Origin of the sequence: Alteromonas abrolhosensis (assembly GCF_001953635.1) — a bacterium.
Taxonomy (GTDB): domain Bacteria; phylum Pseudomonadota; class Gammaproteobacteria; order Enterobacterales; family Alteromonadaceae; genus Alteromonas; species Alteromonas abrolhosensis.
On sequence record NZ_MEJH01000014.1, the window covers coordinates 1 to 57671 of the forward strand.

The 57671-nt window shown below is 43.8% G+C and carries 47 protein-coding genes, 6 tRNA genes and 1 pseudogene (1 of these 54 running past the window's edge); 15 read left to right on the plus strand and 39 right to left on the minus strand.

The annotated features are described in order from the left end of the window. Nucleotides 1-219 (plus strand): transposase (locus tag BGK61_RS16680; RefSeq protein WP_167369501.1); only part of this gene is annotated, 219 nt, incomplete at its 5' end. Between the two features lie 53 nt (nt 220-272). On the opposite strand, the gene BGK61_RS16685 is transcribed toward BGK61_RS16680, so the two are convergent. From BGK61_RS16685 to BGK61_RS16745, 13 genes and pseudogenes are all read right to left on the minus strand, one after another. Then, nucleotides 273-359, minus strand: a tRNA-Leu gene (locus BGK61_RS16685). Nucleotides 360-418: 59 nt separating this feature from the next. Next, nucleotides 419-492 (minus strand) — tRNA-Cys (locus BGK61_RS16690). Between the two features lie 41 nt (nt 493-533). Then, a tRNA-Gly gene (locus BGK61_RS16695) sits at nt 534-609 on the minus strand. Nucleotides 610-778: 169 nt separating this feature from the next. Beyond that, a complete protein-coding gene (gene pgsA / locus BGK61_RS16700; RefSeq protein WP_014998466.1) occupies nt 779-1351 on the minus strand; it encodes a CDP-diacylglycerol--glycerol-3-phosphate 3-phosphatidyltransferase in 573 nt (190 codons plus the stop codon). A gap of 123 nt (nt 1352-1474) precedes the next feature. Continuing rightward, a complete protein-coding gene (gene uvrC, locus BGK61_RS16705) occupies nt 1475-3292 on the minus strand; it encodes an excinuclease ABC subunit UvrC (protein ID WP_076011477.1) in 1818 nt (605 codons plus the stop codon). 31 nt (nt 3293-3323) lie between these two features. Further along, complete coding sequence (gene uvrY, locus BGK61_RS16710; RefSeq protein ID WP_014998468.1) at nt 3324-3968, minus strand: UvrY/SirA/GacA family response regulator transcription factor; 645 nt, start codon at nt 3966-3968, stop codon at nt 3324-3326. Between the two features lie 179 nt (nt 3969-4147). Then, on the minus strand, nt 4148-4879 hold the full coding sequence (locus tag BGK61_RS16715) for a pirin family protein (RefSeq protein ID WP_014998469.1): 732 nt from the start codon (nt 4877-4879) through the stop codon (nt 4148-4150). A gap of 204 nt (nt 4880-5083) precedes the next feature. Then, complete coding sequence (locus tag BGK61_RS16720) at nt 5084-6508, minus strand: aminotransferase class I/II-fold pyridoxal phosphate-dependent enzyme (RefSeq protein WP_076011500.1); 1425 nt, start codon at nt 6506-6508, stop codon at nt 5084-5086. A 192-nt stretch (nt 6509-6700) separates the two neighbouring features. Then, the gene (gene ovoA, locus BGK61_RS16725) at nt 6701-8815 is read right to left on the minus strand and encodes a 5-histidylcysteine sulfoxide synthase (protein WP_076011478.1); all 2115 of its coding nucleotides are present in this window, start codon (nt 8813-8815) and stop codon (nt 6701-6703) included. A gap of 342 nt (nt 8816-9157) precedes the next feature. Further along, nucleotides 9158-9249: transfer RNA gene (locus BGK61_RS16730), tRNA-Ser, on the minus strand. A 342-nt stretch (nt 9250-9591) separates the two neighbouring features. Beyond that, nucleotides 9592-9683 (minus strand) — tRNA-Ser (locus BGK61_RS16735). Between the two features lie 118 nt (nt 9684-9801). Continuing rightward, complete coding sequence (locus tag BGK61_RS16740) at nt 9802-10725, minus strand: DODA-type extradiol aromatic ring-opening family dioxygenase (protein WP_076011479.1); 924 nt, start codon at nt 10723-10725, stop codon at nt 9802-9804. A 92-nt stretch (nt 10726-10817) separates the two neighbouring features. Then, nucleotides 10818-11219 (minus strand): annotated as a pseudogene (locus BGK61_RS16745) (DoxX family protein); the annotation flags it as partial. 241 nt (nt 11220-11460) lie between these two features. Here BGK61_RS16745 and BGK61_RS16750 point away from each other — a divergent pair. Continuing rightward, a complete protein-coding gene (locus tag BGK61_RS16750; RefSeq protein ID WP_076011481.1) occupies nt 11461-12366 on the plus strand; it encodes a LysR family transcriptional regulator in 906 nt (301 codons plus the stop codon). 249 nt (nt 12367-12615) lie between these two features. Here the strand turns inward: BGK61_RS16750 and BGK61_RS16755 are convergent, their stop codons facing one another. From BGK61_RS16755 to BGK61_RS16770, 4 genes are all read right to left on the minus strand, one after another. Beyond that, nucleotides 12616-14082 carry a DUF3360 family protein gene (locus BGK61_RS16755; RefSeq protein WP_076011482.1) on the minus strand — a complete coding sequence of 489 codons (1467 nt, stop codon included), beginning with the start codon at nt 14080-14082 and terminating at the stop codon, nt 12616-12618. Between the two features lie 187 nt (nt 14083-14269). Then, nucleotides 14270-15154, minus strand: a complete 885-nt coding sequence (locus tag BGK61_RS16760) for a LysR family transcriptional regulator (protein ID WP_076011483.1) — start codon at nt 15152-15154, stop codon at nt 14270-14272. A 22-nt stretch (nt 15155-15176) separates the two neighbouring features. After that, on the minus strand, nt 15177-15668 hold the full coding sequence (locus tag BGK61_RS16765) for a DUF6841 family protein (protein WP_076011484.1): 492 nt from the start codon (nt 15666-15668) through the stop codon (nt 15177-15179). A 251-nt stretch (nt 15669-15919) separates the two neighbouring features. Beyond that, nucleotides 15920-16011 (minus strand) — tRNA-Ser (locus BGK61_RS16770). Between the two features lie 239 nt (nt 16012-16250). Here BGK61_RS16770 and BGK61_RS16775 point away from each other — a divergent pair. The 5 genes from BGK61_RS16775 to BGK61_RS16795 are packed head-to-tail and all read left to right on the plus strand — an operon-like array spanning nt 16251 to nt 18384. Next, nucleotides 16251-16916, plus strand: a complete 666-nt coding sequence (locus BGK61_RS16775; RefSeq protein ID WP_014949619.1) for a Bax inhibitor-1/YccA family protein — start codon at nt 16251-16253, stop codon at nt 16914-16916. A 55-nt stretch (nt 16917-16971) separates the two neighbouring features. Further along, a complete protein-coding gene (gene tusD / locus BGK61_RS16780) occupies nt 16972-17361 on the plus strand; it encodes a sulfurtransferase complex subunit TusD (RefSeq protein WP_076011485.1) in 390 nt (129 codons plus the stop codon). Further along, on the plus strand, nt 17361-17729 hold the full coding sequence (locus BGK61_RS16785) for a DsrE family protein (RefSeq protein WP_076011486.1): 369 nt from the start codon (nt 17361-17363) through the stop codon (nt 17727-17729). The genes tusD and BGK61_RS16785 overlap by 1 nt, the downstream gene beginning before the upstream one ends. After that, on the plus strand, nt 17729-18037 hold the full coding sequence (locus BGK61_RS16790) for a DsrH/TusB family sulfur metabolism protein (RefSeq protein ID WP_076011487.1): 309 nt from the start codon (nt 17729-17731) through the stop codon (nt 18035-18037). The genes BGK61_RS16785 and BGK61_RS16790 overlap by 1 nt, the downstream gene beginning before the upstream one ends. After that, a complete protein-coding gene (locus BGK61_RS16795) occupies nt 18037-18384 on the plus strand; it encodes a TusE/DsrC/DsvC family sulfur relay protein (RefSeq protein WP_014998482.1) in 348 nt (115 codons plus the stop codon). Before BGK61_RS16790 ends, BGK61_RS16795 begins: the two co-directional genes overlap by 1 nt. A gap of 43 nt (nt 18385-18427) precedes the next feature. Here the strand turns inward: BGK61_RS16795 and BGK61_RS16800 are convergent, their stop codons facing one another. After that, on the minus strand, nt 18428-19204 hold the full coding sequence (locus BGK61_RS16800; RefSeq protein WP_234349460.1) for a hypothetical protein: 777 nt from the start codon (nt 19202-19204) through the stop codon (nt 18428-18430). Nucleotides 19205-19699: 495 nt separating this feature from the next. On the opposite strand from BGK61_RS16800, the gene BGK61_RS16810 reads away from it, so the two are divergent. Further along, on the plus strand, nt 19700-20137 hold the full coding sequence (locus BGK61_RS16810) for a host attachment protein (protein WP_076011489.1): 438 nt from the start codon (nt 19700-19702) through the stop codon (nt 20135-20137). A 109-nt stretch (nt 20138-20246) separates the two neighbouring features. Here the strand turns inward: BGK61_RS16810 and BGK61_RS16815 are convergent, their stop codons facing one another. From BGK61_RS16815 to lrp, 9 genes are all read right to left on the minus strand, one after another. After that, on the minus strand, nt 20247-20951 hold the full coding sequence (locus BGK61_RS16815; protein WP_076011490.1) for an SOS response-associated peptidase family protein: 705 nt from the start codon (nt 20949-20951) through the stop codon (nt 20247-20249). Nucleotides 20952-21070: 119 nt separating this feature from the next. Further along, the gene (locus BGK61_RS16820) at nt 21071-23035 is read right to left on the minus strand and encodes an alpha/beta hydrolase family protein (RefSeq protein WP_076011491.1); all 1965 of its coding nucleotides are present in this window, start codon (nt 23033-23035) and stop codon (nt 21071-21073) included. Between the two features lie 64 nt (nt 23036-23099). Further along, nucleotides 23100-26033: a TonB-dependent receptor domain-containing protein gene (locus BGK61_RS16825; protein WP_076011492.1), complete on the minus strand. Its 2934-nt coding sequence runs from the start codon at nt 26031-26033 to the stop codon at nt 23100-23102. A 491-nt stretch (nt 26034-26524) separates the two neighbouring features. Then, nucleotides 26525-27826, minus strand: coding sequence for a serine--tRNA ligase (gene serS, locus BGK61_RS16830; protein WP_076011493.1), 1302 nt, complete (start codon nt 27824-27826; stop codon nt 26525-26527). Nucleotides 27827-27836: 10 nt separating this feature from the next. Next, nucleotides 27837-28220 (minus strand): fluoride efflux transporter CrcB, encoded by a 384-nt coding sequence (gene crcB, locus BGK61_RS16835; RefSeq protein ID WP_076011494.1) that lies wholly within the window; start codon nt 28218-28220, stop codon nt 27837-27839. Between the two features lie 76 nt (nt 28221-28296). Next, nucleotides 28297-29604: a replication-associated recombination protein A gene (locus BGK61_RS16840; protein WP_076011495.1), complete on the minus strand. Its 1308-nt coding sequence runs from the start codon at nt 29602-29604 to the stop codon at nt 28297-28299. Beyond that, nucleotides 29591-30355, minus strand: coding sequence for an outer membrane lipoprotein periplasmic chaperone LolA (gene lolA, locus BGK61_RS16845; RefSeq protein ID WP_076011496.1), 765 nt, complete (start codon nt 30353-30355; stop codon nt 29591-29593). Before lolA ends, BGK61_RS16840 begins: the two co-directional genes overlap by 14 nt. 16 nt (nt 30356-30371) lie before the next feature. Then, complete coding sequence (locus BGK61_RS16850) at nt 30372-33179, minus strand: DNA translocase FtsK (RefSeq protein ID WP_076011497.1); 2808 nt, start codon at nt 33177-33179, stop codon at nt 30372-30374. Between the two features lie 282 nt (nt 33180-33461). Further along, the gene (lrp, locus tag BGK61_RS16855; RefSeq protein WP_014949635.1) at nt 33462-33947 is read right to left on the minus strand and encodes a leucine-responsive transcriptional regulator Lrp; all 486 of its coding nucleotides are present in this window, start codon (nt 33945-33947) and stop codon (nt 33462-33464) included. A 185-nt stretch (nt 33948-34132) separates the two neighbouring features. On the opposite strand from lrp, the gene ald reads away from it, so the two are divergent. Beyond that, a complete protein-coding gene (ald, locus tag BGK61_RS16860) occupies nt 34133-35266 on the plus strand; it encodes an alanine dehydrogenase (protein ID WP_076011498.1) in 1134 nt (377 codons plus the stop codon). Between the two features lie 266 nt (nt 35267-35532). Here the strand turns inward: ald and pyrF are convergent, their stop codons facing one another. The 10 genes from pyrF to gyrA form a co-directional block, all read right to left on the minus strand. After that, a complete protein-coding gene (pyrF, locus tag BGK61_RS16865; RefSeq protein ID WP_014998495.1) occupies nt 35533-36231 on the minus strand; it encodes an orotidine-5'-phosphate decarboxylase in 699 nt (232 codons plus the stop codon). A gap of 6 nt (nt 36232-36237) precedes the next feature. Beyond that, nucleotides 36238-37407: a lipopolysaccharide assembly protein LapB gene (gene lapB, locus BGK61_RS16870; RefSeq protein WP_014998496.1), complete on the minus strand. Its 1170-nt coding sequence runs from the start codon at nt 37405-37407 to the stop codon at nt 36238-36240. Next, nucleotides 37407-37664: a LapA family protein gene (locus tag BGK61_RS16875; RefSeq protein WP_014998497.1), complete on the minus strand. Its 258-nt coding sequence runs from the start codon at nt 37662-37664 to the stop codon at nt 37407-37409. The genes lapB and BGK61_RS16875 overlap by 1 nt, the downstream gene beginning before the upstream one ends. A 95-nt stretch (nt 37665-37759) precedes the next feature. Beyond that, a complete protein-coding gene (locus BGK61_RS16880; protein ID WP_014998498.1) occupies nt 37760-40102 on the minus strand; it encodes a PilZ domain-containing protein in 2343 nt (780 codons plus the stop codon). Between the two features lie 201 nt (nt 40103-40303). Next, nucleotides 40304-40591 (minus strand): integration host factor subunit beta, encoded by a 288-nt coding sequence (gene ihfB / locus BGK61_RS16885; RefSeq protein WP_014949641.1) that lies wholly within the window; start codon nt 40589-40591, stop codon nt 40304-40306. 76 nt (nt 40592-40667) lie between these two features. Next, entirely contained in the window at nt 40668-42338 is a 1671-nt protein-coding gene (rpsA, locus tag BGK61_RS16890) for a 30S ribosomal protein S1 (RefSeq protein WP_014949642.1), read from the minus strand. Between the two features lie 118 nt (nt 42339-42456). Further along, nucleotides 42457-43128, minus strand: a complete 672-nt coding sequence (cmk, locus tag BGK61_RS16895) for a (d)CMP kinase (RefSeq protein WP_014976668.1) — start codon at nt 43126-43128, stop codon at nt 42457-42459. Between the two features lie 168 nt (nt 43129-43296). Beyond that, entirely contained in the window at nt 43297-44583 is a 1287-nt protein-coding gene (gene aroA, locus BGK61_RS16900) for a 3-phosphoshikimate 1-carboxyvinyltransferase (RefSeq protein WP_076011502.1), read from the minus strand. 1 nt (nt 44584) lies between these two features. Further along, nucleotides 44585-45670: a 3-phosphoserine/phosphohydroxythreonine transaminase gene (gene serC / locus BGK61_RS16905; RefSeq protein WP_076011499.1), complete on the minus strand. Its 1086-nt coding sequence runs from the start codon at nt 45668-45670 to the stop codon at nt 44585-44587. 144 nt (nt 45671-45814) lie between these two features. After that, nucleotides 45815-48529, minus strand: a complete 2715-nt coding sequence (gene gyrA, locus BGK61_RS16910; protein ID WP_076026116.1) for a DNA topoisomerase (ATP-hydrolyzing) subunit A — start codon at nt 48527-48529, stop codon at nt 45815-45817. 302 nt (nt 48530-48831) lie between these two features. On the opposite strand from gyrA, the gene ubiG reads away from it, so the two are divergent. From ubiG to yfaE, 4 genes are all read left to right on the plus strand, one after another. Next, the gene (gene ubiG / locus BGK61_RS16915) at nt 48832-49536 is read left to right on the plus strand and encodes a bifunctional 2-polyprenyl-6-hydroxyphenol methylase/3-demethylubiquinol 3-O-methyltransferase UbiG (RefSeq protein WP_076012459.1); all 705 of its coding nucleotides are present in this window, start codon (nt 48832-48834) and stop codon (nt 49534-49536) included. Between the two features lie 554 nt (nt 49537-50090). After that, a complete protein-coding gene (gene nrdA, locus BGK61_RS16920; protein WP_014998504.1) occupies nt 50091-52412 on the plus strand; it encodes a class 1a ribonucleoside-diphosphate reductase subunit alpha in 2322 nt (773 codons plus the stop codon). A 123-nt stretch (nt 52413-52535) separates the two neighbouring features. Continuing rightward, complete coding sequence (gene nrdB, locus BGK61_RS16925) at nt 52536-53666, plus strand: class Ia ribonucleoside-diphosphate reductase subunit beta (protein WP_014998505.1); 1131 nt, start codon at nt 52536-52538, stop codon at nt 53664-53666. A gap of 12 nt (nt 53667-53678) precedes the next feature. Then, nucleotides 53679-53951, plus strand: coding sequence for a class I ribonucleotide reductase maintenance protein YfaE (gene yfaE, locus BGK61_RS16930; RefSeq protein WP_014998506.1), 273 nt, complete (start codon nt 53679-53681; stop codon nt 53949-53951). Nucleotides 53952-54052: 101 nt separating this feature from the next. On the opposite strand, the gene BGK61_RS16935 is transcribed toward yfaE, so the two are convergent. After that, entirely contained in the window at nt 54053-54295 is a 243-nt protein-coding gene (locus tag BGK61_RS16935; protein WP_076012460.1) for a DUF2164 domain-containing protein, read from the minus strand. Nucleotides 54296-54523: 228 nt separating this feature from the next. Here BGK61_RS16935 and BGK61_RS16940 point away from each other — a divergent pair, with 228 nt between their 5' ends. Further along, a complete protein-coding gene (locus BGK61_RS16940; protein WP_232298183.1) occupies nt 54524-54880 on the plus strand; it encodes a hypothetical protein in 357 nt (118 codons plus the stop codon). Nucleotides 54881-55146: 266 nt separating this feature from the next. Beyond that, the gene (locus BGK61_RS16945) at nt 55147-56244 is read left to right on the plus strand and encodes an NADH:flavin oxidoreductase (RefSeq protein WP_014998509.1); all 1098 of its coding nucleotides are present in this window, start codon (nt 55147-55149) and stop codon (nt 56242-56244) included. Between the two features lie 38 nt (nt 56245-56282). Here BGK61_RS16945 and BGK61_RS16950 read toward each other — a convergent pair whose 3' ends face one another. Next, nucleotides 56283-57671: the 3' portion of a sensor domain-containing phosphodiesterase gene (locus BGK61_RS16950; RefSeq protein WP_076012461.1), read on the minus strand. Its footprint extends 945 nt past the window's final position; 1389 of the gene's 2334 nt are visible here — the last part of the coding sequence; the start codon falls outside the window, past its right edge; it ends in the stop codon at nt 56283-56285.

The following is a 57671-nucleotide window of genomic DNA, read 5'->3' on the forward strand; positions in this document are numbered from 1 at the left end:
CAGAGCCCACTCAACGCCTTAGGGAAGACCTTGGCATCCTGGCTACAACCGATAGTGGCAATGTGGCGCTTTACACGCAACAACGGCATCACCGAAGGCTTCCACAACAAAATGGAAATGATATCGAGAAGAGCGTATGGTTTTAGAAACTTTGAGAATTACAGACTAAGAGTGATGACCCATTGTGGATGGGATGGTGTTATCAATCGTGTAAGGTGAATGCTGATCCCCCGTTTATGGGGTAGAGCCAGTTTTGATTTATTGGGAAAAAATGGTGCCCGGGGCCGGACTTGAACCGGCACGCTGTTACCAGCGAGGGATTTTAAATCCCTTGTGTCTACCAATTTCACCACCCGGGCATCGGGTTGCTTTTCAGCAAAGGTGTCAGGCGTAGAACCTGATGCTGCGTTGCAGCGTTTGGAGGCGGAACCCGGAGTCGAACCGAGATAGACGGATTTGCAATCCGCTGCATAGCCATTCTGCCATTCCGCCAGATGCGTCTGGCGCGTGATTAAAACTTATCTCTAAGAGATTGGAGCGGGAAACGAGATTCGAACTCGCGACCCCGACCTTGGCAAGGTCGTGCTCTACCAACTGAGCTATTCCCGCATGTCTTAATCGACCATTTCGTTTGGTTGATGTCCTCTCGAAATGTGGGGTGCATTCTACCTACCCATTCAAAACTGTCAACACAAAAAAGCGTTTAAATTGAGATAAATGCGGTTTTTTATGATCGTTTGCTATTTTTTTATTCACTTTGATTAAACCGCGATCAATTCTACTTTGTAGCACCACTTCGAAGGTGTGGCCACGCTGCTTTTGTATAAACAAACATTGACCAAATTGACAGCACTGCAGAGAAATATAAAAGAATATACCCCAAAGAAACCCAATAAATTGTTACGCCCATAAAGGTTTCTAAGCCTGAAAGTAAACCAATTAAGGCTAACATTTGCGCAGTTGTCTTTGCTTTACCTATAAAAGACACTTTAACCGCATCTCTTACGCCATTCGACCCCATCCATTCACGCAACGCCGATACATAAATCTCTCGAACCAATAGCGCTATAGATGGCAACGTAATCCAAAGATTTGCATAACTATGAGTAATCATAAGAAGAGCAGCGCCCACAATCAGCTTATCAGCAACTGGGTCTAAGAACGCACCAAAGGGTGTGGACTGCTGTAGTTTTCTTGCTAAATAGCCGTCAAACCAATCGGTAATGGCGGCAAGCCAAAAAATAAAGGCGCCCGCCTCGTGTGCCCAGCGCCAATCAAGAAAATAAACAACTACAAATACAGGAATAAGGATTACTCGGAATAAAGTAATACAGTTTGGAACAGTCCACATAAAAAGTACGTCTCGGTGTTATGCCTCTATGGGCGTTTTAGCGCGGTAGCGTATAAGCTCTGCATCTTTCATTTTTGTAACACATTACCTTAATTTGCAATGTAATGCTTGTTACTCATGCATTTATTGATGAAGATGATCATAAATGGTATCTGCCAACTCAGGGCTAATACCAGGTACACTCGCAATCTCATCTTTGCTGGCTTTTTTAAGGCCTTGTAAGCCCCCCATAAATTTGAGCAGCGTTTGTCTTCGTTTAGCGCCAATACCAGGTATGCTTTCTAAACTAGACGTGGTCTTAACTTTTTGACGTCGGTTGCGATGCCCGGTAATAGCAAATCGGTGTGACTCATCGCGAATGTGCTGGATAAGGTGAAGCCCTGGCGAATGGCTGTCCATGGGAAGCACCTGATGACTACCAGCTAGAATTAGCGTTTCTAAACCAGGCTTACGGGTAGTCCCTTTTGCCACACCTAAGAGCATTGGCTTTTTGTCATGCGGCCAGTCTTCAAAAAACGCTTCTGCTTGGGCAAGCTGTCCTTTACCACCGTCTATTAATAGAAGGTCTGGTATTTTTTGCACTTCTTTCACAGACTTGTACCGACGTTTTAACGCCTGTGCCATGGCCGCGTAATCATCACCTGGGGTAATGCCTTCAATGTTGTATCGACGATAGTCACTTTTATGCGGACCTTCTCGGTTAAACACAACACAAGACGCTACCGTCTGCTGACCGGAGGTGTGAGAAATGTCAAAACACTCCATACGCTGAATGGGCGTGTCGACTTCAAGCGCCGCCTCTAAGTCGAGATAACGCGCGAAAACAGATTTTTGCTGGCTGTATTGAGCATCTAATGCAGTTTGTGCATTTGACTGAGCAAGTTGCAGGTACTTACGTTTCTCTTCTCTCGCCCCTTTAAAGAAATGCACTTTGTGCCCTGCCTCACTAGCAAGCACCTCTGCTATAGCATCTTCATCGCTTAAGGTGTTACTTAACACTATTTGCTTCGGGATCACTTTGTTGCCGGCCAAATAGAACTGCAGAAAGAAGGATTCAAAAACTTCTTGCTCATCGGCAGTATTAGGTACTTTAGGAAAATAGGCCTTGCTGCCTAACAGTTGCCCTTCGCGAATAAACATAACCTGAATACACGCCATATTGCCTTTAAACGCAAACCCAAACACATCCATCTCGTCTTGGGTGCTCGCTACCCACTGTCGTTCCTGCACTTTTCTCAGTGCGTTTATCTGATCGCGGTAACGGGCCGCTGCTTCAAAGTTTAACGCTTCGCTGGCTTTTTCCATTTTTTCCACCAGCCCACCAATCACTTGCTGGTTTTTGCCTTTCAAGAACAAGCGCGCGAAATTGACCTGCTCGTTATATTCTTCATCGCTCACGTAGCCTTCGACACAAGGCGCGCTACAGCGCTGCATCTGGTACTGAAGACAAGGTCTGCTGCGTGCACGATAATAGCTGTCTTCACACTGACGTACGGGGAAAATGCGCTGCATAGAGCGCAAGCTCTCCCTTACCGACCACGCACTGGGGTAAGGACCAAAATACTCCCCTTTCTTCTTTTGCGGGCCGCGATGAAAAGAGAGCCGCGGATGTTCGTGATCTGATAGAAAAATGAAAGGATAAGATTTGTCGTCACGCATAACCACGTTGTAACGCGGTTTGTACTTCTTAATGAAGTTGTTTTCTAGCAAGAACGCTTCGGTCTCACTGTTTACAACGGTGACGTCCATGTTCGCAATCTGACTGACTAACGAACGGGTTTTAGCGTTATCAAGATTAGTTCTAAAATAACTCGATACGCGCTTCTTGAGGTTTTTGGCTTTTCCTACGTATATAACCTCTTCCTGACTATTGTACATTCGGTACACGCCAGGTTGAGAGGTTAGATTCTTAAGAAATGCTGCTGAATCGAATGCAGACATAATCACTTTGACGTTGCGCGTCTAGTGACGCTTAAAAGGTGTTAGGATTAATAAGCTTATGACGATAAGCTAAGTGCGTTAACTCTACATCAGAATTTACGCCTAACTTTTGAAACATTCGGTAACGATAGGTATTAACTGTTTTTGAGTTAATACTCAATTCTCTGGCTATGTCCGGCACTTTATGACCTTCGGTTAATCGCATTGCAATAGTAAGTTCTCTACTTGATAACTCATCAAATGGATTATCTGAACTTGGTAATAACTTACCTATGGCAATACTATTAGCCACTTCTTGATCGACATACTTTTGGCCTGCCGCGACTTTATGAATAGCACGGATCACTTCGTCAGGCTCTGCGTCTTTTGTCAAAAACCCATACGCGCCAGCGTCCATGACTTGCATTGGTATTGGGCTTTCCTTGTGCATCGAAACACAAATAACACGTGTATTTTCAGACATGCGAACAATTTTTTTGGTCGCTTCTAGTCCACCAATACCGGGCATATTCACGTCCATGAGTACCACATCTGGGGCATTTTTACGGCACAATTGCACCGCGTCTTCACCGTTTTTCGCTTCTGCGAGAATAGTGAAATCGTCTACGTCTTCCAGAATCCGGCGTATCCCTGTTCTGACCAAATCATGGTCATCTGCTAGGATTATTTTTATCACTCTAGTATCTCACTGACTTCAGTTTTACATACAACTGGATCCAAGGCGGTCATTTTTCACTAATGAGAATTTTAACCGCCTCAAATCTCATCCAAGTCATCATACCACGAGATGAAGATTCGTGAAGTGAAGATACACATTTTGAAACTAAATTATTGATCTAAATTGCTTTTAGCCAATTATTTAGGCAATTCAAACCATAAAGCCACTAAATCTTGTGATGCTTCCAAGCTAATCGAGTCGTGTTCGTAAAGCCCTATTGCATCACCAGCGCCTATTACGACCGAATCGGACTCGCTTTTCGCCGCAGCCTGTCCCTTGCCACTGATGATGTGAAGATAACCTTTATTATCTTGAGTTGTCTGCTGCCATGTTTTGCCAGCCTTCAAGGTTAAACGGCTTATTGCCGCGTCTTGCTTTATTTGTAATGAGCCATTTCTACCATTACTACTAACCAGTAGTTCAATGGTTTCATCTTTATTTTCCTCCCCTTCAATATGACCTCCAAAGGTTTTTTGGGCATAGCCTGGAACGCCCCCTTTTTCATTTGGCACAATCCAGATTTGTAGAAAGTTCACGGGCTCTTCACTTGAAGGGTTAAACTCTGAGTGCATGATGCCCTTACCCGCACTCATCACTTGTACATCACCAGCAGGCACCACGTATTCATTTCCCGTGTTATCTTTGTGTTTTAATGCTCCGCTCACGACATAAGAAATAATTTCCATATCTCTATGGCCGTGAGTTTCAAAACCTCTCCCTGCCTGGACAACATCGTCATTAATAACCCGAAGCGCTGAGAACCCCATGTGCTTCGCGTCATAATAGTGCCCAAAAGAAAAGCTGTGATGACTTTTAAGCCAACCAAAATCTACTTTTCCTCTTTCATTCGCTTTTCTCAAATACATCATTTCGACACCCCTTAATAAAACATAGCCATTCCACCCGCCTTTAGCACTTAAAGTGAATGCTTGTCACATGTGAAATCTGGCGTGTGTTTTTCGCTAATTATGCAATAGGGGTATTTTAATTCTTATTAATAGAAATAAAATGTCAGATATTTGAGCTTACTGTTCTAAATTTCAGAATGGATGTATAAAGATTAGAGGAAACGCTTAGGAAACAAAACACAAGCGTTGCAGCGCTGTCTCAATAACCATTGGATGACAGGCTAAATTTAGCCTAATGTGATCAGGGGCACCAAAAGGAGCACCGTCGTTACCAATAACACCTCGTTCGATACAAGCTTCTACGTTAGAAACTGGAGAGTACTTGAGAACCTCACAGATATCATCATCGAGCGAATCTTTGCGCTTTAACGCTGACGTTAGGGGTTGTGTTAAACGCGTAGAAAACGAAGATAGATCCAACCATAAAAAGTAACCAGCACTTCCCATAGTATAATTAACCGTCACGCCATAATACTTAAAGAATCGATGGACAAGTTTTCTATTAAAGCTTAGCGCGCTCTTTACGTCGTCTAGCCAGGTGCTGCCAGACTGATAGGCTGCAATTAGCGCAACTTTTCCTAAGTTGCTGGCATTGAGGTGGCGGCTATTGACTGCTTGTGCAAATATCTCCTTGGTCTTTTTATCTTTAATTACCGCATAAGACGCGCCAGGCACACTCGCCAAATTAAACGCTTTAGATACGCTGTTTAAATGGATGATTCGAGGTAAGCGATGGCTGGTGCTGCATTCTGCTTTTAAGCTATCGTTTTTCTTTAACTCAGAGGAGCTAACTTCTGCACCAAACATTGGAATTAGCGTTGGTTCATTAGATGAGTTAAAAGCAAAGTCACTGTGAACTTCGTCAGTAATAATTAAAATATTATGACGGGCACAGAAATCTAAAATGACACGCTGCTCTTCAGCATTTAGTACCGTCCCCGTAGGATTGTTAGGATGGCAAATAACAAATGCCGACGCCGAAGGGTCTAATGCAGTGAGGTTTATACTTAGATCTGTGTTATCAAGGTTTTGATCCTCGCCCTTTGCACTACCATCGAAAAAAGGTGCCTCAGTTTCCCTACTCTCTAATGAATAACCTTCACGGGTTACTGGAATATAAACGGGTTTTAATCTGTTGCTCTTGATAGCTTCAATGAGGGGCGAATAGGTAGGCGTGAATACCATGACCTTGTGTCCCGGCTGACAAAAGGTGCGAAGGGAAATATCTACAGCACCTATGACGCTCGCAACATCCACAACATCATCACTTTCAACCTTAAACCGGCTGGTTTTTGGCGTATTTCGCTCGAAGCGTTTAGCCACTGCCTCACCTATATCAAGTGACTGATATCCGTAACTTGAGCGAAGGTTTTGGGTAATAGCACTTAAAATGGTATCGCAAGGGGGAATGTCCATATCCGCTATCCACATTGGAATTGGGCTTTGCTGGGCTTTGATAACTGAGGCCTGGTTTGAAGAAGCCCCCTGAAAACGGCGGAAAATCGCTGTGTATTTTAAACGAGTTTGATCTCGCTTTAGGTGAGCAGGCGCCTGCCACACATCCTTGAACGGCATAAATTCATTCTGCATTGCATTAAATACAGGGAACTGGCCTGGCGCGTTTTTCACCTTCTTGCTTTTCCTTTTCCTACGCCGTTAAGTCATTACACTAACCGCAATAACCGTTTTACTATGTTTTGCTATACACGTAACGATTTACCCCGTCCATTAGGGCTGTTTTTCCTATGCTACGTGATGGTAACAGCGTAACTTGAATACTTATTAGTCGTCTAGCTTTTCAAATACGTTAAATTCAGAGAGTGTGTGTTGATATTTTCGCTTTGTTTCACGAATTACGAAGGGGATTTCTACAGGCTCGCCTACACGTTTAAAACCACTACCCAGCGTATCTTCTAGTGCCTTTGTAGAGCTTAACGTTTCACCATTGTCATCTTTATAGCCACCTAGCCATTCACTCCTTTCAGTATATTCTTCCAACCACGTGAATGGACTTGCGATAACAAGTAAACCACCTTTATTTAAGCGTGTAGCCATATCCATCAATACTTTTCTGGGGCTATAAACTCTATCAATTAAATTGCCCATAAAAATGAGATCGTAGCCCGTATACTGCGATTTTAGATTACACGCATCGCCCTGTGCGAAAGCCACTTTTTCAGTACAATCATCCAAGCCTAAGGCACTCAGCTTTCTAGACTTAAATGACGTTAGTTCACCTTCGTCAATTAAGTTATAGCGTATTTCTCCAAACTCCTGCATATCAAACGCTGTTTTAATAAAGCGGGCAGAAAAATCAATGCCATCGACATGGTCAAAATACTTGGCTAATTCAAACGCAGAGCGACCCACTGCGCAGCCCAAATCTAATGCTTTGGCATGCCTGCGACCCTGCATGGCATTTATACAAAATTGCGCACTGGCTTTAGCAAAGTTAGGCACACCGTAATATTCATCGCCATAGTGAAATTCGCAGTATTGCGAAACCTGTGTATCGCTTTCATAATCAAAATCGTTCACTGCCAAAACTCGCTTTCCTTTGACATATCTAAACCCAGCGTGTTGAAAGAAATGTCGCCTAAATGCATAACGGCTATCTTTCATCGCCTCATTACCTGTAGATACCCAACTACCACCTTTTATGAGGTTATGCTTATTGTCAAAGGTTGGTGTAGTAAAATCGTCATACAGTGGGTGAACCTTAAAGCCATCGAAGGGGTAGATTGGCGTTTCAGTCCACTGCCATACATTGCCTACCACATCGAAGAACTCGCCTGTCTGATTTACAGTCACAGGTTCACTTGAAGCATACTTTTGCAGAGCGATATTGAATCCGTCCGCATAGCGCTGTTGGCGCACATCAGCGTGTTGTCGTAATGCAAGCCATTCGTTTTCAGTGGGCAAACGAATCAGCTCGCCCGTTTTCTCACTCAAGTAGTTACAAAATGCCTTCGCTTCGTGATAGTTCACGTCTACTGGCCAATCCAAAGGTAACGGATGTTCTTCTAGCATACTTCGGTACGCAAAATTATCGCCCTTTTTCACCCAGAACACCGGATGTTGCGCTTGGGTAAACTCACGCCATTTGTTGCCTTCTTCTTCCCAGTATTTTGCAGTGTTGTAGCCATCATCCTTAACGAATGCCATGAACTCGCCATTACTCACCAGAAACTTCGATGCGTTGAACTCTGCCACGTCCTCTTGCTGAAAACCATATTCATTATCCCAGCCATAATAGGCGTCATCCCATGTTTTATTAATCACTACTTTTTGCGCAGGCACAGGAATCAGGCTATTCGGTTCTACACCTTTGGCAGAGGTCACCATTGAACCACACGCAGGCCAGTCAGAGTGCGGGCGTACCGACGATAAAGGTAGTTGTCGTATAAGAACAGAAGAGGTTTCTAAGTGAATACGCTCGTGTTCTATACCCATAACAACAGGCCACATGGGGCTTTCCCAGTCAATCGGCATGCTAAAAGCCATGGTATCGATTAGATCGCAAACCAAGGTACGAACTTGATTTCGGTATTGTCTTACCTCTTCAACCTGGGGCCAGTCATAATTATCGTCGTTTAAATCATCCCAACTCATCTCATCGACACCAATAGCAAAGAGCGATTCAAATTTAGGATTAATGCGCTCGTTTATCGCTTTGGAAAGAACAAGTTTGTTGATGAAAAACGTAGCTGTGTGGCCGAAGTAAAAAATTAGCGGATGGCGCAACTTTTCAGGGCGCTGATAAAAAACCTCATCGTTGGCTAGACAAGAAAAAAGTGATTCATAGGTATTAAAAGAATCGAGAAAATAAGCCTTAATTTCTCGTCTTTTTTGCTCAACGGTTCCTTCCCTTAAATTGAGTGTGGGCATTGCCTGCATAATGTCCTCTCGAGATCTCGTAACTACTACCAACTGCGTAGGACAAAGGATGCCTGCAAAAGCGCAAAGCCCTTTTTCATGCCATTAAGATATCAGTTGATTGTCACCTTGTTATCTATACCAAACTTTTGTGAAGAAAGCGTGATACGACAAGTGTTATTTATGAAGTGTTCTTTAATTACAAGATACAGACAGGATGAGATCAGAAAATCTTTCACCAACCTCGCTAGATGGCGAACAATTTTGCAAAGCGAAATATCCCAATAATAACGTTTTGGCGTATTCGAATAGGTTTTATGGAGGCATAAAAAAACCCGCAACAATGTGCGGGTTTTCGTAATATGGCGGAGAGTGAGGGATTCGAACCCCCGGTGGGTTTGACCCCACGTCTGATTTCAAGTCAGGTGCATTAAACCGGGCTCTGCCAACTCTCCTGAAGTGATGCTTATCTTAATGATTTAAACGGGGCTGTAAAGCACTAATTTCAATTAAATCAACTAACTGGTGAAATATTCATCTTTTCGCAAAGATAGTAAATTCATTTGTTTAAAACAGAGGCACTTTTTCGCTAATCAAGTTAAGCCCCTTACTGAATAGCAACGAAAAAGTGAATCTACTTCTATTAGCAATAGGATTACAAAACTGCTATTACAGGGCTTTCACACATGCAAAACGAATCTGTGATACAAGGTAGCGGATCAGGCACGCTTAATACGTTAAAACTGTCTATTTGGAGGCATAAAAAAACCCGCAACAATGTGCGGGTTTTCGTAATATGGCGGAGAGTGAGGGATTCGAACCCCCGGTGGGTTTGACCCCACGTCTGATTTCAAGTCAGGTGCATTAAACCGGGCTCTGCCAACTCTCCTGAAGTGCTGCGTATCTTAATGATTTATGTGGGGGTGTAAAGCACTAATTTTAACATTTGTGTTTAAATGACCAATAGATAAACAAAGTGCTTATATTTTAATTAGGGCGGGATGTTTTTACTGCTGTTTTGGCTTAGTTGCGCGGGTTTGATTTACTTCATCGCTCCAAACAAACATGCTGGCGGGTTTAGTTAATAAGGTTAAAGAATATGCTTTATCCACTGCTCTATCGTTTATACCGTAACAAACATGCAGCGGAAGTAGATGTTCTTCTCTTGGATGTGCATAACGCGCATCGGGTGCATTGTGCCATTCAACAAGCCGTGCTTTTCGTTCATTTTCGTCATATGTACTGGTCAGCATAGTGGTTTGAAGCCAGTTGTTAAAGCGCGTTGCTTTTTCATTGGCATTATCAGAACTATCGAAAAAACCGTTCATGTTATGAAATGAGGAGCCCGAACCCAAAACCAGCACGTGCTTCAAACTGTCGTCCCCCTTAGCTGAAACCACTATCGCAGCTCTAAGCGCTTGTCCCAATGCTATATGTTCAGCCGCTTTCAAATCAGAAGTTATGGATACCTGGACACAAGGCACATCAGCGTTGGGATATATAATACTAAGCGGAATAAACATACCGTGATCGAAGCCACGCGTGGTGTCGGCTCGCACTGAAATTCCTTGCTCTGCCAAATTCTTTACTATTGAAGACGCTAGGCCTACATTCCCCTTAGCAGCATATTTAAGCGTATATGCCTCTTTAGGAAAACCATAGTAGTCATACAGCAAAGGAGGAGTCGGATGGGTGGTTACGCTCACGTTCCGCTCTTCCCAATGGGCGCTTACCACAATAATTGCATCAGGCTTGGGGAGTTCTGTTGCCAGCGTCTCTAATACTTCAATCATTTCCTTATGATAGCCGGGCGCTTCACCCTCGCCTTTTGACTGCATTTCAAGAAGTGGAAGCGGACCTCCACCATGCGAAATATACGCCGTACTTATTCGCACTGGGATTTCAACATGTGTTTCAATTCGCTGCTGCACAGTACTATTCCTTATTAATTGCGATGAATAATGTAGTGATCGCTGAAACCGGCCAGCATTAGCCGGTTTCAATCATCAACGCGATTTAGTTCCTATTGGTTATTAAGCTTTTTACTAATTAGGGCGTCGATAGCAAATTTACCACCACCTTGAACAGTCAGAGCGGTTGTAGCAGCAAGTAGCGCCAAAGCAAATTCAAAACCGTTGTTACTCATAAATAACCCATTGGATGCATGCACGCTAAAAATCGCAATTACCATTGTAAACGCACTTACCAATGCAGCCGGGCGTGTTAGTAGACCTATAATAAGAGCTAGCCCACCGAAAAACTCAGCGCTACCAGCCAATAATGCCATTAAAAAGCCTGGTGCCAAACCGATGCTCTCCATCCACTGCCCTGTCCCTTCTAATCCATAACCACCAAACCACGCGAAAAGTTTTTGTGCGCCGTGAGCGGTAAGAATAACACCCACCGGCACGCGTAAAATCAAACTAGAAATGCTGTTGTTAGAAGTAAAAATGTTTTTCAAAAATTGTTTGTTCATTGTCAAATCCTCAAGTCTTTAAATATTGAAAAAGTTAAATCTAAATTGCGACGAGCACCCTGACTTCCTCTAGCAAGCGTCGTGTGCGTTAGCTTATGGACAAAGAATAGTTGCCAACAAACGTTGAATAAAGACCAGATATATTGAATGATTAACAACATGGCATTGGTAATTGGTTAGGCGTATTTAAATGGATAAATTATTACTGTTGAAAACCTTTGCGGTTGTTGTCAGCGAGGGCAGTTTTACTAAAGCGGCAGACAAACTAGGCTCGTCGAATCAGCTGGTAAGTAAATACATTGCTGAACTGGAAAAACAGCTTGATACGCGCTTATTTAATCGCACAACAAGAAAAATTCACCTCACTGAGGCTGGGCAGCAGTGCTTGCAACACGCAAATCATATTCTTGAAAGCGTGAACGATATGGAAAGCCAGCTTGGATTGCTAAACTCAGAAGCTAAGGGAGTGCTACATGTAAGCGCGCCCGTCTCTTTTTCGACCCTGCATTTAGCAGGCGCGCTCAGTGCATTTCAACGAGCACACCCTCGCGTGTCGATAAACTTACAGCTAAACGACAGAAAAGTTGATGTAGTAGATGAAGGGTTTGATGTGGCCATTCGCGCGGGTCACCTTGCAAATTCAACGCTGGTGGCAAAGAAGATAACCACCATACATCTTGCTCTATGTGCATCGCCCTCGTATTTGGAAAAATACGGTACACCTGAACACCCAAGTGAGTTAAAGCCTGAACACTATCTGGAATATTCGTACGTTAACTACGATAACGATGAATCTGAACTTATTGCGGCACTTAAGGCTAATGCAAATAAAGTAACACCTAGGCTAACCGCCAATAACGGAGAAGTACTCACCAATGTGGTAAAACAGGGTGAAGGATATGTACTTCAACCTACGTTTATTGCCGGTGAAGCACTTAAAAATGGTGAACTCGTGTCAATACTGCATGACTTCGTACCGCAAGCTATTTCTTTATATGCGGTCTATCCCCACCGAAAGCTTATCTCTAATAAGCTTCGGGTTTTTATCGACTTTTTATCAAATTATTTTGAAGATACGCCTTATTGGGATAAATAAAAAAGTGATACGCGTAACCCTGTCTATGCATTTTATTTGGCAACTTCATCGTATTTAAAAGTAACCAAAGTCGTTAGCCAAATAGAAACAGCGTGAGACAGCACGCTCACGCTGCTTATCTATTATCCATTTGCGCTCAAAATGCTCTGATGCTAACGATGTAAACTCGACTGTCTTATTCAACAACCATTAGTCGAGTTCTTTTTTCCCAGCAACTAAGCGTGAATAGACATCGTTTATCAGTTTGCATTACATTCTGAAGGTTTCCATTATCGCGGGCACACCCGGGAACATGCCAATAAGCGCCATTACCGTACATAGCACTAAAAACGTGATACCAGGAATTAACCAACGACCTGCTTTACCTAGCTCCCCTGCTCTATCTTTACAGCCAACGAGACCTAAGTTGTCTAGGAGCATTGTAAAAGACCAACCAAATACAGGGTTAACCAGTACAGAAGAAATCACAACCAAAGCGGCAGATTGGGTTGTTTTCCCTTCACGCGTCATCTGCATCCCTGCCTCCATAAGCGGTAAGAACACGCCTACAATAAGCGCTACGCACAGTACAGGAGGCCAAATTGCTAAGTCCATAGGATAGCCCCAAAGGGCTGCTACAACACACAAAGCACCTGTAACTATTGCGCCACCGGGAATGGGTCTACGTGCGATAGACGCTGGAATAATATATGTCCCCCACGACGATGAGATATTACCACCACCCAGCAAACTTCCTACGGCCTGTCGACTTGAGGCAGCAATCATGGTGTCATCAATGTTCATATGTGCGCGTTCACTCTTTTTGGGGTAACTAAGCTTTTGGAACACTTGATGACCTAAGAAATCTGGCGACCACATAGAAACAGCTAACACGGCAAATGGAAGTACCGCAATGAAATGCGACCAGTCTGGTAGCCCCAGTTTCCAGCCTGTATCCTCGCCCCACCAGTACGCAGGGTTCAAATTGGGCATACCCGGCGACGTTGTGAACTCAAACGGCGCACCTAAAGCGAAAGCAATAACAGCCGCCATCACTGCTCCAAGCGGAATAGCCAGCCAACGCTTTTGGATATGTTCAAGCCAAGCGTACATGAGAATAGTGGCAATGATCACCACAAACGCTAAGTAGGCCATATCGAAGCTTTCTGCCCAAGCGAAGAGCTTTTTGACCTGACCAGTAATGCCAATAAAGCCTAAATATAACAACAGCCCGCCGCATACTCCGTTACTAGTGAGTTTAGCAAGCACGCTTCCCCCCTTCGTTATTCCCAAAATAAAGCCAAATAAGCCAATAAGCAGACCTAATGCCATTGGGTGGCCACCGGAAGCGACGATAAGCGGTACTAGAGGTAGTAACGGGCCATGGGTACCCGCCAAGTTAGCAGAAGGGTTTAGAAATCCTGAAATCAGTACTACGAACAAAACCGCAGCAATGAGCAATTCAAAGCGAACATTTTCAATTACAAACTCCGGCGATAGCCCTAACGGCGCAGCAAACGCCCCTACCACAGCGGCAACCATTACGATTTTTCCAATAGTCGCGGCCATACCGGGAACAAAGTCTTCCCACTCAATGCGATAGTCTTTGCCTGGTAAATTCAACCGCCAGCGCTTTGGGGAAAGTATTTGTAGTTCGTGGTTTAAATAATCGTCTCGAGATTTGAAACTACTGCTTGGTTTGTGAAGATTTTGATAAGAAGAACTTTCTTGTGACACATAACACCTTTAGATTGCGCTAAGAAAAGCGCAAGCCTAAACATGTGAACGGGATGTAACAATGCGACTGTGGTCTTATACAAAAGTATAAATACATGTAAAACACACCAATGACTGCACGCCGGCACAAAACTATCGTTATAATACTTGGCTGGCTACCAATGGTATTTCTACTTATTGTCCGCTCTTAAACGTTAACGGCTTCACCTTCCCCTGTAATTCGTGCTTTTTTGGAATTTAGGGCATCAGTCAGATATTTCTTAAGCACCTGGATCCGATCAATGTGTGCTAAATCGGGATGGCTCAAAACCCAAATTTGCTGGAATGGCTCAGGTTTAGTGCCAGCAAGGCTCACCAGATTGTCAAAATTGTGAGCAATGTAGCATGCGCCTCGAATTAAACCGTGTCCTGAATTTGCCGCTTGATGACGTAACGTTAAATCGGAAATACAAGGGCCAACTTTAGCATCAGGAAATGGCGTGCGTTTTATCCATTCAGGCTTATCGCCTGAATGTGTATTCGTAATCCATTGGTACAAATGAGGGGGTGTGTTTTTTAGATAATCTTTAGCTGCATAATATTGCGTTGCCACCGAAAATAGGCAATATCCAACAAGGTGTTCATCAGGCGTATTAGACACGCGAATTACGACATCGGTTTCGCATTCATCTAAATTAGCTATTTCGTATGACGATTGAATATTTAGTGTAATGCGTGGGTGAGTTTGTTGAAAACGCAATAGATCATCTAGCAACAAAAATTGCATGATTGGCGGCGGAATAGAAACGCTGATATCACCTTCAAGCGCTAACTGCTGAGCGCGTTCAAAGCGCTTATCCTGAATTACCAGCGACTCAATTTTTTTTGCAGACACTAGCAACTTTTCACCAAGTGGTGACAAGCGCAGGCCCGATGTGGTTTTACGTACTATCTCTGCGCCGTAATTCCTATTGAGTGTGGCAAGTCTGCGTGAAACTGTTGAATGATTAACACCTAATTCATTTGCGGCATTGCGCAGCGTCTTGCCATTGTGAACGGCAAGTACCAATCTGTAATCATCCCAATCGTTCATGCATTTATTCTATTTAGGTTAACTAAAAATCTATAACACCGGCTGCGTCGTGAACCATAAACGAAGTAATACGCCATTCATCGTTAGTTTTACGCATCATGTAGGTTACACCTACGCGGTTAAACTCATCGCCATTTTCTAAATAGCGAGCGGCGGTGTTACTTGCGATCGCTAAATTTTTATCAATCATATGCACATTAATGTCAACCCAGCTAATCTTTCTAACGCCTTGCTCTTTAAGGTTATCTAAAAAGGCCCTGGTTCGTTGATAAAATGCAGAATCACCGATGGTGTAAGGTGCCACTGAAGACGACATTACTATTAACGTATCATGATACAAATACGGCGAGTCGTTGAACTCATTTGTTGTGAGGTAATGGTTATATTTATTCATATAAGCATCAAAAAATGTACTGATTTGTTCAGTTTTTGAAGCAATATCTATTTGTTCGGCAGATACCTTTTGTTGATTGAACAACAAAATGACAATGCAAGCTGCAAAGAAAAGCCTCATATATGCACTCTCCGGAATTTAATTCGTTAAATACTAAGTTACGGTTAACGTTTAGACATTAGCAACAAACAATAGTGAAGTCGTGGAGTGTTTTGTTGTTCGACTGGTGCAAATATGCAACATGGAGACTGTGTAGCTTTAAGTGATTGCCGTTTTATTTAAATCACGTTCACTAATAGCTTCTAGGTAGTAGCGGAGGAATAACAAAAAGGAATAAAAAAACCCGCAACAGTGTGCGAGTTTTCGTAATATGGCGGAGAGTGAGGGATTCGAACCCCCGGTGGGTTTGACCCCACGTCTGATTTCAAGTCAGGTGCATTAAACCGGGCTCTGCCAACTCTCCTGAAGTGCTGCGTATCTTAATGATATTTTTATCACTGTAAAGCGAAAAATGAAAAAAGTTAGTTAAATGCCGACATTTCAATCAAATACATTGTTTAGCACGTATAAGAGATGTTTTTATATTCACCTGACACCATTTTCATCTGAAACTACTTGAAAATGGGAACTAAAACCCATACAACATACACTAAATAATTGTGAACCATTTTGGTCATATCAGAAGTCCTATTGGAGGAAACAATGGATCAACGTTCGATGTATTCAAGTGCATCTCAACCATCGGTATTGCAGACGAACAAGGTTCTACGCAACACCTATATGCTGCTTGCGATGACACTGGCGTTTAGTGCAGTTTGTGCTGGTATAGCAATGGCAGTAGGCATTTCTCCTATGATGTCTCTTGTTATGACTATCGGCGCTTTTATTACTCTTTTTGTAGTTCAGAAAAAAGCTGATTCAGCATCTGGCATCTACTGGGTGTTTGCATTCACAGGTTTAATGGGTGCTTCACTAGGTTACACGCTTAATTTCTATTTAGGCGTTGCTGGTCCAGGGCTAATTATGGAAGCATTAGGTGCAACAGCCCTCGTGTTTTTCGCGCTATCTGGCTACGCCCTAACCACTAAGAAAGACTTCTCATTTATGGGCGGTTTCTTGGTAGTAGGTTTAGTGGTTGTGCTTGTGGCGGCAATTGCGAACATCTTTTTCGCAGTTCCTGCAGTAAGCCTGGCAATTAGTGCAGCGATTGTATTCATTATGTCTGGTTTCATCTTGTTCGATACTAGCCGTATCATTCACGGTGGTGAAACAAACTACATTCGCGCGACAGTTTCGCTATACTTGAACATATACAACTTGTTCACGTCTATCCTTCACCTTCTAGGTGCTTTTGGTGGCGACGATTAATATAGCGTTAAAGGTTTAAAGTGAAACACCCCTTAACCGGGGTGTTTTTATTTGTATGGCAGAATATTCAATACTTATCACATCATCGCCTTTTCAAGGTGACACGGCTTTGCGCGCCCTTGCGTTTGTGCAAGGCGCCATAGATAACGGCGACGTAGTTAACAACGTTTTCTTTTACAGCGACGGTGTACACCATTGTAACAGTTTGATGTTGAAAACCGGGGATGAACTGTTTGCTTATGACGGTTGGAAGGCCCTTGCTGCCGATCATAACGTAAAGTTGATGGTGTGCATCACAGCCGCCGTCAAGCGCGGTATTGTCAGCGAAATGGAAGCAAAAGAAAACGGCATAGCACAGGCAAATTTAACGGATCCCTTTGAGCAAGCTGGTTTAGGCGAGTTCTTCGCTGCACTGCACAACTGTAATAGGCTGGTACAGTTCTAATGGCACATTTACTTATTAGATTTACCCAAAGCCCCTTCTCTAATGCTAAAAGCCAAGACGGGTTAGATTTTGCGCTTGCTGCAACAAATTATGGGCACGAGGTGAAGGTGCTGTTCGAAAACGAAGGCGTGCTGCAGCTGGTTAAAGCGGCGTCAATCAAAGGTTTGAAGAACCACACCAAGCGATTAGCTAGTATGCCGTTCTTTGATATAGAAGAATGTTATGTGTGTAAAACGAGCGCAGAAACTTTTGATGTTGAACACGTACTCGCCAACACTGACTTAATTGAAGAGCTTGAATGCAACTGGGTAACTTCATCTGAAAAAGTTTCATTAATTCAACGCGTTGACCATGTGGTGACCTTTTGATGCTTATTTCCATTTCAACGCCAACCATTTCCGTTGCTGACAAACAGTTTCTTATGGCAGCCCTAGAGCAATTAAGCGTAGATGTCTGTGTGGTTTGCATAGGTGACGGGGTTTACGCCCCTACAATCGAAAGTTTGTTTTTTGAAGAATTAACGAATCACTTGAAAGAAGAATCACCACTTAATTTGGCATTTGTCGATAGCGATGCATCGGCAAGAGGTGCTAAGTTGCCAGAGCAAGCCATGTCTATCACTTCCAGAGAGTTTGCTGCTTTGTCAGCAAAAAATACGCATTGGGTAACCCTTTAATGACACAAGAAACCTTTAGCTTTACCTATAATGGTCAAGAGATCCCTACTGATAAAGCCGGCTATTTACTCGACTACACGCTTTGGGAAGAAGGTATGGTTGAGTTGCTGGCTCAACAAGAGAACATCGAGCTTACTGATGCCCATTGGGAAGTCGTTCGATTCGTACGCGCGTTTTACGAAGAATATGAAACCAGTCCCGCTATTCGTGCCCTCGTAAAAGCTATGGCAAACAAATTTGGCCCAGAAAAAGGTAATAGTCGTTATCTTCAACGATTATTTAAAAAAGGCCCGGCTAAGCAAGCCACCAAACTGGCTGGATTACCAAAACCAGCGAAATGCTTGTAAAGGCGAAGTTGAAAAGGCCATGCATCCTTAGTTCCATTTTCCGTCAATCGCACTGTTCCGGAAAAGAGTACACTGTCTCTGTACAAGGAGTTTGGCCCTCACTCGCATAGCAAATACGCATACTCACTGTTCTGTTGCAAATTCCTGGAGAAATGGTCTCTAAAATATTTGAAGAGTCTAGACCAGGACCAACATAAGCCCCCCAATATTGGTTTTTTGCGTGGTTTTTAGCAAGTTCTCTTCGGCACTGCTCGTCGTCAGTAGTGGTATTAGTTGTTTCATCTATTTCGCCATCCATGAATGCTAGCGCATGGGTCATCCCATCGATTTTAGACATGCCTCTCTCTAGGCTTAGTGGTACCGAATTTAACTTATATTTATGATTTGTAGAGAGTTCCGACATAAAGTCAAGTCTAAAAACCAAACGATTCTCAGCATCACCAACAATAGCAAAGCTAGACTTTCCACTTAAGTCACGATAAACGTTAAGGTCTACTGAATGGCCATCGATTTCAATTTCTAGACCAGTCAATTCCTCACCTTTACCTACATCATTGAGACTCAAATTTTTATCGTTAACGTTGTTTATAATACGACTTTCAATTTGGTTACTGAGCACTTTTTGCCCCATCGCTCCTTTGTAGTATTCAGAAACAACATAGCATGTGGCTGATGTTTTAGATGAAGCATCTGTTAGTGAAGTAAACGAGGCCTTTTTCGAGCTTTTGAGGGAGTTCGGCTGCCCAGGTTCAATCATGGTCGTAGCATTCGCTATTGCGGGTAAGAGTACTAACGCAGCTAAAATTCCTATTTTATTCATTGAAAAGTCCTTATTTCTTATTTCTTACTGTGTAAATGTAGATTGCAACCTCCCTTCAATCAATATTTTTGTTCAAAAATACACATTATAATTTGATAATTTATATTATGCTTATAAATGAAATATTCCTTTTTTCTCATTAACTATCAGTCCACTTGAGCTATCTGGGGAAAACTTTATTCTTACATTTATTCCCTTTTTTAATCACAGGGTCATTTACTCATTACATACGCACTTTCTAGCGCTCTAGTGTGGACCCCAGTTACTGCCCCTCTGCCAGGAGCGCTTGATCAGTAGCTACTCTTCTTGAAACTTGATTTTAGGTTGCTACCACAAAACTCACACTATTAGGTCATTGTTTAAGCGTTGGTGTTGATATTGCAATACCCCATTTACATTAGCGTTTTATTTCCTGTTTCTGGCACATTTTTCATACTTGCCACTATAGGACACCGTAAACGTGAATGTTTTACATAAATGGACATAGGAGGCTGTATGACAGTTCAACGACACTACGTAATTGTGGCTAACCACGACGACGCTATCGCTTACACCTATACCAATCACGGAAGTGCGCTAGTTGAAGTAAAAAAATGGCACAATGAGTTCAGTGATGCTAGTGACCAAGATATCTACACGGACAGGCCCGGCCGACAGTCTGCGCCAGCTTCTCAAGTACCCGGCGTTGACAGTATGAATCGCAAAGATGCAGCAGAGTTAGAGGACGAACGCTTCGCTAGCGACATTGCTGATTGGCTAGACGGCGAGCGAAAGAAAGGCGCCCTAGGGTCTATAGATATAATTAGCGGTCCAGGCTTTTTAGGAAAACTGAGAAATGGCATGTCTTCGGAATGTGCTGATGTAGTAGATAAAGAAGTAACCAAAAACGTCCTCGGTGCCGATGAAGAGACCTTGTTGTCTTACCTTAAGTAATACGTTGATGCCTTACGTTTTATAAGCTATCAGTGGCGGCATGCATTTTTCCTGTGCCGCCATTTTTCCTTCGCTCACTAGCAGATATCTAGACTGATATTAGTCTAGTTTATTCAGCCTTTAGCAATGCTGGCTCGCCTATTACCTCAGCGTTTTTAAACGTTTTTACCTGTGTCACTTCAAGGTCTGTATAAAGACGAGGATGATCTAGCATAAATTCAACGTCATTATTTAGCGCCCCTCCTGTGTCCGTAGTTAGCCATGTTTCTATTGCCTTTGCGTCGTGAGGTAGAAAGCAAGGTATTGATTTTTCATGATACTGGCTAAAACCTTCAACTGGCGGGCGTGTTACTACAGCACAAGAAAACAAACCATTGCTAAAGCGTCGATAAACAGCCCCAACGAGTAATGCTCCACAGGTGGGTTTCATCAAATAGTGTGCTTTGCCTTTACCAACAGGATTTGATTCCCCTACCGCGGTTGCCACTACTATCGCCCGTCGTTCCCGAATGAACTTACTCCAATACGGGCTATCCAAATTACGCGCATTAAACGTTGTTCTGTCACCAACTTTAAGTACGTTTCCGTCAGGTCTAGCGTCAAACCACCAGGTAGCATCGATTGTGCTATCGCGGGACACAATTAAGTTGGTTATTTGCCTTTCTGGTGTTCTTCCAAAGGCAGGATAAAAATTAATAACTTTACTCGTGGAAGACTCATTAACAAACAGCGGGATAGTTTGTGTAAGTCCTACTTCTTCAAGTAGCGCAATAACGGCAGGTGAGTCAGTAACGCGCTGTATAAATCCGCACATGTATCCCTACTCTCCTTTATCGTAAATAGTAAACCTAAACGTATCAGAAGAACCGTTAAAATAAAAAAGGAAACGACTAATTGCCGTTTCCTTTTTAAATGATACAAGTAGGTTTAAGGTTACTGAGTGTGCTTGTCTAAAAACTTGATCATTGCTTCCCAGCGCTCGATGTTGTTTTCAGGCTTATAGAAACCGTGACCTTCGCCTGACTTCATCATCCATTCATAGGGCAAATCGCGCTTTTCTAACTCTGCACGTAAAGCAAACGCATGCTCTTTAGGCACACGCTCGTCTTCTTCACCTTGAATAATGAAAACAGGCACTTTTATTTTATCGACGTTCTTTACCGGAGACTGCAAATCCCTTTGTGCCCCGATTGGAAGGACTTGATTAAGATAATTAATACCTGATTGATTTTCAGGAATATCACCTTTCTCAAACATCATATCTAAATCGTATACACCTACGAAACCAATTGTGCATTGGTAAAGGTCAGGCTCGCGGATCACATTCTGTAATGCGGCATACCCACCATATGAACCACCGTAAACACACATGCGGTCTTTATCGACTATGCCTTGTTTAACAAGATGCATTGTACCGTCAGTCATATCATCAATCATGGTGGTGCCCCACTTACGGAACCCCGACTTTTCAAACGGTAGACCATAACCACCCGATCCACGGAAGTTCGGTTGCAACACTGCGTATCCATGTGACGCTAATACCTTGGCATCGCTGTCCATATCACTTAATGCGTCATAAGGACCATGCGGACCACCGTGAGGAAGTAAAACAAAAGGAAGGTCTTTAGCAGCGCCGTTAGGAAGGGTTAGTACAGCTGATATTTCCTGGCCGTCTCTTGCGTTGTAGGTAATTAGTTGTGATTTAGGAATCGTTAAATCTTTAAGCCAAGGCTTAGCTTCAGCAAGTTTAACCAGCTTTCGTGCGGATTTATCAAATAGGTAAAAAACAGTGGGGTTGTTCGCATTACCTACACGAAAGATAACTTGATTTGTATCGTTAGTAGAAGACGTTTGTTCAACCAATTGTCCTTTAAAGGTATTTGTTAAGCTTGCCAATACCTTTTGTTCTTCAACATACTGAGTACCGTCTAAAAATACCGCGTCAATGCCTAAATATTCAAAAGACGCGCCTTGAACTTCTCTAACCTGCCCATTTTGAATGTGAAGAATTGGAGTAACATCTACTTTGTCGTGTGCATATAGGACTGTGTGCTTTTTTGTATCTACATTGAAAGTAGCGATAGCGCGTGTATCTGTTTCAATGGTACTTAAACCAACCAGAGTTTTGTTATCAGCTAAAAAAACTAAAGGTTGGAAAAAAGGGTCATATGCACCGGCTTCATATGCGGTATACCACTCACTTTCTGGCGAAGACCTGACAATTAAAGTTTGCTTGTTATCTTCGTTAGGATCTGCGTTATACATCGCCAAAACGTTACCATTGGTACCGGTTATTACACCTGCACCGCTGCCCGCATAGCGACGCAGTGGCATTCTTCCCATTGCACTTTTACGGCCGTTACTCACTTTCATCTTATAAAGATCTAAGTAAGGTTCTTTTGCGGTTAAGTCAACGCTATATACCACAACAGCGTCAGGCTCTGATGGTAAGTAATCGACAATTTGAGAAAACCGCTTGTCGCCACTTTCTGAACGCCAACCTGTTAGTATTGTACTGTCGCTGCCATCAGCATTCATTGCAATAAGTTCGCCGGTAGGCATTGGCTGCTCAAAGGATCCCACTTCACGAGCCATTGTTAACAAAAGGCGATCGTCGTTTAGCCAGTTAAATGTACTGACTGACTCTTTGCCGCGACCTCGCGTAATTGATACAACTTCTTGTTTTTTAATATCTAAAATCGTCAGCGAAATTAAGCCATCTTCGCTGCGAGATGTTGAGGCTAAGTAAGTACCTTCTGGGGAAATTTTAATATCCAAATATTGAGCATGCTTTGCATACTTCTCAATAATAGGACGCTGAACTTCCGCATAAGATGCGAAAGAAAAAGCAAGGCTTCCCAGCATTATCGTTTTCAAAAAAGAAAAACGCGCTTTCATTTTTTTATTTTCTCCATGAAAAAAGCCTCCGATAGACGGAGGCTTGTTAGTTCAAGTCGTTCTATTAGAAGTTGTATTTAACGTTAGCAAATACTCTTCGACCAATAAAGTCATACTGCGAATACAAAGCAGTATTACCTAACTCAAAACCACTTGCAGATAGTTGCGGCGGTTTTTTGTCGAATAAGTTAGCTACACCAACTGTAAAATCGAAGTCTTCGTAAGCAAATGAACTTGATACCGCGTGATATGTCGTCCACTTAGTCTCGTCGATAAACCTAACAGTTTCACCGTTAAGTGTCGTGGTGTTAGTCTCGCTTCCGTAGTACTCGTAGTCGTTAGTAGAATCGAAGTAACTCGCTGTCCACGTTACGCTCCAGTCGTCTTTACCATAGGTTAGACGCGCAACACCAACGTGCTTAGGCAGACCATTTTCACCCACTTCGTTGTTATACGGAGAATCATCAAACAATAGGCCGAACTTTTCAATCTGCATAGTATGTTCTACGCGGAAACGAACATTACCCCAATCGAACTCTTCATCGTATGTGAAGTTGTAGTCAACACCGCGTACACGCTGATATGCGATGTTCACATAACCGCCGTTAACCTGGTCGATACCATAATCATTTGCGTCCGAACCATCTCTACGTGTAAACAAGTTACACAGCGGCTCGTTAGCAAAATCGATAGAGTTATAACAACGGTTTACGATGTCAGCACCACCAAGGTTGTCAATCTCATTTGAAATTTCAATGTTGAAGTAATCAATCGAGAAAGCGTATGTGTCTTCTGGGCTGGTAAGCACAAGGCCGATACCTTCTGCAACAGAGGTTTCAGCTTCCAGACGACCTACACCACCACTAGTAACAAGTAATGCAGAGCTTCCACCTTGCTCGTAGTCTTCAGGAACACCTTCAGCTCGACAGTTTGCTACTACGGTGTCAGAGATTGCACCGGCGTTAAACTGGTTAACATAGTCAAGACACGGGTCGATAGCTAACTGGCCTGCGAACCCTGTTTGTTCTGCAAGATATAGCTCGTATAGCGCAGGAGCACGGAACGATGTACCGCGGCTGGCACGAATGCTAACACCATCGATAATTGACCAGTTCAGACCTAATTTATACGTGGTGTCACTACCGTAAGTATCAACGTCATTCCAGCGGCCAGAAGCCGTTAGATCAAGTTTTTCGAAACCTGTTACGTCTTCAAGAAGTGGAATTTTAACTTCCGCATAAATTGCTTTGGTTAACTGGTCACCCGCGGTGATACCCGCACCAGAAAGACCCCACGAATTACCGTTTAGCGTGTTCTCCCCAGGGGTATCTTCAATTTCGTCTTTTTGAATTTGGAAACCAAAAGCGGCACCCACTTCACCCGCTGGTAAAGAGATCAAGTCACCTGTTACATAACCTTCAAGGGTTTGTTGGTCGTAAGTTGTTTGGCCGTAATCACGACCAAATAAGAACGCTTCTTGTGCTGGAGTTCTGTTACCGAAAAGGAACTGAGGATCAGTCCATGGGATATCTACACACGTGTTGCCGCTAAACTCTGTTACTTCACCAGAGCAGCTCACACCGTCAGCCGCATTAAACTGGGCCATTAGCATTGCGTCGTTATAGATGATGTCCTGTTCGTATTTTCCGTCGTTGTAACTGTACTGGTAAGATAAGTCCCAAGTCCAGAAGCCAATATCGCCGGTAGCACCAACAACACCACGGGTATAGTCAACTTGAATTTCTGAGCTAAAGTGGTCAGTTAACGCAACAGGGAATACAGAACCATCACCATCAAAGCCATCTAAAACATCGGTAGATAGCGTACCAACATCCGCAGTCCAGAACTGACGATAGTCATCAGTCTTTGTTGTACGACGGCTGTGAATAAATTCACCGTAAACAACTACATCATCAGTAAGATTGTATTCGCCAGTAGCATAAATTGAAGCGTTTTGCGTTTCTGGTACAACAGTTTGCTGGCCTAAGAATGGATGATTTTGATCCCACCAACCTTCACTGGCATAGTTATCGTTGAACGAAACCGGATACCAGCCTTCTGGTGTTGTAAAGCCAACGTTAGCATCGTTAATACTTTCGTATCCGTTATTCGCGAAAAAGTTGTCGTAATCAAATGCAGCCTGCAAACTGCCGCCATAAGCTGAAGATACACCACCATATAGCCATAACCCGTAACCTGTTTCGCTACAGTGGTAATCGCCAGTACGCGGATCGATAGGATCGGTACGCGAACCATCCTCAGCAAACTGTAGACGTTCAGTACAGTTGAAGTAGTCACGGTCGCCGCGGCGAAGCATTGACACCTTGCGGTAGTCAGCAGTCACACGGAATGAGCCTTCTGCGTACTCTTCACCAAAAGAGATGTTAATACGGCGATCTTCACCGCCAGATTCCATCGGCTGGCTAATATCAACGTTTAACGTCTTCTCGTCACCTTTCTTGGTGATGATGTTAATTACACCGGCTACCGCGTCTGAACCATACAGTGCTGATGCACCGTCTTTTAAGATTTCAACACGCTCAATTGCTGAAAGTGGAATGCTGTTCAAGTCGAATGCAGATACAGCACCGCGTGTACCCGCAGGTCCAGCACGACGGCCGTTTAATAGAATAAGCGTACGGTTTGCACCTAGGCCGCGAAGACCAACAGTCTCTGCACCAGTACCGCCATCAGTTACATAACCAACCGTTAACGCTGCAGTTATTTGGCTTGAACCCGCCGCAGCTGTACTTGTACGAAGTAATTCGCCCAGCGTTTTGAGGCCTTCACCTTCAGCATCTTCTACAGAAATAATATCGATAGGTGTGTCATTCGCAAAAGAGTCAGTTCGAATGCGAGAGCCTACTACTGAAATCTGTTCTACAGACTCTGCACTATTGTCGGCTTCTTCTTGAGCGGCTACGAATGTAGCACTTCCAAGTCCAAGCGCAACGATTATCCCCTGAGATAATCGGTTAAGTGTGTTTCGATTTTCCATATTTATTCCCTGGAATTTGGCTTTCAGCACAAACAGAAATACCAATAGGCAAGTCCGTTTATCCATGAAGCTTCTTTTTTTAAGTGGAATGTAAATAAGACCTATTTTCAATAAGATACTAACGGTTCATCTACATTTCATTAATGTTACGACCAGCGCAACATTAGCCAAAAGTATAAGATATAATTGTAGGTGTCAATTACGACTTTAGCGCATGAAATATAAGCGATTTATGTAGAAAAAGCGCTATCCATTAACATTTAGAAACAACTTTTATAGGTTCAAAAACGAACTATAAGGTCTTGTTTATATGCAGATTTTGCTACATGTAAAGTTATTGTTGTGAGTCTTTATAGTTTTGCTTAAAAAAGGTATGAAGCGATATACGCGGTATAGATATAGAAAATCCGATACCTTTTCAGGGCATCGGATTTTTTATAAGTCATAGAGTTTACGTTGGCGATTGATAACCAACTTAATATCAGCGCGAATTAAGCGTTAGTTGCCTTAATCACTTCCTGACCAGCCATGTAAGGCACAAGCGCTTTAGGTACAGTAACACTACCGTCTGCCTGTTGGTTATTCTCTAGGATAGCAACAAGGGTACGGCCCACAGCTAGACCAGAACCGTTTAATGTGTGGATCAGTTCAGGCTTATTAGTTTCAGGGTTACGGTACCTTGCCTGCATGCGTCGCGCTTGGAAATCCAACATGTTAGAGCATGATGAAATCTCACGATAAGTATTTTGCGCAGGTAGCCATACTTCAAGATCATAGGTTTTACATGCACCAAAGCCCATGTCACCAGTGCAAAGTAACACTTTACGGTAAGGTAGCTCAAGTTTTTGCAAAATAACTTCAGCGTGACCAGTAAGTGCTTCTAGCGCGTCAAAGCTGTCTTCGGGTTTGACAAGTTGCACTAGTTCAACTTTGTCGAACTGATGCTGACGAATAAGACCACGCGTATCGCGACCGTACGAACCAGCTTCTGAGCGGAAGCAAGGTGTATGCGCTGTCATTTTCACTGGCAGTGATTTAGCGTCTAAGATTTCATCACGTGCAATGTTCGTTAACGGAACTTCTGCCGTTGGAATGAGGCTTAGCCCCTGACCTTCTTCAGTTGCCGGCTTGGTATGGAACAAGTCTTCACCAAACTTAGGTAATTGACCAGTACCATACAGGCTGTCAGCGTTAACCAAGTAAGGCACGTACATTTCCTGATAGCCGTGCTCTTGCGTGTGGGTATCTAGCATAAACTGCGCGATGGCGCGGTTTAAACGAGCAATGTCGCCACGCATGACAACGAATCGGCTTCCCGTAAGCTTACTTGCAGTGGCAAAATCTAACCCATTGTTCAAGCCTTCAGCTAAGTCAACGTGATCTTTAACCTCAAAATCAAACGTGCGAGGCTCACCCCAACGAGAAATTTCAACGTTGTCGTTTTCGTCTTTACCTTCTGGTACCGACTCGTGAGGCAAGTTTGGAATGCCTTGGGTAAAGGTATTAATTTCTTCTAACAGTTCGCTAAGCTCTGTTTTAGCGGCATCAAGCTCATCACCAAGCTTACCCACTTCAGCCAGCAGCGGCGCAATGTCTTCGCCTTGCGCTTTCGCTTTGCCAATGGATTTACTTCGTACGTTACGCTCGTTTTGCAGATCCTGTGTTCTGGACTGAAGTGTTTTTCTTTTTTCTTCAAGCGAACTAAAAGCTGCTACATCGAGGTTAAAACCACGGGCAGCCAATCGCTTAGCTGTTTGTTCTATATCGCTTCGCAAACACTTTGGATCTAACATGTGTTTCTAATTATCCTTTAATTAATTCAATGGCTAGCCAACCTGCTATCAAACAGGCGCCAACGTTAAGAAATACATTTGCTGCGGCTTTAAGCCACAACCCGTTTTCTAATAAAGTTAAGGTTTCAACAGAAAATGTTGAAAATGTAGTAAAGGCACCTAACAACCCTACACCGATTAGCGCTCGGTATGGAGAGTCGGCTAATTCATGACGTTCAATAAAGCCATACAGCAATGCAAGTGCAAATGACCCAACCACATTCACCGTTAGTGTACCAAACGGCATGTGTTTTCCAAATAAGGAATCGACACTTGTGGTAACAAAATAACGCAAACAGGCACCGGTCGCCCCGCCAGCGGCAATAAAACAATACAAAGCTAACCCTTGAGGCACGAAAAACTCCCTAGCGCGTTCTTTTTATGGACTAATCCATATTTTTATAATTCATTTGCGGTGTACCTCTGCAACTTTACCTTTTATTGTTGCTTCTCGCATTAAGTGAATCGAGAAAATCGCGTTTGGCTTTTAGGGCTTTTTCTAAGCCGCGCTCGTTGGGATTATATAAGCGTGTACCAGTTAGGCTTTCAGGGAAGTAAGATTCACCCGCCGCAAAGGCATTTGGCTCGTTGTGCGCATAGCGATAGCCGTCACCATGCCCCAAATCTTTCATAAGAGATGTAGGAGCGTTGCGTAAATGCATGGGAACCGGGGCATCGGAAGTTTTACGCGCTAGTGCTTTTGCTTCATTAAACGCCATGTAAACCGCATTGCTCTTTGCTGCCAACGCACAATATACTGCTGCTTGCGCAATAGCGCGCTCACCCTCGGCTGGTCCTACTCGGTGAAAGGTATCCCATGCGTTAATGCAAAGCTGCATTGCTCTTGGATCGGCGTTGCCAATATCTTCTGACGCAATTGCAAGAAGACGCCTTCCTACATAAAGCGCATCACCGCCGCCATCAAGAATTCTCGCATACCAGTAAAGGGCGGCATCGGGATCTGACCCTCTTACAGATTTGTGAAATGCTGAAATAAGGTCGTAAAAGGTATCGCCTTTATTGTCATAGCTGGCAACTTTCTCCCCCACCGCATGCTCAACATCGCTTATGGTTATCTCACTTGCACTTGTAAAGTCGGCAGCTAGTTCCAAATACGTAAGAAGTCGCCGTGCATCGCCACCACTCAAATCTATAAGGGCGTTTCTTGCTGTTTCCTCAATGCCAAGCGCTCTGTCACCGAGTCCTTTTTCATTATCGCTTAGCGCTCTGTTCACTAATTGTGAAAGCGCGTCGTGTTCTAGCGTCTTTAAAACGTATACGCGAACACGTGATAACAGGGCTTTATTTAATTCGAACGATGGATTTTCTGTGGTTGCGCCAATAAAGGTAACTACACCAGATTCTACAAATGGGAGAAACGCATCCTGCTGGCTTTTATTAAACCTGTGAACCTCGTCAACAAACAACAGTGTCCGCTGATTATACCGGGCGTTTTCTTCAGCCGTGTCCATAGCGGCTCTGATATCTTTTACCCCAGAGGTAACCGCAGAAATACGAAGTACAGACGCGTTAGTATATTGGGCAATAAGTTCAGCTAGGGTAGTTTTGCCTGTACCAGGCGGGCCCCATAGAATCATAGAATGACAATGGCCCGCTTCTAACATTTTACGAAGTGGCTTACCTTCAGCCAGTAAATGATCCTGCCCGCTGTATTGCTCTATGGTAACTGGGCGCATACGCGCCGCTAAAGGTACGAATTCTAGATTAACGCTGGTCATCAATTATGAAGCTATCTGGAATATCTACAGAAAAGGTATCGGCGGGCACGGGAAAACGGGTTTCAATATTATTAAAAACCAGGGTGCTTACTTGCTGTTGTGCATCAAGCATATTAAGCGACGTCAGTTCATTATCTTGGTTGAACGTTAAGGTAAGCGTCGCAATTTGGCCACCTTCTTCATTCGGTGTGATTTGATAGCTCTGCAAAGCAGTTTCGCTAGTAGACATCCCACCATTCATTTGACTAATAGAAAATTTCGACCACGTTGTTTCATCTGTCGACGTTAGTAAAACAATCGGGTTGTCTTTGATGGCATTGGCTTGGGAAAGCACGGTAACTTGCTCTACAAATGTATCCACATTCCACACCGCTTCCCCATCAGCAACCAACAGGGTTTCATCAGGAAACGTGGTTTCCCAGCGCAGTTTATTTGGACGCGTCATGGTGAGCGTGCCTTGCGCTTCATGCACTACGTTTTGTTGGGCATCAACAACGGTCTGATCGAAGCCAGCGCGAAACTGCTTCATATTGCCTAACAGCAATTGGAGAGATTTACTGGCCGCATTATTCGCTTCAGACGCGGTAGTTAACGACGATGTAGCATTCACTTTGTTGCGTTTCGCCGATAACATTTCAACGTTTCCGCTGTTTTGATCTTTATCGGCAGCATAGGCTTCATTTAAGCCACCGCACAAGGTGCTTACACCCGCAAGCGCACTTACTAAATAAACCGAAACTACTTTATTCATTTATTCAATCCATTCGTTATTCTTTGTGGGGCGGTGGTGCAAGAACCTCTCGGTTACCGTTATGCCCCTGTGCACTTACGACACCACTCATTTCCATTTGTTCAACGAGACGTGCAGCACGGTTGTAACCAATTCTGAATTTACGCTGCACGCTTGAGACGCTAGCACGACGTGTTTCCGTCACAAATGCCACCGCTTCATCATAAAAAGCATCAAACTCTTGGTCTTCACCTTCGGGTTGCTCACCAGGCAGCAACACCTCTGCAGACGCTTCTCCATTTAGAATTTCGTCAATGTATTCCGGCTCACCGCGCTTCTGCCAATCAGCAACAACCGCATGTACTTCATGATCATCAACAAACGCACCGTGAACACGGGTTGGCACTGGACTTCCAGGGGGTAGGTACAACATATCACCCATACCCAACAAGGTTTCAGCACCTTGCTGATCAAGAATAGTTCGTGAGTCAATTTTACTGGAAACTTGGAACGCAATACGCGTTGGGATATTCGCTTTAATAAGGCCTGTAATAACGTCTACCGACGGTCGCTGAGTAGCTAGAATAAGATGGATACCTGCAGCACGGGCTTTTTGCGCAATACGAGCAATCAACTCTTCAACTTTTTTGCCCACGATCATCATCATGTCGGCAAATTCGTCAACGACGACCACGATTGCAGGAAGTTTAGCTAAGTCTGGTGCCTCAGCATCCATACTTTCTTCATTCTTCCATAGTGGATCTTTGATTGGCGTTCCATTGGCAATGGCTTCTTCAACCTTCGCGTTATAGCCTTTTAGGTTACGCACACCAAGCGCACTCATTAGGCGATAACGGCGCTCCATTTCACCTACGCACCAGCGAAGTGCGTTGGCCGCCTCCTTCATGTCAGTTACTACTTCAGCTAGTAAGTGAGGAATGCCCTCATATACTGAAAGCTCAAGCATTTTAGGATCGATCATAATCATGCGAACGTCTTCAGGCGTGCTTTTATACAGCAAGCTTAAAATCATGACGTTCACGCCCACCGACTTACCAGAACCTGTTGTACCAGCAACTAACAAATGCGGCATTTTTGCTAAATCAACCACTACGGGCTTACCAGAGATATCCGCACCTAGCACCATAGTTAACGGTGATTTGTTAGACTGGAAGGTATCGCAGCTGATAACTTCGCTCAAGCGCACCATTTCACGTTTTTTATTTGGTAGCTCCAAGCCTATAACCGATTTACCTGGAATAACCTCTACTACACGTACAGAAATGGCTGACATAGCACGAGCCAGGTCTTTCGAGAGCCCGGTAATCTTGCTTACTTTTACCCCAGGCGCTAAATCAAGTTCGAAACGTGTAATAACAGGACCTGGAAAAACGCCTACTACTGTTGCCTCAATGTTGAAGTCAGCTAGCTTTTCCTCTACTAAACGAGAAATGCCTTCAATCTCTTCTGGCGTCAGAGGGTTTTCATGCTTGTCGGCACGCTCAAGTAAGTCGAACGATGGCATAGGTGGCAAGTCAGGGTCTATTTCACCTGCCCTCGCCTTCACGGGTTTAGCGCCTAATGCAGCAGGCGTAAATGACTGCCCAGCATTCTGACCGCTCACTTGTGACAGCGCTGATGAAGGTTGAAGGGGTTCTGCTGATTGCGCGTCATCTTCAACGGAACGCTCGCTATCATTTGCCCTAGCTACAGGCTTAGTTCCTGTTTCATAAGGCAAGTCTTCTTCAAATTCTTCTAAGTCGTCAAAATTGATATGTGGGCTTTGTTGTGCCTGACCTTTATGTTCATCTTGATTATTTTCATCTTTAGACTGAACGGGGTCATCTTGACTAGATTTGCCTAGGCCTACTTTATCTTTGAAGCCACCAGTTACAGCATTACGCATGCCTGACAAAGAGAAGGCTGATTTTTTAGGCTCAGATTCAACAGTGTCAGCCTCAGCAGAAGATTCTAAAGCCTCGTCACTGCCAGTATCATTCTGACTTGGTTGGGTCGTTGATTGTGCAGTTTGGCCACTTTCGTAGGTGTAAAACGGCGGCTCATCGTCTAAATCATTAATGCCGAATGTAGGTTCGCTACGTGTAGGAGCTTCATTTCGCACCTGTGGTTGCTTCTGTTGATCGGCTGAGGCCAATGGCTCAGCACGCATACTGGTAATATCAAGTTCAGCACTGTCGTTATTTTCTTGTTCTGACGATTTGTTTGCCAATGCTAAGCGCGGCATTTCAAACGCTAACAAACTTTGTGGTGCTGAAAGTGTCTTACGTCCTAACCACAGAGTACCTTCCCCTAATCGGTCGATAATAGTCAGCCAGCTAATACCCGTCAGCAAAGTAAAGCCAGTACAGAAAAAGCATAGTAGCAGCAGTATAGTACCCGCCGTGTTGAAATAAGGTACAAGGGCTGAACTAATTACGTCGCCAACAAAACCGCCGGCCGAGAAGTTGTAGATATCATCGAAATTAATGCTGGCGATGCCCGTGGCCCCAAGGGCCATCAGTAATCCACCAATGATACGTAACCCTATAGTGAGGTAATCAAATTCATCTAATTCTTTAATATGCTGGAATAAAAACCACCCTAAGAAGGCAGAACCGAAAGGTAATAAATAAGCTAGGAAGCCAAATGAAAATAGCAATAAATCGGCGACCCATGCGCCAGTTGCTCCAACCCAGTTGTGAACGTCAAGTTGTAAACCAGCTTGACTCCAACCTGGGTCACCCGGATGAAAAGATGCTAGTGCCAGCAATAAGAAAAAGGCGAAAACACAGGCGATAATCATGCCTGCTTCCCACACTCGCTGAACCCCTGTTAATCGCGCCATAACCCTAAAAAACCTTCAATTTCCATCGCTTGAATTACCGCATGTAGCCATTTAGCTAAGCGTTAATAGCAGTACTAACCGCAGCAAAGAGCTTAGCGAACCCTTTGCTATTCCTACTTAATTATTATTTGTCTACTTTTGGTAAGTTACTGAGTGTATTGTCGAATTAATAAACCCATCCCCTACCCTGCGCTTGAGCGTGCCGAAAATTCCTTGGCTAAACACAAACACTGTATTTTTGCACAGCCTACCACAAAAGCACACTATTGAGCCACGCTTTCATTACTTCAAATTAATGCGCAGCGACGATGTACTTTTCACTTCTTCCATCACAACATAAGTTCGAGATTCGCTCACACCTGGTAGACGTAATAAAGTGTCACCGAGCAATTTACGATAGCTGCCCATATCTGCAACACGCGCTTTAAGAAGAAAATCGAAATCCCCCGACACTAAGTGACACTCTTGAATATCGTCATGCAGTTTTACCGCAGCAGAAAATTCTGCAAAGATATCTACCGATGTTTTCGTCAATGTTATCTCGACAAAGACAAGCATAGCGGCACCAAGTTTCTCTGGGTCGACAACTGCGTGATACCCTTTTATATAGCCCTGCGCTTCTAGTCTCTTAACGCGCTCAAGGCATGGACTGGGGCTTAGCCCTACTTCTTTGGCAAGCTCTACATTAGAGATTCGCCCGTTTTTTTGCAGCTGTACCAGAATATTCCTGTCTATTCGGTCAAGGTGTTTTGGGGTCTTTACCAGCATATAAAATATCTTAAAAGCCAATTTATAAAGAATTATATGCTACAAATACCTTTTCTTCAGCAGATAGTTCGTTTTTTTATGGCGTATACTCCGCAAATATGTTCACGGGCTTCAAGGCCGAACACTATTAAGCAAAAGTTCAACCAGAGCCACTTAGAAGCTCACCATAAAATTGAGGACTATACATGTTAGTTGGTGTACCAAAAGAAATTAAGAACCACGAATATCGCGTTGGCTTGACGCCAGCAGCAGTAAAAGAGTTTGTTAGCCATGGTCACAGCGTTTTAGTAGAAACTAACGCCGGTGACGCCATTGGTTTCACTGACGAAATGTATGTAGAAGCGGGCGCAGCCATTGCATCGACTGCCGAGCAAGTGTTTGCTGAAGCAGAAATGATTATAAAGGTAAAAGAGCCTCAACCAAACGAGTGTAAAATGCTTCGTAAAGGGCAAACCCTTTACACGTACCTTCACCTAGCACCAGATCCAACGCAAACTAAACTGCTTGTTGAGTCGGGCGCAACCTGTATTGCATATGAAACTGTAACAGATGATCGCGGTGGTCTACCGTTGCTTGCACCAATGAGTGAAGTAGCTGGTCGTATGTCGGTTCAAGCTGGCGCGCACTATCTTGAAAAAGCACACGGCGGTAGCGGTACACTTCTTGGTGGCGTACCAGGTGTAGCACCGGGTAAAGTACTGGTTATCGGTGGTGGTGTTGTTGGTACTAACGCAGCAAAAATGGCACTAGGTCTTGGCGCTGACGTTACTATTCTAGACCGTTCGCTTCCTCGTCTTCGCCAAATCGATGACATCTTCAACGGCCAGGTTAAAACGGTTTACTCTACGGTTGATGCTATAGAGCACTACTCTTCAAAAGCTGATCTTGTTGTTGGTGCGGTACTTATTCCTGGCGCAGCAGCTCCGAAGCTTCTTACTCGCGAACAGATCAAGGCCATGAAGCCTGGTTCAGTACTTGTTGACGTTGCTATCGACCAAGGCGGATGCTTTGAAACATCTAAAGCAACAACACACCAAGACCCAGTTTATATTGTTGATGACGTGGTTCACTACTGTGTTGCAAACATGCCAGGTGGCGTTGCACGTACTTCTACAATGGCACTTAACAATGCCACATTGCCATTCGGCTTAGCCCTTGCAAACAAAGGCCCTGCGAAAGCGATGCTAGAAGACAAGCACTTGCTTAACGGTCTAAACGTGCACGAAGGTAAGGTAACGTACAAAGCTGTGGTTGACGCGCTAGGTGAAGAACTAGGCCTTACCTATACACCAGCTGAAGTAGCGCTTAAAGGCGAATAAGATTTTTAGGTTACTTTCAAGGTAGGGCTATGCGCCCTTCTCTTAAATGAAAGAATCTATCAATGTGTCCTGATTAAAAAAGCTCGGTATGTGAGGATCACATCCGAGCTTTTTTGTAATTGGGAATCTGTGTGTAATTGACCGTTAAACAAAAAGAGAACGCCAGTTACTATCGCACCAGTATTCCGCCTCTGTTATACCTTATCTGTTACGCATTTTTGCACATTTTTGCGCATGGCTAACAGTACTAGCTTAAGCAAGAACCGTTAACCGTTTATCGAAGCGTTTACGGCTTTTAATACAGCAATAGGGTCTTCTGCTTTAGTGATGGGTCGTCCCATAACCAAATAACTCACACCCGCCTTCATTGCATCGGGTGGCGTCATAACGCGTTTTTGATCCCCCGCATCAGCTCCTACTGGGCGAATGCCTGGAGTAACTAGGAGAAATTCGTCTTTGTGTCTTTCACGCAGCGCGCTGGCTTCTTGGGCTGAACAAACAATACCGTCAAGTCCTGCTTTTTCTGTTAATGCTGCCAAGCGCAATACTTGTTGCTCTGGCGTAACTCCGCTAACTACATCAGCCAACTGCGCTTCATCCATACTGGTCAATACGGTAACCGCAATAAGCTTAGTTTGAGGGTTACTGCTTGACGCAATTGCCTCTTTCGCCGCTTGCATCATAGGTAATCCGCCAGAGGCGTGTACATTAACCATCCATACACCAAGTTCTGCCGCCGCTTTACACGCTTTGGCAACGGTATTGGGAATGTCGTGAAATTTGAGATCAAGAAAAACGTCAAAGCCTTTCGCGATCAAAGCCTTTACGAACTCCGGCCCAAATAAGGTGAACATCTCCTTGCCCACTTTTAGCTTGCATAAGCTTGAATCTAATTTATCAACAAACGCCAATGCAGTGTCTTTATTGTCATAGTCTAATGCAACAATAACGCGTGGGTCATGCATGTTCTTCTATTCTCCGTCTAGCCCTTTGATAGGTTTCACTACGCCCCACTTTTTACAGCTAGGGCATAACCAATATAATTTTCGACCGGAAAAGCCACAGCTACCACAGCGATATTTAGGACGCTGCAACATTTGCTTCTCAACCAGTTCTTTAAGTAAGCGTAAGCTGTCTGCGGTGGTTTTATCAGATAGCTGGTCAATATAAAGCCCCATTAGGGTTTTAAAGCCACGCATTGTCGGTCGTTTGCGAAGCTGCTCAAGTAAATATTCAGCGGCTTGCGCTGTTTCACCGCGCTTCATTAGCACATCGACCATGGCCAAATAAGAGGTGGCGCACTCTTGCCAATGTGCTTCTAAATTCTTCTGAAAGCTTTCCCAGTCATCCGTCTCTTCTGCAATTTTTTCAAGACTAGGCACGGCTTCGCTAAACCAATTAATATCCCGTTCGGCTACTTGAGTAAAATATGCGTTTGCATCGGTATAGCGTTTTTGGTCAAGTGCAATATCACCTAACATAAGCCATGGTCTAACTGCGTGTTCATCGGCATTGACCGCTTTTTGCAATAAGGTCAGTGCAGCCCCTTGGCTATCATTTTTTAACTCAACCGATGCCTGTTCACAATAAAAGTGTGCAAGGCGCTCGCACAAGTCATCATTGTCGCCATGACACTGCACCATGCGCTCAGCCAGTTCTATGGCTCTCTCCCACTCTTTCGTGGTCTGGTAAATACTAAACAGCTGCTGTTGAGCAACCAGATAGTGTTTGTCGCTGTTCAACAGTTGCAGGAAGGCATTTTCCGCACGCTCTAGAAAGCCAGCCTGCGTGTAGTCGTGACCGAGTTCTCTAAGCGCGTTTTCCCTTTGGGCGGGCTGTAGCTCGTCTCGGCTGACTAAATTTTGATGAACTTTTATTGCCCGATCTATTTCTCCACGATGGCGGAAAAAGCTGCCCATAGCAATATGGGTTTCCACCGTATCGCTATTCACGTTAATCATTTTGATCAGCGTGTCGACAGCTTTATCAGGTTGGTCTGAAAGAAGGAAATTAAGACCTTTATAATAATGCTTAGATAGGATACTAGACTGTTTTCGTTGCGCTTGACGGACACTATTGCGGCCCATTATCCAGCCGTATCCTGCCGCAACAGGCAAAAGGAGAAACAGCAGTTCGAGCATTAGTGGTCTTGTTCCAAACTCTGTATTTTAGACTGCGCAGACATTAGCTGGACGCGTAATTTTAGCCAGCTCATAAGCATTATCAAAATGCCGATACCCACGCCTATAGAAAGTGTTATCGCTATTAGCGTCGATAAGCGAAGGTTCGCCTGCGCAATTAGATAATTAACTGTTACTTGTGCTTCATTTTGAGAGCCAATCACAAATGCGATAGCGAGTAGCACCAAAACGATAAGAAACGTTAGGATCCCTTTCAACACTCAACCCTTTTTTGTTGATTTATTTACAAGAATAGCAAAATGCGAAAAGAGATAACACAAAAAGCGTGAGCGAAATGATGTTATACCTAACGTTAAGCAACTCCCTCGCTTTCTAAATCCTGACGTTCGGGTTTAGCAATAAGGTTGTCTACCACCAAATCGTGGTGAAGTGCTGACATATTAGTAATGAAAATACAGTGCGTGTAACCCGCCTGCATTGTTTCAAGCTTGTCATACATAGCTTTGTCTAATTTCGAAAGCTGAGCAAGTCGTTTTTTGGTTAAAGGCGTTATCGCACCGTGGCAGCGAATCGCAGTCACATCCGTGGCGCTGAGATGTATTTTTTCTTCATCTAACTGGGTTTTGATTTGCGTACGCAGTTTGGAAAAAAGGAAGTCACGTTCTTTGATGTACACTAAACGGTTATCACTCTTTCTTACGCAATGCACAACTAACGCTTGTTCGGACGTTTCTTTAAACATTGCTTCTAGAATTTGAGACTTGGGTTTAGCCTGCCCTTTGTCTGCAAAAAAGCCGTGCAGCGGAATAATATTTTGAGTGCGCGAAAACGGATAGAGATCGTCTGATGCATCACTCTGGTAAACGGTCTTTAATCTGTCCAGTGTGAATCTGTTCATTACGCACAGCACAGATAAAGACGGCATGTGCCTAACAGCCAGTTCCCATATATAGCGATGCGTTGAACGTTGAATACGTGCGATATCTCTTACTTTGAAATATGCGGTGTTTTCTTCAACCAAATGATCTACGTTTGAGCTGACTTTCGCTTTGCGGGTATCTTCGACAAGACACAGTCTTACTGTCCCGGTTTGAGCTTGATAGTGCACAACCTTATAGCGTTCATTTTTAATTTTGAGTTCCGGCACTGAAACCCGAATCTCTTTTTGAAGGTCACTGTTTGGTGCCACAATTAATTTCATACCGCTGGCACTTAAATCTGCAACACGAGCTTCTAAAGAAGTTAGCAGCCCCACCCTTATTGAAGCCGGCTTGTCGATAACGTAGCGGGTTTCACTGCGCCTATCCAAATCCTCTTCCATTACATAATCTATACGCCAGTTTTTACCACTGGCCTTTAGTGTTTTCGACAAAGGCTTAAAATCGCATTTTGCCGAGAGCGTCAGGTTGGTAAGGTAGGCAGAAACGTCTTTACAGTAAAGAACATGGGAAATCTGAGCAAGTTGTTCAAATTCTTTACTGGCGATGTCGTGAATAGCAAACGCTTTTTGCTTATCTTCGCGCGTTACGCTATCAAGCCGACAATGGGTACAGATGAAGTCGCCACTTTTGGCAAGAAGATAAACCAACGCATTGAGCTGTTTTAATGCCAGCAGTTGTCTGTGCGTCGCTGTTATTTGCACGTTACCATTTTTGGTTTTAATGTTGCCGTGAAATACATAAGCTTCATTATATTTGCGCAGTTCCTCAACTAACGTAGCGAAAATGGGTTTATCTTGTAAGCTAGCCAGTAATTTTTCGGCGTCGTTATGCTCAACGTTAGCTTTGGTAAAGAGCGCAATAATAGGTTTAAGCGACTTCTTCTCTGGCGCCAAAAAAACAGGTAACCAGGGGCTATTTTCAAGTATGCGGTCGCGCTCGAGCTCTTGCATCGCGCGCTCTATTTCTAGATCTCTTTGTAGCGGTTGTTTATAGGCGGTAATTGCTACATAGCGTTTCAACGTAGCAAGAAAGCCTTTGTCCACATCATCTAGAAAGACAAACGATGTCTCATACTTTCCTAAGTGCTTGTTGTATTTTACCGACTCTAGTTCAAGCGTTATTTCCGTGGGCTCTTTGGTAAGCCCTTTTACTTCAGGAATAGTGAACGTGATGATGTCGCCGGTAGAAGCGTTAGGCGGCCTTTTAGTCTCGACGGCTATCCCTTTGTGAGACATCGAACTGATTGAACAATGGCGACCTTTTTCAAAATCGGGGGAAGAAATAGTGAAGTTAGGGCGAATAGCGATGTCATCGCCGAAATCTATGTCAGTAAACGATTGGCTCTCAACATTGAAAGCATCAACAATTTTTTTAAACTGCTCTTTTTTTATTTGGTTCTGATAAAAGTCTGAGTTCATTACTGACTCAAACACGCCGACAGTGTATCTGTCTTGATAAAGTGACGTTTCGTTTTTGAGTATTTGCGCGCCAACTTTATCTAAGCGCATTTGAACACCGAAGTGTTTGAATTTCATGACGGGAAATTGGGCGAACGCAGAATTATCAGCAGGAGCATCGGTCAACGAAGTTAAACGTACAACTTCTTCTTTTACTACTTTACGCACACTACTAGGTAAGCGCTTCGAAAACTTGTTAATTCCCTCTAACAGTTTGTTTTGTTGTTCATAAGGAATTAACGCGCGAATGAGCGGCTGGTATTGTTTAATTATTGCTTGTTCGTCGCCGGCTGACATTACTTCTATGAATACCGTTTATTATTATTTGAACAATATATAACCCTATTCAAGCTGGGGTCAATAGGTATTAGGAATTAAACGAAAGTATATCAAGCCTGTCACGCCACTTTTTAAACGTAGCGACATACACTATTTAGGTTTTCTGCATGCCTACAAGCAGGCACAAAAAAGCCGCTTATCAGCGGCTTTTAAAATGCATTATGCGATTGAGGCGTCTACCCTTTCGCGAAGCTCTTTCCCTGGCTTGAAATGCGGTACATATTTACCGTCAAGTTTCACTGTTTCACCCGTTTTTGGGTTTCTACCTACGCGTGGTGCGCGGTAATGAAGAGAGAAACTTCCAAAACCTCTAATTTCAATACGCTCACCCTTTTGAAGAGTTTGCGCCATTTGTTCAAGAAGTTCTTTTATAGCCAGTTCGAGTTCCTTCGCCGGAATATGACGCGCTTGATCCGCGAGCCGTTCAATTAATTCAGACTTGGTCATGCTTAACCTCATTGTCAATATTATTGTTTAAACAGCTATCGCGAATTGGGTGTGCAGATGCACACCCACAAAAGCATTATTCGCCTTTAGCAGCTTTAAATGCTTCTGCCATCGCGTTAGCGAAACCAACATCTTCTTGCTGGTTAACTTTATCGATAGCTTCTTTTTCGTCAGCCTGATCTTTCGCTTTAACAGATAGGTTAACAGTGCGGTTCTTACGGTCAACGCCCATGAACTTCGCTTCGATGCTATCACCAACGCTTGCTACTTCTGTCGCGTCTTCAACACGCTCTACAGCAAGATCTGCAACGCGGATGTAGCCGTCAACTTCTTCAGCTAGGTTTACAGTAACGCCTTTCGCATCAACTGCTGTTACTGTACCAGTAACGATAGCACCTTTCTTGTTATCTGTCAGATACTTGTTGAAAGGATCTTCTTCGATTTGCTTAACGCCAAGAGAGATACGCTCACGCTCTGGGTCGACTTGTAGTACAACTGCAGAGATTTCGTCGCCTTTCTTGTAGTCGCGAACCGCGTCTTCACCAGACTTGTTCCAGCTGATGTCAGAAAGGTGAACTAGACCGTCGATGCCGCCGTCAAGACCGATGAAGATACCGAAGTCAGTGATTGACTTGATCTTACCAGACACTTTGTCACCTTTTTCGTGTGACTCAGCAAACGTTTCCCAAGGGTTAGCGATGCACTGCTTAAGACCTAGAGAAATACGACGACGCTCTTCGTCAATTTCAAGAACCATTACATCTACAGTGTCACCTAGGTTAACAACTTTAGATGGGTGGATGTTCTTGTTAGTCCAGTCCATTTCAGAAACGTGTACAAGACCTTCAACGCCGTCTTCGATTTCAACGAAGCAGCCGTAGTCAGTAAGGTTAGTAACCTGACCGTTGATCTTAGTACCTTCTGGGTAACGAGAAGCAATTTCTTGCCATGGATCGTTGCCCATTTGCTTCATACCAAGAGAAACACGTTGCTTCTCTTTGTCGAACTTAAGTACTTTAACGTTGATTTCGTCACCAACATTCACGATTTCACTTGGGTGCTTAACGCGCTTCCAAGCCATATCAGTGATGTGTAGAAGACCGTCTACGCCACCAAGGTCAACGAACGCACCGTAATCGGTAAGGTTCTTAACGATACCCTTGATTTCATGACCTTCTTCAAGGTTAGCAAGAAGCGTTTCGCGCTCTGCGCTGCTTTCTGCTTCGATAACTGCACGACGAGAAACAACAACGTTGTTACGCTTAGCGTCAAGCTTGATAACTTTAAACTCAAGCTCTTTGCCTTCAAGGTGCGTAGTGTCACGTACAGGGCGTACGTCTACTAGTGAACCAGGAAGGAACGCGCGTACACTGTTAACTTCAACAGTGAAACCGCCTTTAACTTTACCGTTGATAACGCCTTTAATTGTAGCTTTATCTTCGTAAGCTTTTTCCAGCTCAACCCACGCTTCGTGACGCTTCGCTTTTTCGCGAGAAAGGATAGTTTCACCGAAACCATCTTCAACTGCATCTAGTGCTACGTCTACTTGGTCACCGATAGCGATTTCTAGTTCGCCTTCAGCGTTTTTGAATTGGTCAGCTGGGATAGCACTTTCTGATTTCAAGCCTGCATCAACAAGAACGATGTCTTTGTCGATAGAAACAACAGTACCTTTTACAATTGAACCAGGACGTGTTTCTAGTTCTTGTAAGCTTTCTTCAAAAAGTTGTGCAAAATTTTCAGTCATAAGTCTCAAATAACTTTTAAGTTGATATCCACGCTTCTTATCCGGATAACGCGGGGTTATTAAAATTAGTCGCCACTTCCTGTAGCAACACTGCTTTGGATGCGATCAGCTCTCGTCATTAAAGGCGTGAGGAAATAATATCCATCGCTTTTTCAAAGACTTGGTCAATATCCAAGTCCGTTGAATCTATAATTACTGCATCTTGTGCCGGTACCAAAGGAGCCACTGCACGTTGTGTATCACGCTCGTCTCTCGCCTTAATATCGGTTAAAAGGCGCGCAATATTAACATCCATGCCCTTTGCTTTCAACTGGCTATAACGGCGTTCAGCACGGGCTTCTGCGCTTGCTGTAAGGAAAATCTTTACAGGTGCGTCAGGAAATACCACTGTACCCATGTCGCGACCGTCAGCAACAAGACCAGGATCTTGTTGGAAAGCGCGCTGTCTGCGAAGTAATGCTTCGCGCACACGGGGTAATGCCGCAACTTTAGATGCCACCGCACCGACTTCTTCAGTGCGAATATCGTCAGTAACGTCTTCGCCTTCTAATATAATGCGAGTGGTATCGCCATTCGTCTCGAAACTAACATCAAGACCGGTTGCTAGAGGAACAACACATTCTTCATCATCACACGGAAGGTCGTGGTGAAGTGCAGCAACTGCTAATACGCGGTAAATTGCGCCGCTATCTAGAAAGTGCCACCCTAATTTCTTTGCCAATAAGCTACTTAACGTACCTTTACCAGCACCACTAGGACCGTCGACCGTGACTACGGGTGTGGAATGCATACCTGCTCCATCGTTTAAATTACTAAAAATCGCGCGCAATTATACGCTTTAGTTCAAGATAAGCAATGCCACCTACAAGCGGTGGCATTCTACATTTGGATAAATATGGCGCGGTTACGCGTTATGTAACCAAGACCTTACACGATTACGCAAGGTCGTTGCCACACTTTACTGATTGCTATAAAGGGTTTTAAAGCGGGTAAAGTAGTCTGGAAAAGTTTTACGTGTACAACCCGGGTCATTTATCGTGACCGGCGTATCGCTTAATGCAACAAGCGAGAAACACATGGCAATACGGTGGTCGTTGTAAGTATCTATCTCTGCGTGTTTGAGCGAGTCTGTTGGCCACACTTTTATGTAGTCGTGCCCTTCTTCCACTTTCGCGCCTAACTTTTGAAGTTCAGTCGCCATTGCCGCAAGTCGGTCAGTTTCTTTCACGCGCCAGTTATAGATGTTGGTCATGGTTGTTGGACCTTCAGCAAACAAGGCCGTTGTAGCAATGGTCATGGCTGCATCAGGAATATGGTTCATATCCATGTTTACGCCTTTAAGTGGCGCACCGGTTACTTCAACATATTCATCGTTCCACACGACTTTCGCGCCCATGGCCTCAAGCACATCGGCAAAGCGAATGTCACCTTGAATACTGTTTTGTCCAATACCGGTTACGCGTACCGTACCACCTTTAATGGCACCGGCTGCAAGGAAGTAAGATGCTGACGATGCATCGCCTTCAACCATAAATTTGCCCGGTGCAACATACTTAGCATCAGCAGAAACCGTAAACGTCTGGTAGCTGTCGTTTTCGACAGTAACACCAAACTTAGCCATGGTATCTAGCGTGATATCAATATAGGGCTTAGAGACCAATTCGCCCTTAATGCGAATAGTCACATCACCAGAAAAGAGCGGAGCAGCCATTAAGAGCGCGGTTAAGAACTGGCTAGATACACTGCCGTCTACCGACATTTCACCGCCGTTTAAAGTCTTACCTTTAATTTGTAGCGGCGGGTAACCTTCATTTTTAAGGTAAGTTACTTCAGCATCGGCTTCGCGTAGCGCATCGACTAAGTCGCCAATTGGACGCTCTTCCATGCGCGGCTCACCGGTAAGTACCGTATCAACGTTACTTGCAGCAAGTGCAGCGCACAAAGGTCGCATTGCTGTACCCGCATTACCCAAGAAAAGCTCAAGTGGCTCTGCTACGTTAAATGCACCACCGTTACCTTGCACAACGCATTGTGTTTTGTCTTCGCTAAGGCGATAGTTTATGCCTAATTTAGTTAGTGCATTTAACATGTGCTCAATATCTTCGCTATCAAGCAAGTTGGTTAATTCAGTTTCACCTTCAGCTAACGCGGCAAGCAGAAGTGCGCGGTTAGACAGACTTTTTGAGCCAGGTACATTGACCTCTCCCGATACTTTTGCAATCGGGTCTAATGTTAACTGCTCCATTTTATCCATTCACTCTTTCAAATTCGCGCATAAATTCAACTAGCGCAACAATGCCTTCTACTGGCATTGCATTATAAATACTGGCACGCATGCCCCCAACTGAACGATGCCCTTTAAGAGCAAGTAACCCTGCTTCTTGCGACTGTTTAAGGAACAATCCGTCAAGTTCAGCATTGGCTAAATGAAACGGCACGTTCATTTTTGATCGGTTGTCAGGGTGGACTTTACTTGAGTAAAAATCAGAGCTATCAATAGCTGAATACAATAACGCTGCCTTTTCCGCATTGCGTTTCGCCATAGCATCAACACCGCCCATATCTTTAAGCCATTCAAATACAAGGCCAGCCAAATACCATGAAAACGTTGGCGGTGTGTTGTACATAGAGTCAGACTTTGCAGCTAGTGCATAATCGAAGATAGAGGGCGTTTCTTTACGTGCTTTGCCAACTAGGTCTTCACGCACAATAACTACTGACAAACCACTTGGACCAATATTTTTCTGTGCACCAGCGTAAATGACGCCGTGCTTTGCTACATCTAACGGCTGAGACAATATGGTCGACGACATATCAGAAACCAGCGGAACCTTGCCCGACTCAGGTAGCCAATCGAAAGCAATTCCGTCAACAGTTTCATTTGGACAGAAATGGTAATACGCGGCAGATTGATCAATATCACTCAACTGAGGCTGCGCAATATAATGAAGTCCATCTTTTTCAGATACTTCCCCCACTACCTTCGCATTATTGTACTTGCTAGCTTCTTCTACCGCGCCTTTTGACCAAGAACCACTGACTAAGTGAAGACTGGTATCATCAGAGCTTGATAAGTTCAGCGGAACGGCTGCAAATTGCCCGCGACCACCACCATGTGTAAATAGAACATGATAGTTTGACGGAATAGATAGTAGGTCGCGTAAGTCCTGTTCTGCTTTTGCGGCTATCTCAATGAAGTCTTTGCCACGGTGGCTCACTTCCATTACAGAGCAGCCTAGGTCGCGCCAATTTGTAAATTCTGATTGTGCCTTTTCCATTACTTCTTTTGGAAGCATGGCGGGGCCTGCACTAAAGTTAAAAACCTCTTTCATCGCGCTTTTCAACACCTGTAGATAATTACCGTTTAACCCACGTTATTTTTACATTTTGTGGGTCTATTAGGTAAACAAGCGGCAAAAGCCGCTTGTTTAAAAGAACACTGATAATGCGCAAGGTGTTACGCCTGCGCTTCATCCCTACTCTTCTGTCGTTGAGCCGTCACCGTCTTCTGCGGTGTTTTCTTGCTCTTGAACAGCAGTTTCTGCTTGTTCTGGCACATCGTCTGAAATGATTGGGTTACCGTCTTCGTCGAATTCCTGTAACTCTTCCACTTCTTCAATGCGTTGTAACCCTACAACATGCTCACCTTCTACTGTACGTATTAGGCGAACACCTTGAGTGTTACGGCCGACTACTGACACTTCGCTTACACGGGTACGAACCAGTGTGCCTTGGTCACTAATAAGCATAATTTCGTTGGTTTCGTCTACTTGAACCGCACCAACCACTTTACCGTTACGCTCAGATACCTTAATTGATACAACACCTTGTGTCGCACGGCTCTTCGCAGGGTAATCTTCTAGCGGGGTACGCTTACCAAAACCGTTCTCTGTAGCTGTCAGGATTGGACCATCGCCTTTTGGAACAATAAGTGATACCACTTTTTGACCATCTTGCAGTCTAATACCGCGAACACCTGTTGCCGTTCGTCCCATTGGACGAAGTGCTAGAAGCTCTTCACCTGTTTCTGGGTCGCGCTTCACTTCACCGGTTTCGCTATCGCGTAGTTTTTCATTAAAGCGAACTACTTTACCTGCATCAGAGAACAGCATGATGTCGTCATCACCGTGGGTAATATCAACACCAATCAATTCATCGCCTTCATTAAGGTTCACTGCGATAATACCGCTTGAACGTGGACGTGAATATAGGCTTAGGTCAGTCTTTTTCACTGTACCGTTAGCCGTTGCCATTAGTACGAATTTACCTTCTTCAAATTCTTTAATAGGAAGAATGGCGGTAATACGCTCGTTTTCTTCAAGCGGTAAAATGTTAACTATTGGACGTCCGCGCGCATTTCGGCTAGCAAACGGCAATTGATACACTTTTAACCAATACAAGCGACCACGGGTAGAGAAACACAAAATGTGATCGTGGGTATTCGCTACCAGTAACCTTTCGATGAAATCTTCATCTTTCATCTTGGTTGCTGATTTACCACGGCCACCACGACGCTGCGCTTCGTAGTCTGTAAGCTTTTGATATTTCACATAACCTTCGCGAGAAAGCGTTACAACAACATCTTCTTGCTCAATGAGATCTTCAATATCAATATCGTGACTTGCTGCCGTAATTTCAGTACGACGCTCATCACCAAATTCATCACGTACTTTTTCAAGTTCTTCTTGAATTACTTCCATCAAGCGCTCTGGGCTATTTAGGATGTGAAGAAGTTCTGCGATGATCTCTAGAAGTTGCTTGTACTCTTCAAGGATCTTCTCGTGCTCAAGGCCCGTTAGCTTGTGTAAGCGAAGGTCAAGAATAGCTTGCGCTTGCTGCTCAGTAAGGTAGTACTTGCCGTCGCGAATACCAAATTCTGGCATTAACCAGTCAGGACGTGCGGCGTCATCGCCTGCGCGCTCAAGCATTTGCGCTACGTCGCCTAAGTCCCAACCTTGTGCCACAAGCGATTTCTTGGCGTCTGCTGGGCTTTGCGATGCTTTAATCAACTCAATAATTGGGTCGATATTCGCAAGCGCGATTGCCAAACCTTCAAGGATATGAGCACGGTCACGGGCTTTACGTAATTCAAAAACGGTACGACGTGTTACTACTTCACGACGGTGAAGAATAAAGCATTCTAACGTTTCTTTAAGGTTGAATACCTTAGGCTGACCGTTATCAAGCGCAACCATGTTAATACCGAACACCGTTTGAAGCTGGGTATTAGCATATAGATGGTTAAGCAAAACTTCGGCAGATTCGTTGCGTTTAACTTCAATAACAATGCGCATACCGTCTTTATCAGACTCGTCACGCAGTGCAGAAACGCCTTCGATACGCTTTTCTTTTACCAGTTCAGCAATCTTTTCAATAAGACGCGCTTTGTTGACCTGGTAAGGGATCTCATTAACAACAATGGTTTCTTTGCCGTTGCTGTCAGTTTCAATTTCGGCTTTGGCACGGAGATAAATTTTACCGCGACCTGTGCGATACGCATCTTCAATTCCCTTGCGCCCGCTGATCATTGCGGCCGTTGGGAAATCTGGACCTGGGATGTAAGTCATCAAGTCATCGATGGTAATAGATGGGTCTTGAATTAATGCTACGCAGCCGTTGATTACTTCGGTGAGGTTATGTGGCGGAATATTCGTCGCCATACCAACCGCGATACCCGACGAGCCATTAACAAGAAGGTTAGGTACCTTCGTTGGCAATACTTCAGGGATATGCTCTGTACCATCGTAGTTAGGTACGAAATCAACGGTTTCTTTATCTAAATCAGCGAGTAATTCGTGCGCAATTTTTGCCATACGAACTTCGGTATAACGCATCGCAGCAGCTGAGTCGCCGTCTACCGATCCGAAGTTACCTTGACCGTCTACTAGCATATAGCGAAGTGAGAACGGTTGCGCCATACGAACAATAGTGTCGTAAACTGCAGAGTCACCGTGAGGGTGATATTTACCAATTACGTCACCTACCACACGGGCAGATTTTTTGTATGGCTTGTTAAAGTCGTTTTTCAGTTCGTTCATTGCGAACAGCACACGACGGTGCACTGGCTTCAAGCCATCTCTTACGTCAGGCAAGGCTCGCCCGACAATAACGCTCATCGCGTAATCAAGGTAAGAGTTCTTTAACTCTTCCTCAATATTAACGGGGAGGATTTCTTTAGCGTTATCAGACATAAACTGCTTAATCCCTTTATCTTGGTTTGTTCTGCGTTATCCAGCACTTCGCTTCACATCATTGTGAAAACAAGGCGTGGGAGCGCACTGTTATTATTATGTGGGTCATAATCGTGCTTCGAGTGTACCACTTGATGACAGAATTATGTAGCGCTTAATTACGCTTATTAATCAACTAAAAGGCAAGCGATTATTTTTCGTTCACCCCTTCTTATAATTTGCCTATTTCTGTTTAAAAACAGTGAAACATAACCTTAATTTACGATATCTTAAAAAGAGATAGATTAAGGATTGTTTTACTCATGACGAACGTCGATCAACAAGAAATCAATAAGTTCTCTGAACTCGCTTCTCGCTGGTGGGATCCAGAAGGTGAATTTAAACCATTGCACCTTATTAACCCGCTTCGTTTGGACTTCATCAATCAACACAGCGAAGGCCTGTTTGATAAGAAAGTCGTCGATATAGGCTGTGGCGGAGGTATTCTAGCGGAATCAATGGCTCGTGCGGGTGCCACGGTAACTGGCTTGGATATGGCTGAAGCGTCGTTAGAAGTGGCTAAGCTTCACGGTTTAGAATCAGGGGTAAAAGTTGACTACGTATGCTCGACTGCCGAAGCGTTCGCAGAAGCGAACGAGGGTCAGTTTGATGTAGTGACCTGTATGGAAATGTTAGAACATGTACCCGACCCTGCTTCGGTTGTAATGGCCTGTGCTAAATTGGTTAAGCCTGGTGGCCATGTTTTCTTTTCTACGCTTAACCGAAATCTCAAGTCATACCTGATGGGGATCGTTGGGGCAGAATATATCCTTAAACTGGTTCCCAAAGGCACCCACGATCACAGTAAGTTCATTAAACCGTCTGAGCTTATGACGATGACAGATCAAGCTGGTTTACTGCCACGAGACATGACCGGTCTACACATGGACCCAATTTCTCAAGGTTTTTACCTTTCTGCGGATAATGTAGACGTTAACTACTTACTATATACAGTAGCGCAAAATTAATTTAACACTATATATTGGGTTGCGGCGATATTTTAAACACCATATATCGTGTTTATATAAAAACTATTTTCTAAGAATAAATTAATTTTTATGTCGAAGAAATAATTAAAAATGCTTGCAATCCAGATATTTTACGCTTGTAGAACGCTAAAAAGTTAGTTGTTACTAACATAAATTTCATGCCAGATTGAGTGCTCGAAATACCACCAGATATTGGGTTGCATTAAGACTAAAACCTCACTATCTTGTGTTTAATTCAGCATGTGATCCCAACGTAGATTTTAGGGATCGCACAGATCGCAAAATGGGTTCTGGTTTATGCCAATTCCCGGTTGTGACATCAACCTCGCTGAAAATATAAACGCAGTGAAAAAAATTAAATGAGCAGTCTCTACTTTATACTCTTCGGTATCAGTTTAGGCCGCTTTCGTGTGTGTTGTTATCTGGCGTGAGCCAACTGAGGTAATGGCATTTACACTTATATATATTAAAAAATGAAAAATGGGTACTTCATAGCCCACGCATCAAGCGCTAACAGACAAACGGCCAGTAACATGAATAACAACTTATTAGTCACCAAACGCAACGGTGAAAAAGAGTCCATCGACTTAGAGAAAATCCACAAAGTCGTCACATGGGCAGCCAAAGGACTTAAGAACGTTTCCGTTTCACAAGTTGAAATCAAGGCACAAATTCAGTTCTACGACGGTATCAATACCAGTGAAATCCACGAAACCTTGATCAAGTCAGCGGCAGATCTAATCTCTACCGATGCGCCAGATTATCAATACCTGGCAGCGCGCTTGGCTATTTTCCACCTTCGCAAAAAGGCCTACGGTCAATTTGAGCCGCCTGCCCTACTTGAGCATGTTGGAAAGATGGTTGATATGGGCAAGTACGACAAGCACTTGCTTGAAGACTACACGCCTGAAGAATTTGCTGAAATGGACTCGTATATCGACCATTGGCGCGACATGAACTTCAGCTACGCTGCAGTTAAGCAACTTGAAGGTAAGTATCTGGTTCAAAACCGTGTTACTGGTGAAATTTACGAAAGTGCACAGTTCCTATATATCTTAGTGGCTGCATGCCTTTTCGCAAATTACGACAAAGCGACGCGTATGGACTACATTCGCCGCTTCTACGATGCCGCTTCAACATTCAAGCTGTCATTGCCTACACCTATTATGGCTGGCGTACGTACGCCAACTCGCCAATTTAGTTCATGTGTACTTATCGAAACCGGCGACAGCTTAGATTCAATCAATGCAACGGCAAGTGCCATTGTTAAATACGTAAGCCAGCGTGCGGGTATCGGTGTAAATGCCGGTCGCATTCGTGCACTAGGTAGCCCTATTCGTGGTGGTGAAGCGTTCCACACTGGTTGTATTCCTTTCTATAAATACTTCCAGACTGCAGTTAAAAGCTGTTCACAAGGTGGTGTTCGTGGCGGTGCTGCTACGCTGTTCTACCCTATCTGGCATATGGAAGTAGAATCGTTATTGGTTCTTAAGAACAACCGTGGTGTAGAAGAAAACCGTGTACGTCACCTAGATTACGGTGTTCAGTTCAACAAACTGATGTACCAACGCATGATGAAAGATGGCTACATTTCATTGTTTAGCCCATCTGACGTTCCTGGTCTTTACGATGCATTCTTTGCTGATCAAGAGAAGTTTGAAGAGCTATACGTTAAATACGAAAACGACGACAGCATCCGTAAAAAGCAAATCAAAGCAATGGAACTGTTTAGCTTGTTTATGCAAGAGCGTGCAAGCACAGGTCGTATTTATCTTCAAAACGTTGACCACTGTAATACGCACAGCCCGTTTAATCCGGAAGTTGCACCAGTACGTCAAAGTAACTTGTGTCTTGAAATCGCGCTACCTACTAAGCCGCTACAGCACGTTAATGACGAAAATGGTGAGATTGCACTTTGTACATTATCTGCGTTTAACTTAGGTGCAATTAAGTCACTTGACGAGTTTGAAGAGCTGTCTGATCTTGCTGTACGTGCCCTAGATAACCTGCTTGATTACCAAGACTACCCAGTTCCTGCTGCATATAACGCAACAATGGGACGTCGTACGCTTGGCGTAGGTGTTATCAACTTTGCATACTACCTAGCTAAAAATGGCGTTAAATACTCTGACCACAGCGCTAATGCTCTGGTACACCGCACGTTTGAAGCAATGCAGTATTACCTATTAAAAGCGTCTAACAACCTTGCGAAAGAAAAAGGTGCGTGTCCTAAGTTCAACGAAACCACTTATTCTCAAGGCATTATGCCAATTGACAGCTACAAGAAAGATCTTGATAGCGTGTGCAATGAACCGCTTCATTACGACTGGGATTCGCTTCGTGAAGAAATTAAAACTCACGGCCTGCGTAACTCTACCCTATCAGCATTGATGCCATCAGAAACGTCTTCGCAAATTTCTAATGCGACGAACGGTATTGAGCCACCGCGTGGTTTTATCAGCATTAAGTCGAGTAAAGATGGGGTTCTTAAGCAAGTAGTACCTGAATACGAAACGCTAAGAGATCAATACGAACTACTTTGGGATATTCCTTCAAACGATGGTTACCTACAACTTGTTGGTATCATGCAGAAGTTTATCGACCAAACTATCTCAGCGAATACCAACTATGACCCAAGCCGTTACGAAGGTAACAAGGTACCAATGAAGCTTCTTCTTAAAGACCTTCTTACTACGTATAAACTGGGTGTTAAAACACTTTACTATCATAACACTCGTGACGGCGCGTCAGACACCTCTGCACTCGATGCTAAAGCGAGTGAGCCTATGCCACGTCAAGAAGAAGTGGTTGTAGAGGAAGATGATGATTGTGCAGGCGGTGCGTGTAAGATCTAATACACGCCCTTCTGTTTAAATGGCAGGTGCGTGAAAGGACGTATTCGCGCTTGCCATTGACGTTTCGCAGCAAGAACACAAACAATAATACGCGTTAATCATTAAGTTTTTAGTTAGGCCATCATGAAATACACTACGTTTAATCAGCAAAGTACTAATCCATTGATCGAGCCGATGTTTTTCGGTAACCCCGTGAACGTTGCACGCTACGACCAGCAAAAGCATGCCATTTTCGAAAAGCTTATTGAGAAACAAATTAGCTTTTTTTGGCGACCAGAAGAAGTTGATGTTTCTCGAGATCGCGTAGATTTTCAAAAACTAACCGACCCAGAAAAACATATCTTCATTTCGAACCTTAAGTACCAAACTCTGCTAGATTCGGTACAGGGTCGCAGTCCAAACATCGCATTTTTGCCCATTATTTCACTACCAGAGTTAGAAACGTGGGTAGAAACATGGTCGTTTTTTGAAACTATCCATTCGCGTTCATACACGCACATTTTGCGTAACCTATTTTCAGATCCTAGTGAAATCTTCGAAGATATCGTAGTAAACGATGAAATTAAGCGCCGTGCTGCTGACATTTCTAAATACTATGACGACCTTATTTTTGCCACTCAGCTTTGGCAAACTCAGGGTGAAGGCATTCACACCATCAATGGCACTGCATACACAGTTAACATGTACGAGTTGAAGAAGAAGCTTTACCTGTGCATGAATTCGGTGAATGCTCTGGAAGCAATCCGTTTCTACGTGTCTTTTGCCTGTACGTTTGCATTTGCAGAACGTAAGTTGATGGAAGGTAACTCTAAGATTATTCGTTTGATTGCCCGTGACGAAAACCTTCACTTATCTTCAACACAGCATATCCTTAATTTGTGGGCTAAGGGCAAAGATGACCCTGAAATGGCGCAAATTGCAGAAGAATGTAAAGAAGAAGCGCGTGCTATCTTTATGAACGCCGTTGAGCAAGAAAAGCAGTGGGCTGACTACTTGTTCCAAAACGGTTCAATGATTGGTCTGAACAAAGAAATTCTTTGCCAATACGTCGAGTATATTGCTAATCAGCGTATGTCTGCCATTGGCCTAGACACGCCATTTGAAGTTAGCAGTAATCCACTTCCATGGATGAACAACTATCTGAACTCAGACAATGTGCAGGTGGCACCTCAAGAGTCTGAAATCAGTTCTTATCTGGTAGGACAGATCGATTCTGCTGTAAGCGAAGACGACTTTGCTGATTTTGAGCTGTAAAACTACAGCTTAATGAGTAGTAACGATAAATCACTCCGCATCGACGTTGTCGATGTGGGGGCGATTATTGCCCCCCAAGATAAAACCCTCTTACACGCCCTTGAAGAAGCGGACGTTCATATTCACTACCATTGCCGTGAAGGTTTTTGTGGTGCATGCCGAACAAAACTTATTGAAGGCGAAGTTGAGTACACTACCGATCCCCTAGCCTTCATTGACGACGATGAGATTCTTCCATGTTGTTGCGTGGCTAAATGCCCATTAAAAATAAAAGTTCCTCTTTAACTTCATACTCAAGCCTGAAAATATCGTATTCTCTATGGCTTTGCCGCAAATCTTTTCAGTTTTTAGCGCCTGATTTCGGAAAGAAGAAACCTAATCTTGCATTAAAGGATCTTTTCAATCGCGTACAACTCTTCATCAATCACTTGCAGACGCGACGCAACAACGGTTCTCGCATCGTTCACTCCTTTGTTGTAAAACGATGCACCCATCTCTTTACTAATGAAATCAAGCAAGAAGTCACCGTCAAACTGACCCAGTTCAATACCTAATTCATCATCAAAATATTGTTGCAATTTAGCGACCAATACTTCTTTCTCTTCTCGTGTAAATGCAATATCACTCATTGTATTCTCTCTTTCGTTCTTATCTAAGCATATGATTTTAAATTACATTTTGAATTACATGCCTATATTATTTATATTGAGCTATTTACCTAAAAAGTTTTTTCTAGCTGGTATGTTTTTCGCAGTAAATCCGTCACTCAGCTATATTTTTTAATGAGTATCATATGGAAGTAGCTCTGGACGTTGAGCTTTGTATGCTTCTACCCTAATAGCGCTCTGGCAGAGCTAATGCTAAAGAAGGTCGCTATTCAACAAGACGAGAGGTTAACCATGAAAATTTTACCGCTTCTAGGTATAGCGTGTGCATTCACAATAAACAGTCTACCAGCAGATGCCAACCCCAATCACCCACAAAAGGACAAAACACTTCCTCCGGGCATAGAGAAGAAGTATGAGCGCACGGGCAAACTACCGCCAGGTTGGGAAAAGAAACTAATTGTTGGCAAGCGTTTGGATCACGATATTTACGATCATGGAAGAGTAATAGTCCCAATGGGTGATGACGGTATCATTACCGTTCGCATTGAGAACAAGGTGGTTAGACTAATTCAAGCCACAAGAGAAATTGTCGAAATCCTCGATTGAGCATTTTGTCTAGAGCACTTCGCTAGTGCTCTACAGTTAACTGTTACTTATGGCCTACTATCAGCATTTGAAAATTGACTTAGCTGTCTTCCACAGTAGTATCAAATGTACTTAACGGTTTTGCGAAAAGAAGCCGTTCGATTTTCTTCAATTTCAATATCTCTTACCCCGTTGGATGTTGGAAGTATTTTAGTCAGGCCAGTAAGTTACCTAGTAGGTGATACTACCAAAAGGCCCAAACGCAAAATAAATTTCAGGAATAAAAGATGGCAACTAACGCCCTGTTTAAGCCTTACTCACATGGCAATCTTTCATTAACCAACCGTATCGTTATGGCCCCTATGACCCGCCAGTTTTCACCGAACGGTATTCCAACACCTGATGTTGCGGCTTATTACAAGCGTCGTGCGCAAGGTGGTACAGGGTTAATTATTACTGAGGGCACCACGGTTAACGATAACGTTGCGACAATGGACGCCAATATTCCTCAATTCCACGGCGAACAAGCCTTAAGCGGATGGAAAACCGTAGTAGATGAAGTTCACAGTGTAGGTGGAAAAATTATGCCTCAGCTGTGGCACGTAGGTATGGCAAGGGTTGCAGAAAAAGCGCCTTTTCCTGACCTACCAAGTGCAGGACCTTCGGGTTTATTCAAACCTGGAAAACAAGGTGCTGAACCGATGACAGTGCAACACATTGAGTCTGTGATAGCGGCCTTTGCGCAAGCAGCAGCTGATGCTAAATCCATAGGTATGGATGGAATAGAAATTCATGGCGCACACGGTTACTTAATCGACCAGTTTTTCTGGGAAGGCACCAACCAAAGAAGTGATAGTTGGGGAGGCAGCATGGAAAACCGCGGGCGTTTTGCTGTCGAAATTATTAAGGCTATACGCGCTGCTACAGGCCCAGATTTCCCTATTATTCTTCGCTATTCACAGTGGAAACAACAAGACTATACCGCACGCTTGGCCCACTCCCCTCAGGAGTTAGAGCAGTTTTTACTACCTCTAAGTGAAGCTGGTGTTGACGTTTTCCATTGTTCTCAGCGCCGTTACTGGGAAAACGAGTTTGAGGGTAGCAATTTGAATCTTGCTGGCTGGACGAAAAAGCTTACCGGTAAGCCCACCATTACAGTAGGGTCGGTAGGACTAAATGACGACTTCTTCGGTGCGTTTAAAGGACAGGATTCAAGTACTCGTTCGGTGGATGACTTACTAGAGAGGCTGGATGCCGGCGAGTTCGATCTTGTCGCAGTGGGACGGGCACTTTTACAAGACCCTAATTGGGCGAACAAGATAAAAGAGAACCGGACGGATGAACTAGAGCAATACTCAGGCAAAGCGTTGGCAACCCTTTCTTAGGGCGGATTTCTGCAAGCACTAGCACTGTTCCAGCCGTGCTAGTGCTTTTGCCAGAAAGCCTCAAAGTCAGTTTTGCTCAGAGGCTCGGCAATCAAATAGCCTTGCGCGTAATCACAGCCCATACTCTTTAAAATATCGTATTGCTCTTGCGTCTCTACACCTTCAGCCACAACCTTTATACCGAGTTTTTTTGCCATTACAATAATGGCCTCGCATAACACCTTGTCGTTACTGACATCAGTCATAGACTTCACAAAGCTTCTATCAATTTTGATAAGGTCTGTCGGAAAGCGTTTTAAATACGAAATGGAACTAAACCCTGTTCCAAAATCGTCTAGCGCGATATCAACGCCAGCTTGCCTAAATTGAAACAGCTTCTTTGATACTGTTTCATCAGCTTCCATCAATAAATTTTCTGTGACCTCTAGCAGTATAGAGCGCGCAGAAATATGCTGCTCTAAAAGCAAATTTAGCCACTGAGTTATATTCGATTCCATATTAAAGTAATGGCTAGGCGATGTATTAATGCTTACCTGTAGCTCTTTTCGATAGCGTTCCTTCCAAATACGAACGTTAGAGCACACTTCTTTGAAGACCCAATTACTGATATCAATAATTAGACCCGACTCTTCTGCAAGTGGAATGAATTCATCAGGGGTTATCCGCCCTTTATTCGGGTGCTGCCACCTAAGCAGTGCCTCAGCTTTCATTACTTTCTGGTTGCTGAAACACGCTATAGGCTGGTACTCAATGAACAGTTCATTGTTTTTAACAGCGTATCGCAGGTCATTTAATAGAGTTATCCTCTTAATCGCTGCGGCTTGCATGTCGTGGGTGTAATACTGGTAACTATTTTTTCCTTGGTCTTTCGCACCGTACATCGCTTGATCGGCATTCTTTAAGAGGCTTTTTACGTCTTTCGCATCGTCAGGGTACAGCGTAACCCCTAAACTTGCGCTAGTATGCACACGTTCTAACTCTAATATGTAAGGCTTACCTATTGTTCTAAGCAATTTCTGAATGACCTGCTCGATAGAACTCAAGCCTTTGATGCTGTTCAGAATAATAACGAATTCATCACCACCTAACCTGGATACGGTGTCATCTGAACGCAAACATTGTTTTATTCGCTTAGCGCACTCGATGAGAAGCTTGTCGCCCATATCGTGACCAAGCGTATCATTGATATCTTTAAAATTATCTAAATCTAAAAATATCACTGCTACCTTTTCATTGTCTCTATCAGCGGTTTTTATTGCCAGCTGCAAATGATCCAACATAAGATTTCTATTGGGAAGCCCAGTGAGCGAATCAAAATTTGCCTGTCTCCAAATAAGTTGGTTTGCGAGCTCTCTTTCAATGGCAATGCTGGCAATATGCGCGAACTGCTCAATTAGCAACATTTCATCGGCCGTCGGTATAGCCTT

Coding starts and splice junctions, on each gene's coding strand:
- rpsA (WP_014949642.1), bottom strand. CDS start 42,338: ATGACTGAAAATTTTGCACAACTTTTTGAAGAAAGCTTACAAGAACTA.
- nrdA (WP_014998504.1), top strand. CDS start 50,091: ATGAATAACAACTTATTAGTCACCAAACGCAACGGTGAAAAAGAGTCC.
- ihfB (WP_014949641.1), bottom strand. CDS start 40,591: ATGACCAAGTCTGAATTAATTGAACGGCTCGCGGATCAAGCGCGTCAT.
- ald (WP_076011498.1), top strand. CDS start 34,133: ATGTTAGTTGGTGTACCAAAAGAAATTAAGAACCACGAATATCGCGTT.
- BGK61_RS16820 (WP_076011491.1), bottom strand. CDS start 23,035: ATGAAAGCGCGTTTTTCTTTTTTGAAAACGATAATGCTGGGAAGCCTT.
- BGK61_RS16765 (WP_076011484.1), bottom strand. CDS start 15,668: ATGAGGCTTTTCTTTGCAGCTTGCATTGTCATTTTGTTGTTCAATCAA.
- ubiG (WP_076012459.1), top strand. CDS start 48,832: ATGACGAACGTCGATCAACAAGAAATCAATAAGTTCTCTGAACTCGCT.
- BGK61_RS16750 (WP_076011481.1), top strand. CDS start 11,461: ATGGATAAATTATTACTGTTGAAAACCTTTGCGGTTGTTGTCAGCGAG.
- lapB (WP_014998496.1), bottom strand. CDS start 37,407: ATGCTCGAACTGCTGTTTCTCCTTTTGCCTGTTGCGGCAGGATACGGC.
- BGK61_RS16945 (WP_014998509.1), top strand. CDS start 55,147: ATGGCAACTAACGCCCTGTTTAAGCCTTACTCACATGGCAATCTTTCA.
- BGK61_RS16790 (WP_076011487.1), top strand. CDS start 17,729: ATGCTTATTTCCATTTCAACGCCAACCATTTCCGTTGCTGACAAACAG.
- BGK61_RS16715 (WP_014998469.1), bottom strand. CDS start 4,879: ATGATGTATTTGAGAAAAGCGAATGAAAGAGGAAAAGTAGATTTTGGT.
- tusD (WP_076011485.1), top strand. CDS start 16,972: ATGGCAGAATATTCAATACTTATCACATCATCGCCTTTTCAAGGTGAC.
- BGK61_RS16810 (WP_076011489.1), top strand. CDS start 19,700: ATGACAGTTCAACGACACTACGTAATTGTGGCTAACCACGACGACGCT.
- lrp (WP_014949635.1), bottom strand. CDS start 33,947: ATGCTGGTAAAGACCCCAAAACACCTTGACCGAATAGACAGGAATATT.
- BGK61_RS16825 (WP_076011492.1), bottom strand. CDS start 26,033: ATGGAAAATCGAAACACACTTAACCGATTATCTCAGGGGATAATCGTT.
- pyrF (WP_014998495.1), bottom strand. CDS start 36,231: ATGCATGACCCACGCGTTATTGTTGCATTAGACTATGACAATAAAGAC.
- gyrA (WP_076026116.1), bottom strand. CDS start 48,529: ATGTCTGATAACGCTAAAGAAATCCTCCCCGTTAATATTGAGGAAGAG.
- serC (WP_076011499.1), bottom strand. CDS start 45,670: ATGAAAGAGGTTTTTAACTTTAGTGCAGGCCCCGCCATGCTTCCAAAA.
- BGK61_RS16800 (WP_234349460.1), bottom strand. CDS start 19,204: ATGAATAAAATAGGAATTTTAGCTGCGTTAGTACTCTTACCCGCAATA.
- serS (WP_076011493.1), bottom strand. CDS start 27,826: ATGTTAGATCCAAAGTGTTTGCGAAGCGATATAGAACAAACAGCTAAG.
- BGK61_RS16850 (WP_076011497.1), bottom strand. CDS start 33,179: ATGGCGCGATTAACAGGGGTTCAGCGAGTGTGGGAAGCAGGCATGATT.
- BGK61_RS16795 (WP_014998482.1), top strand. CDS start 18,037: ATGACACAAGAAACCTTTAGCTTTACCTATAATGGTCAAGAGATCCCT.
- cmk (WP_014976668.1), bottom strand. CDS start 43,128: ATGCATTCCACACCCGTAGTCACGGTCGACGGTCCTAGTGGTGCTGGT.
- lolA (WP_076011496.1), bottom strand. CDS start 30,355: ATGAATAAAGTAGTTTCGGTTTATTTAGTAAGTGCGCTTGCGGGTGTA.
- BGK61_RS16785 (WP_076011486.1), top strand. CDS start 17,361: ATGGCACATTTACTTATTAGATTTACCCAAAGCCCCTTCTCTAATGCT.
- BGK61_RS16760 (WP_076011483.1), bottom strand. CDS start 15,154: ATGAACGATTGGGATGATTACAGATTGGTACTTGCCGTTCACAATGGC.
- yfaE (WP_014998506.1), top strand. CDS start 53,679: ATGAGTAGTAACGATAAATCACTCCGCATCGACGTTGTCGATGTGGGG.
- BGK61_RS16840 (WP_076011495.1), bottom strand. CDS start 29,604: ATGACCAGCGTTAATCTAGAATTCGTACCTTTAGCGGCGCGTATGCGC.
- uvrC (WP_076011477.1), bottom strand. CDS start 3,292: ATGTCTGCATTCGATTCAGCAGCATTTCTTAAGAATCTAACCTCTCAA.
- BGK61_RS16815 (WP_076011490.1), bottom strand. CDS start 20,951: ATGTGCGGATTTATACAGCGCGTTACTGACTCACCTGCCGTTATTGCG.
- BGK61_RS16935 (WP_076012460.1), bottom strand. CDS start 54,295: ATGAGTGATATTGCATTTACACGAGAAGAGAAAGAAGTATTGGTCGCT.
- pgsA (WP_014998466.1), bottom strand. CDS start 1,351: ATGTGGACTGTTCCAAACTGTATTACTTTATTCCGAGTAATCCTTATT.
- BGK61_RS16880 (WP_014998498.1), bottom strand. CDS start 40,102: ATGTCAGCCGGCGACGAACAAGCAATAATTAAACAATACCAGCCGCTC.
- nrdB (WP_014998505.1), top strand. CDS start 52,536: ATGAAATACACTACGTTTAATCAGCAAAGTACTAATCCATTGATCGAG.
- aroA (WP_076011502.1), bottom strand. CDS start 44,583: ATGGAGCAGTTAACATTAGACCCGATTGCAAAAGTATCGGGAGAGGTC.
- ovoA (WP_076011478.1), bottom strand. CDS start 8,815: ATGCAGGCAATGCCCACACTCAATTTAAGGGAAGGAACCGTTGAGCAA.
- BGK61_RS16775 (WP_014949619.1), top strand. CDS start 16,251: ATGGATCAACGTTCGATGTATTCAAGTGCATCTCAACCATCGGTATTG.
- BGK61_RS16720 (WP_076011500.1), bottom strand. CDS start 6,508: ATGCAGAATGAATTTATGCCGTTCAAGGATGTGTGGCAGGCGCCTGCT.
- BGK61_RS16940 (WP_232298183.1), top strand. CDS start 54,524: ATGCTAAAGAAGGTCGCTATTCAACAAGACGAGAGGTTAACCATGAAA.